We start from the raw sequence: 55,299 nt of genomic DNA on the forward strand, positions 1-55,299 counted from the left end.
CTTTAGGACAAGTAAAAGACAAGTATAGATATGACCCATATGGAGAAGTAAAGCATGGAGGCTTCTGGGGAAGTAATGCAACTCATTATGAAAACTTCTATGGATATAATGGAGAGGATTATAATAGACTTAGCGGCTTAGACTACCTAAGAGCAAGATACTATGAACCTGAAAGCGGAAGATTCTTAACAAGGGACAGTTACTTAGGAAATGTAATGCAGCCACTGACCCTAAATCGATATGCATATGCGTTAAATAACCCTATGATGTATACCGACCCAAGTGGACATTGGCCAGGCTGGCTTGATAAGGCTGCATCAGCAGTGAGTAGTTTTGCTAGTAGTGTAGTTGATACTGTGGTAGATACTGTATCAAAAGTTAGAGATTATGTGAGGGATCGTATAGCTGATGCTAATTACTTTAATCCACCAGATGAAGGTAACAAAAATGGTTATACTAATAAACCTGTGACTGTACCTAGGTTTCCAGAAAATCCATTAGAGGTAAGTAAGAAAAACACAACTAACTCTAATAGAGTGAATTCATGTTTCTCACAACCTCAGATTACTACAAGGAACTACTCAAATGAGGTAGTAAGAAAGGCAATGGATACTATAAAGAAGAGCTGTGAGGGAACTCAATTTCTTGGAAGTCAGAACTATGATTATAAGGAAAAGGTAAGTCAAGGTACAGATGATGGTTCCAGTGAATTATTACCATATCAGCGAGATGTACAAAATTTAAGGAATTCAGATAATATAATAGATGCGGCAAAGAACTTTGGTAAATATCTTTGGGATAGATGGCCAGGCCTTTGGGGTCAAATTAATGAACAGAATGCACTTAATATGGGCATGGACCCAGAATGGGCAAAACTAACAGGAGAGTTTTCTTCAACACTATTCCTTGAAGGATTCACAACAATAACAGTTAATGGAGTAAGAGCATATAAAAATATTAAAACTGGTGAAGTTATATATGATAGTAGTGTTGTTGCTGGTAGTGGAATAGGAAATATAGAAAAGGGAGCAGCTGAAGCTGTGAAGTGGAAAGGCTTCAGCAAAGGTGAACTAGCAGAACACTTCGCAAAGCATGGTAATGAATTTGGAGATATTACGCAAAATCAGTATTTAAAGTTAGCAAAAGACTTTGCAACTGAGTCGAATTCTGCATTCAGGGAAACAAAAGTGGGTAATTTTATAATAAAATATGATGAAGCTACTCGGCGAATTCTTGTAGGACAAGAAAAATCTCGTGAAATTAGAACTTTTTATAAGGCAGACTTTAGAGATGCGGACCCATTTGAGGCAGCAGTTAATTTGGCAAAACAACTAAGTGGAATAAAGTAGAAGGGAGAAAAAAGCGATTTGGAGAGAATTAAAGCTGTTACAATAATTTGCGAGCAGGAACTAACAATGCTTACTAAAGAAAAACGTGAAGAATTGCTAATTGATTGGTGGGGAATTGATAGTGAAGATTCAGAATTTGCGGCATTACCAGCAATACTACAGACAGAGCTTCTTGAGTATGATGAGCCGTGTTTTGATGTTATGGACACAAGATATAATCCTTTATTGATAGAAGCATTAAAACAGAAGTTTGTAGGCGTGAAAAATGAGTATTTGTCCATGCGACTTTCAGCAATATTAAAAGAAAATGTTGTCGTTGAGGGTCAACCAGAGAATTTATCAGTATGTCCGTGTTGCCAATACAAAACGTTGAAAGAACGAGGACAGTATACAATTTGCCCAGTCTGTTTTTGGGAAGACGATGGGAATGATGAAGCTTCTAGATATAGTTCTTCTAATCATATGACTCTAGAACAAGGGAGAACTAATTTTCATAACTATGGCGCTGCTATGGAAGTGGGATTAGCTGGTATTAAAACAGATGCAAAAAAACGTTATTATAAGAAATCTATCTAATAAAAACTTTATATGTACCTAAATGCTTGTGCACCGTATTAAACACTTGCTGTAGAATAATGAGTAAAAGATATTAAAAATCAAATATAGATCAGGCTAGTAATTAAGGCTAATGCTGGTAAAAGGCGTTAGCCTTTTTTCTATTCCTAAAATAATGAAAGCACTTAGGTTGGTACAAGAGAGCAGACCATCCAAAGAATCCAGGAAACCAAGATCCTCTAGACACACCAGAAAATTATGAGATAATAAATTATATAAACGATGTATCTCTAGAAAATCCAGAAGTATTGATGACTTCAGATGTAGATGGTAACTATACTAATGCATATACTTATGGATTAGACAGAATATCAATAGATAAACTATCACCAGATAGTGATGCTAAGACTGATCCATTATTCTACTTGTACGATGGAAGAGGCAGTGTATCAGATACAACCAATTCTTTAGGACAAGTAAAAGACAAGTATAGATATGACCCATATGGAGAAGTAAAGCATGGAGGCTTCTGGGGAAGTAATGCAACTCATTATGAAAACTTCTATGGATATAATGGACAGGATTATAATAGACTTAGCGGCTTAGACTACCTAAGAGCAAGATACTATGAACCTGAAAGCGGAAGATTCTTAACAAGGGACAGTTACTTAGGAAATGTAATGCAGCCACTGACCCTAAATCGATATGCATATGCGTTAAATAACCCTATGATGTATACCGACCCAAGTGGACATTGGCCAGGATGGCTTGATAAGGCTGCATCAGCTGTGAGTAGTTTTGCTAGTGATGTAGTTGATACTGTATCAAGTTATGCATCAAAAGCAGTATCTTATGTGGAAGATGCGGTGTCTACTGGTTGGACAAATGTTAAGAATGCCTATAACTATGTGGCTGATACTGTTAGTGGCTGGTATAACTCAGGAAAACAAACAGTGAAGTCTTATGCGTCAAAGGTAGAGGAAAAGATTTCATCAGCTAAAAGAGATATAAGTAATACAGCAAATAAGGTAGTACAATTAGCAAAACCAGTAATTTCTACTATAAATTATCCAAATGAAGTAGTAAGAACAGTAATAGCCACTGTGAAGAAGGGCTGTGAAGGAGCTAAGTATGTAGCAAGCCAAGCTTATGAATATAAGGAAAAGATATTGGATGGAGTCCAATTAGGCTTAGATTTAGCAGGTTTTGTACCAGGAGTAGGAGATCTATTAGACGGAGCTAATGGAGTGATATCATTAGCAAGAGGAAATAAGTCTGATGCAGCTCTAAGCTTTGCAGCAATGATACCATTTGCCGGTGATGCAGCCACAGCAGCAAAACTAGCAAGAAAAGGTGAAAAAGCAATTGAACTTGTTAAGACTGCAGACAATGCGGTTGATGTAGTGAAAGATGGAGAAAAGGCATTAGATTTAGCTAAAGTAATAGAGAAGAATGCTGATGAGATATCTGAGGTGGTTACACAAGCTAAATCACAGAGGTGGTTAGATGCCGAGGAAAAATTAGCAAAAGCGGCACAAGGTTCAGGTGGTTCAGGAGGAGTAGACTTTATAGCAACCTCTAATGGGACTGCTGTGCATGCTAGTCAAACAGATATGATTAATAGTATAACCAATGCAGGTGCTACAAGAATTGGACCTACTAGTCAAACAAGTGAGATTGGTGAAATATTTCAAATGAATACGAAATATGGTCCGATGGAAATTCGTGTAATGCCAGGACAACCAGGTACTGCAAGTGCATTTAAAGGACCAAGAACAATCAATACTATACCTGGTACAGGAACGTATGTGTATCCTAATGGCGAAAGGATTATAGGAGCAGTATCTAAAAGTGATAGAAAATTAATAGGTCATATTCATGGACAAATACCTTAAGAATGAGAAGGTGAAAAATTATGAGCGATAAAATAAAAAAAGACTTTTCAAAAGAAAAAGAAGTTATACGGGAAATATTGAAAAATGCAAATTTTACAGAATTCACTTTTCATACTGGTTTTGAGTTAAAGTTCAGTAGAGAAAATGATGCTGAATTATATGGTAAACCACTTCCGATAGAAGTTAAAATTACAATACTTAGCGATTGGTGGTTTGGTGCAAGAGATGAATGGAATAGTAAGGTTGAACAATTAACAAATGGATTAGATTTAGTTGAGCCAGAAGAACCAGTTTTATCTTATGAGTTAACTTGTTTAAGATGGTCTGATGAAGCAAGTGTTGATGAAGTTGACTTTGAGGATGATAATATGAAAATCATATTTAAATGTGGTAAGTCGATTTCCATTTCATATTACAATGAAATGGATTATTCATGGGTGATTTCTGAGTTCACTACAAATGATTTAAACAAGGGATGGAATATTATTTGTGAAGACGGTGAGTTTTTTGTAAGTATTCCTGAATAATAAAAAGTAAATGCAAAATATTTAATAATGTAACTGCATAAAACTGGCTTTAATGTAATTAATATAATTTAACAAGATATAAGAGTAAAAACTAGTAGCATAATTATTATAATGTAGTGAGCTGTAACTAAAAGAAAAATTAAATATATATTATAGCAATGATAAGTGTCAATGTTTCTAATGAAGAAGCATTGACTCTTTTTCCATGTAAAGAAATTGAAAGGAGTAAAGAAATGTTTCAAATACTTGAAGATTTTAAAATAATTCTAATTGAGGATGGGAAGAGTGCTAAAACCATAAAAGCTACGTTGGTGACATTAAAGCTTTTAATGAGTTTTTAAAAGCTAAAGAGTTGATTTCAATGGCACAATACAACGATTCTACGTAGTAAGTTACAAGAACTTTTTAATGGAAAGCAACTATGAGGTAGCAACAATAAATAATAGTATCCATTTATTAAATAGTTGATTGGTAACTACAAGTAATATGAAGGAAATAGTTATAAAAGTTCTAAGGACAGATTAAAAATAGGCTATGATTTAGAGAAAATAGTTGAGATTTGTTTAGATAATAAACGGAAAAAATAGCGGTAACAATGAAAAAGGCAAAAACAATAACAATAACAAATGAAATAATGGTAAGCACTTAGGTTGGTACAAGAGAGCAGACCATCCAAAGAATCCAGGAAGCCAAGATCCACTAGACACACCAGAAAATTATGAGATAATAAATTATATAAACGATGTGTCTCTAGAAAATCCAGAAGTGTTGATGACTTCAGATGCAGATGGGAACTACACTAATGCATATACTTATGGATTAGACAGAATATCAATAGATAAACTATCACCAGATAGTGATGCTAAGACTGATCCATTATTCTACTTGTATGATGGAAGAGGCAGTGTATCAGATGTGACCAATTCTTTAGGACAAGTAAAAGACAAGTATAGATATGACCCATATGGAGAAGTTAAACATGGCGGCTTCTGGGGAAGTAATGCAACTCACTACGAAAACTTCTACGGATATAATGGAGAGGATTATAATAGACTTAGCGGTTTAGAATACTTAAGAGCAAGATACTATGAACCTGAAAGTGAAAAACTATTCATTTGAATAAGCTTGAGTTTTATGGAATAATTAATGTCTATGAAAGATATATTAGATAGAAATTATAAAAGGGTGGAGAATATTATGTTTGGAAATAATAAAAATGAAAAAGAAAAGAGATTTAATATTATCTCTGATGAAATGGTCAATTTCATGAGTGTTACTGTAGTGCAGGATTCAAAGACAGGGGTTAATTATATGATTACTCAAGGTACATCTGGATTATCAGTTACACCTGTGCTTGATAAGGATGGAAAGATATTAATAACTGAAGTTTAGTAGATATTGATAAGTATATATAAGTTTTGAAGATTTGTTTATAAATAAAACCATGCATACAAGGAGTTATAATCCCATATGCATGGTTTTTGGTTGTATATAAAAAGTGTAAATTAGATAATCTTAGTTAACTGTTAACTTGTATGGTGTTGTAGTGCTATATGCTCCGTTATAACCTACAACCTGTATATAGTAAGTCCCAGCTGATAAGGTATCAGTTAAAGTCTCAGAAGTTGTACCAGAATTCTCTGAGTAATCTATATAATTGCCGTTTGCATCATATAATGTAAGATCATAATCCTTTGGTAGATTTGTTAGTGAAATAGTAAAGGATTTTGAAGTGGTTACAGTAAGTTTATAGTAATCTACATCTGAAGAACTATAAATATATGAGCTTAAGGTATAGCCAGAAGCTATAGGATAAGCACTAGTAGTACTGTTGTTAGGCTCGTAAGTATCTCCAGAAGTAGGAGCGGTAACTGTAACGGTACAAGTAGCTATTTTGCTTCCATCTTGAGTTGTAACTGTTATTGTTGCAGTACCTGCAGCTACAGCAGTTACAGTGCCATTTTGTACTGTTGCCACAGAAGTATTGCTACTGGTCCATGTAACATTTTTGTTAGTAGCATTTGAAGGAGCAACAGTAGCTATTAGTGTTGAAGAAGTGCCAGTAGTTAAACTTAAAGTGGTTTTATCAAGACTTACTGAAGTAACTGGAACAACGGTAGAAGTTCCTATTGCAGTAGTTTGACTGTTTGATACAGTATAAGTTCCAGTTAAATCTGCTTTCTTTGCTCCTGTTGATGAATAAAGAGAAAGCGTGATTCCAGAGCCTGATTTTGCTGCTATTTTAGCTTGGTTGTTTGAGTCTACTTGAGCGGTTCCTAGTATAACTCCGCTTTGAACAGCAGCTACTATATCCGTAGGTTGTGAATTTGGAATTGTTCCTTGAAGATATCCGTATCCAGAGGATAAGCCTGTTACAGCTTGCTTATCAGATGTAGAGGAATCAGAAGTTCTAAGTTTTAAGGTAGTAGAAGAAGCTAAGGTATTTACTCTAATAGTTGCGGCTAAAGGGCCAGTTCCTGAGATTGTATTGTAGCCAGCTGAAGTCCAACTTCCATTTACCAGTAGCTGACCTATTTGAGTCCCAGTACTAGTATTATAAGCACCAATTTGAGGGTTTGAAGCTGTACCACCATCTACGATAGCGAAAGGTTCATTTACGTAAACATATGAAGGATATAAAGAAAGCTTTACTAAACCAGTAGTTGTACCTCCACCAGAAGAACCTGAAGAGCTATAAGGTGCTCCGTAGGAACCGTTAGCAAAGTTGTCTGTATTCCAAGGGTCGTAGCTTGGAGTAGTCCAAGGTTCAGCTTGAGTTTGAGTCTTTTCAACATCAGCCATTGGAGTTGGAGTGGCAGTACCTTTGGCGTGATTAACTCCATCAAAACCTACATAGCTTTCACTGTTGGACAACCAATTAACTATGTTAGTGCAAAGAGTAGCGGCATTTCCAGTATCAGTCCAACCTGGGTAAGTTGATTTTGCTTTGCCTGTATCTTCTCTTAGATATTTTGGAGTAGCATCTTCTATAGGAGAAGAATCGCCAATAAATGCAGCTTTACCAGCACTTGGTTTTGAGATAGCAACATAAGGTCCTTCATTTTCTCCTCCAAAATAAAGACCGGTATCAGCAGCACTGCTCCACTTTACAGGGCTATCTGTAGATGAAAAGTAAACTATTCCTTTAGCTTTGTTAGGATCTGTTATTGCGAGAGTTGAGCCTGCAGCCATAAGAATAGGGGATACACCAGTAGTTATTCCTTCTGAATATGAGGAAGCTTTTACTCCAGAAACACCGTTTTTGCAATCAATAGCATTAAATCTATATCTGATTCCAAAATTTTGTGCAAGCCATCCTGAGGTTGCACTTTGAGGATTTCTCATATCCCCGTAAACGCCACCAATATTGTATTTAGTATCGGTAGATCTATTGTAACCATTATAGACTTCTGTTGAGTCCCAGGTATTAGTGTTTCTATCAGAGTTGTAATGATCGGCAATAAAAAACAGTCCTTTACCTGAATCAACAAATTGCTTAAGAGCTGAGTACTCAGCTTGAGTGAGAGGTCTGTTGGCTTCTGCCATTACAAAAACATCAGCGTTTTTTATAGAATCATAGGTTATTACTGCTTCATTCTTGTCTACATTAGTTGATTGTCTGTCATCATAATAACGGATTGCTCCATCACCATCTTTATCAATTCCTCTGTATTCTCTTACAGTATATCCTTTTGAAACAAGAGCATCTGCAAAATCAGAGAAACCTCCATCTAAAACCCAGTCGGCTGCACCAGCAGTCTCATCATGGGAGTTATCGAAAAGCACCAGTTTTCCATTACTTGCACCTGCGGCTGGAGTTTTTTCAGGTATAGTGTTGTTCCAGCTATATGTTAAAGTATCAGCCTTCACTGTAACAACCTTATGAGGGCTAGGGAAAGGTGAGAAATTAAAGAGTTGAGATAATGCAAAAGCAGAAATTAGAGATAGGGCTAGTTTTTTTCTTAGATTTTTGTTTAACATAATATCCTCCTTTTATGTATTTAGTAATAATACTCAATTATTTATATAATAATACACTAAAATTATACATATAAAGTTAATAGTAGGTAAAATAATCGTTAATAAATTATCTTGTGTAATTAAATATTGTTATTATATTAAAATATGATACATAAAAGTATTATATTAACAAATTAAACAGTATGTTGTATAATAGGGCTATTAATTCTTTGTAAATCTTATTAAAGTAGCAGTAGTTGACATTTTAATTTCAATATAATATTTAAGCTTAAGATATTGGTGTACGTAAAATGGTAGTTAAAAATGTAAAGGGGTATTGGGTGTATGACAAGTTTATACGTGCTTTTTATATTGTTAAGTTATGTTTTTACTATAATAAAACTGATAAAAAGCTATAATGATAGAGTTTTAAATGTTGGTCTTATAAGAGAAAAGTGGTTTGAATACAAGAGTAGAAGTAAATGGGCTTTAATTTTGGATTTAGTTTTAGCTCCGTTGGCAATCTTGGTTTTGGTAGAAGTTGCTTCAAGTAATAGGGACATGCATCAAGATACTAGCACGGTGTGGGGATGGTTTCAAAGCTTTGAAAATCCTACATCAATATACTCAATACAGTTTGTTATAGTGGTAATGATGATAGTAGTTGTGTTATTTTTTGAAATTAAAGAAAGTAATGCAAGCACTATAATAAGTAGAGAAGGTATACTTGCAGTTGATGGAGAGATTATACCCTGGAATAGAGTTGAAGAGGTTGAAGAAGGATATACTTCTGATCGTTCATTAAATAAGGTAGTAAAAATAACTGTTAAGGCAAAAAGACAGAAGACGAGGATATTAAAGCTCATTGTGCCAAAGGATGAATTTAAAGACTTCCTTATAGCAACAAGAAATGCTATAAATCTAAATAGAGATGAATGAGCGTAGTAGATTTGTATGATGCACTGCACAAGTTGGACAAGAAGTTTGCTTTTAGAAATATAAGTTTTATTAACAAATGGTACATCTTCATCAATAAGACATATACTAGATTATATGCTAAGGATAGATGTATCACTTCATTATATAATTTATATTTTCAAATTCTCCTCCCAGAACATGGAGGAGTTTTGAAAATAGTCTTAGGATTGAAGTGATACATCTTTAGATATACCATTTTATAAATAACCTCCATCCTCGATTACAAATATCCTATTGAAAACAATTAATAAAATGGTATATCTATTAAATTCATATATTTCTGACTATTTTATTGACTTGTTAGAATATTTTGATATATAATTACAATAATTTTATAGATTCGGATGAAGGTAGCGGGATTAAACCGTTATTGGACGAACCTCTGGAGAGACTCAAAGGAGCACCGAAGGGGAAAGCCATAAAGATGTGGTGAAACTCTCAGGTAAAAGGACAGGGGATTTTGATATTGTATTCAGTTTAACTTTTCTAGCTTATTAAGCTTTTTTTGAGTTATTTGAATATCAAAAGCCGTATTTCCAGAGACTAAGTTTAATACTAGTCTCTTTTTGTTTATATTTATTAAGTTTTTTTGTCTATATAAAGAGATTTGTTAAAGAATAAGAAAATTTTTAATTACCTAAAGGGGGCTAAAATAGTGTTTTATAAAAGTACAAGGGGAAAAGAAAACTTGGTCAAAGCTTCAGAAGCTATAGTTAGGGGCATAGCTGAAGATGGAGGTTTATTTGTTCCAGAGAGCTTTCCAAGGATAGAAAAATCCTTTGATGAACTAAAAGAAATGAATTATAAGGAGTTAGCATTTTATATCTTAAAGAAATATCTTGATGATTTTTCTGATGAAGAACTTAAAGCATGCATAGACGGGGCTTATGATGAAAAGTTTGAAAATCCTTTAATAGCACCATTAAAATACGCAGGGGGAGCATATTTTTTAGAGCTTTTCCATGGGAAAACCTTAGCATTTAAAGATATGGCTTTAAGTATACTTCCATACCTTGTTAAGACAGCAGCAAATAAAACAGGAATAGATAAGGATATAGTTATTCTTACTGCTACCTCTGGGGATACTGGTAAGGCTGCACTTGAAGGCTTTGCAAAGGTTGATGGAACTAAGATAATAGTTTTTTACCCAAAAGACGGAGTAAGTGAGATTCAAAGAAGACAGATGGTAACTCAAGAAGGGGATAACACCTTTGTTGTGGGTATAGAAGGAAACTTTGACGATGCTCAAAATGGAGTGAAAGATATATTCGGGGATGATGATTTCAATAAAGAGCTAGAGGATAAAGGATATATGCTATCTTCTGCAAACTCCATAAATATAGGAAGACTAATACCTCAAGTAGTTTACTATGTATACTCGTATGTAAGTTTATTAAAAGAAGGAAAGCTTAAGGATGGACAAAAAATAAATGTGGTAGTACCTACAGGTAATTTTGGTAATATACTAGCTGCTTTTTATGCTAAAAACATGGGATTACCTATAGAAAGATTTATATGCGCTTCAAATGAGAATAAGGTACTCACTGATTTTATAAATACAGGTGTTTATGATAGAAATAGAGAGTTCGTAGTTACTAATTCTCCTTCAATGGATATATTAATATCTAGTAATCTAGAAAGATTCTTATATGAGATAAGTGGTAAGGATTCAGAGTTTATAAGTAATCTTATGAGCAAATTAAAGACTGAAGGAAGATATGAAGTAAGTGAAGCTATGAAAGATAGGCTTAAAGAGTTCTACGGAGACTTTGCTACAGAAGAAGAAACTGTTGATGCAATAAGAAAAGTGTATGACTCATCAAGATATGTAATAGATACACATACTGCTGTGGCTTACAAAGTTTTTGAAAAATATAAAAATGAAATAAAGGATGATGCGGTAACAGTGATAGCATCCACAGCCAGTCCTTTTAAGTTCCCTAGAAGTGTTAATGAAGCGCTTAATTTTGAACAGAAAGAAGCTTCAGATTTTCAGATGGTAGAAACTCTTTCTAAGAATTTTGATATTAAAATACCTAAAGGTATATTGAACTTAGAAAGTAAACCGGTAATCCATAAGGCAACATGTAATAAAGAAAATATGAGAACTATAATTAAAGAATTTTTGGGTTTATAGGTGATGATATGGTAGAGGTTAGAGTTCCTGCAACAAGTGCAAATATAGGACCGGGGTTTGATTGCCTTGGAATAGCAGTAAAGAAATATAATAGATTTGTTGTAGAAGAAATAGAAGAAGGGCTTGTTTTTGAAGGCTGTGATGAAGAGTTTAAGAACGAAGATAATTTAATTTATGTAGCCATGAAAAAATGCTTTGATAAGATTAAATATCAACCAAAAGGATTAAGTATAAAGATTGAAAGTGATATACCAGTCTCGAGAGGACTTGGAAGTAGTGCAGCCTGTGTAGTTGGTGGGATATTAGCTGCGAATGAACTTGCAGGAAGTCCTTTGAGTAAAGAAGAAGTTTTAGAACTATCTGCAGAGATGGAGGGACATCCTGATAATATAACTCCTGCTTTATATGGTGGGATGACTGTTTCAGTTACAGAAGAGGATAAGACTATATATAACAAAATAAATATAAAGGAAGATATTAAACTTTGTGTATTGGTACCGGATTTTAAGTTATCTACAGAAAAGGCGAGAGCAGTACTTCCGAAGAGTATTGATTATAAGCAAGGTGTTTATAATATAGGCAGAGTAGCTCTTATGATATCTGCTTTATCAAATGGTGATTTAGATCTTCTTAAGGTAGCTTGCAAAGATAAGCTTCATGAGGATTATAGAGCAGGACTTATAGAAAATTTTTATGATATAAAGAGTGAATGCAATAAGCAAAATGCCTTAGCTGTGTTTCTAAGTGGAGCTGGACCAACTATTATGGTTATGCTAAGAAAAGATGATAAAGATTTTTCTACAAATATAAAAAGTTATTTAGATACACTTAAAAATAACTGGCAGGTGTTAGAAGTGGATATCGATAATGATGGGGCTATAGTTTCGAGTCTATAATATTTAGGTTTAAAGATAATTTTATATTTTATTATGATATTAATTTTATTGTATTTATAAGCTAAGTTTGTTTAAGCAATATAGCAAATTTATAAATAATTAGGGGGAAAAGTATGAGTGATGTAGTTGTAGCTAAATTTGGAGGTAGTTCACTAGCAGACAGTGAACAGTTTAATAAAGTTAAAAACATTGTTATTGAAGACCCACGAAGAAGATTTGTTGTGCCTTCAGCACCAGGAAAAAGATTTAAAAAGGACTATAAGATAACTGATTTATTATATCTTTGCTATGAGCATGCTAAGAATGAAATATCCTTTGAAGATGTATTTAGGCATATAGAAGATAGATATAAGACTTTGGCTTTAGATCTTAAGGTTGACATTGATATAGAAAAGTACCTGCAGGAAATAAAACAAAAGATAGAAGAAGGTGCTTCGGCAGATTATACTGCTAGCAGAGGAGAATATTTAAATGGATTATTACTTGCAGCATTTCTAAACTACGAATTTGTTGATGCTGCAGAGATAATAAAGTTTAAACATTTTGGGACTTTAGATATGGCTGCTACTGAAGTTGCTGTAAGAGAAAGACTAAAAGATGTAGAAAAGGCTGTTATACCTGGATTTTATGGAGCTATGCCTGATGGAAAAATAAAGACTTTTTCTAGAGGGGGATCAGATATCACAGGAGCCATAATAGCAAGGTGTACTAGTGCTAAGCTTTATGAGAACTGGACTGATGTTTCTGGTTTCTTAATGGCAGACCCTAATATAGTTGAGAATCCAAAGTCCATAGAATATGTAACTTATAAGGAACTTAGAGAGTTATCTTATATGGGAGCAAAAGTGCTTCATGAAGAAAGTATTTTCCCTGTTAGAGATGTAGGCATACCTATAAATATAAGAAATACTAATAAACCTTCAGATAAAGGAACTTTCATAGTTGACGAGCAGAGAGTTCAAACCTATGGAGATACAATTACAGGTATAGCAGGTAAGAAGGACTTTGTTGTAATTGCAATTCAAAAAATGCTTATGAACCTTGAACAAGGTTTTTGCAGAAAGCTTTTAACAATACTTGAAAGCAACGGAGTTTCTTTTGAAAATATGCCAGCAGGAATAGACTCTGTATCTTTAGTTATAGAGGAGAGCCAGGTAGCAGATAAGCTTGAAATTATACTTGAAGAGATAAAAAGACAGTGTAATCCAGATACTGTAGAAGTTCATCCTAGTATGGCTTTAATAGCCACTGTTGGTAAGGGGATGAATAGAACTAAAGGGGTTGCTACTAATATATTTAAAAGTCTTTCAGAAGCGGACGTTAATGTAAGAATGATAAACCAAGGTTCAAGTGAAATAAACGTAATAATTGGTGTAGAAAATGGAGATTTTGAAAAGGCTTATAGAGCTATTTATGGGGCTTTCGTTAAGTAATATTATTTTTTTAGTAGATAATTGGGGTATTAGGACTGATTATATAGATGTATCGCTTCATATTAGAAATAGGTTTAGGATTGAAGGGATGGATCTTTATAACCCAACAGGTCAATATATTAAGAATACATTGAAGAGGGAGAATTATAATGGAAAAAGTAAGAATTGCATTATTAGGGCTAGGTAATGTAGGTAAAGGTGTTTGGAATATATTAAACACTAATAGAGAAGCTATTATAAAAAGAGCTGGGTATGATATAGAGATTGCAAAGATATTAGTTAGAGATAAAAACAAAGCAAGAGATGTGGAAGTGCCGCAAGAGCTTGTTACAACTGATGCTGAAGAAATCTTTAACGATGACAGTATTAAGATAATAGTTGAGGTAATGGGTGGTTTACAGCCTGCAAAGGACTATATATTAAGAGCTATAAAAGAGAGAAAGCATGTAGTTACTGCAAATAAGCTACTCATAGCAACTAATGGAAAAGAGATATTTGAAGCAGCTGAAAAGAACGAAGTTATAGTGAATTTTGAAGCTAGTGTAGCTGGTGGAATACCTGTCATCCATGGAATCAATGAGAGCTTAACTGCAAACAAGATTGAAGAAGTTATAGGAATAATAAATGGTACTACAAATTATATCTTAACTAAGATGACGCTAGAAGGAATGGACTTTGAGGATGCGTTGAAAGAAGCGCAGGAAAAGGGATATGCAGAAGCAGATCCAACATCTGATATAGAAAGCTATGATGCCGCATACAAGCTTGCAATATTGACAACTCTTGCATTTGAAACAAATGTTGATGTAGATAGTATCTATAGAGAAGGAATAACTAGGATTACTTCAAAGGATATAGAGTACGCTAAAGAACTTGGATATGTTATTAAGTTGCTGGCTATAGTAAAAGAGGTGGATGGAAAGTTAGAACTTAGGGTTCACCCAACAATGATTCCGTCAATACACCCTTTAGCAAATGTTAATGATTCTTTTAATGCTATCTTTATAAAAGGAAATGCAGTAGGAGATCTTATGCTTTATGGAAGAGGAGCAGGAGAGCTTCCAACAGGTAGTGCTGTAGTTGGAGATATAATATCTGTATTAAGAAATGATGGCGATAGAGCAAGTATAGTAACAAGTAGATATGAGGACAAAGAAATAGCTCCTATGGATAATATAGATGCTAAGTATTATCTAAGAATAACAGTAAAAGATATGCCAGGTGTTTTAGGCGAAATAGCTACTATATTCGGACAAGAACAAGTAAGTATAGCTTCATTCATACAGAAGGCTAGAAGAGAAGATAAGGGGCTTGTTTCTATAGTTATTGTAACTCATGATACTTTAGAAGGAAGAATAAATAAATCTCTAGAAAAGATTAATGATTTGGATATAATAAAAAAGGTTGAAAATGTAATAAGAATAGAGAAACTAGGGTTGAAATAAAATAGTCTCTGAAATAAATCTCCAGTATTTAAAATATATTCTGGGGATTTATTTTTTTGTAAAAACAACTAATGATCGATAAAAAAATTATATATATTGACAATAATTGTTTAATATGAAATATTAGTATTAACTATATTTGTAAAAAAATTCTGTAAATTATTATATATAAAATAAACCTTAGGAGAGATTTATATGAACCTTTATAAGAGGCTCAGAGATAACAAAAAAATAGTAAGTATATTGATATTAATAGTTATCTTTGCTGTTGGATACCCAGTGGTAAAGAAGAGCGAAAAAGAAACGCTAAAATATAAAACAGAACAGTTTTTCAATAATATAATTGAAGAAAAATATGAAGATGCTTTTATGTTTTTAGATTATGGTGGGATAGATAAGGAAAGTAATATTACTTTAAACGAAAATAATAAAAGAGGTAATTGGATTAAAAAGCTTAAGCAGCAAAGAGCGAATGGCGTGAGGATAGAAAGATGCAAAGAAGTTAGGGTGGATAATGTAGATTATCCAAGTGGAACTGTAAAGTTAGTCGTTAATAAAAATGGTATGTTAGAAGAATATATAGTTGATGTTAAGTATATAAGAAGTAAAAATAGCTATAAGATAAGAAATATAAGCAAAATAGATGATGAGATTCAAGAAACTATTTGTGGGAGAATAAATGAATCTTAATTATAGCACTATCTAGATCAGGAGAAGATAATATGAATATTCAAATATACGGAGTGAAGAAGTGCTTTGATACCAAGAAAGCAGAGAGATATTTTAAGGAAAGAAAAATAAAGTACCAGTTTATTGATTTAAGCATGGTAGGTTTAGGAAAGAGAGAGCTAGAAACAGTAAGGAATGCTGTGGGTCTAAGTAATCTAATAAACAAAGAATGTAAGGATTATGAAAGATTAAATTTACACCGCATTATTAACAATAGTGTAAAGGAAGAGATACTTTTAAACAACCCTAAGCTGTATAAGACACCTATTGTTAGAAATGGAAAACTTGCAACTGTGGGTTATGAGCCTAAGGTATGGGAAAACTGGGAGTAGAAAAGTTAAGTCATTATTAGACTTTTTATCGAAGATTATAAGCTGTAGTTATACATTTTTGATAAGGTTTAATAATGACTTTTTATTTTTTAGGAAATTATATTTCAGATATACGTATAGGCATATATTGGTGAAAAGATTAAAACAAAAATAGCTTAGTCATATTTATATGAATTAAACTTGTATAAACTGGGTTTTAGTGATAAAAATACGAAATAAATTGTAATATTATACCAAATATTCTATAATATTATAGATACGTATTAATGCGATAGTATTTGTAACTAATAGCATATTAAATCCATTTTGGAAGATAATATAAACAATAAAACATTTAGAAATTACACTAGTTTATAAAGTTAAAATACCTTAATAGAAGCGGGTGAGTAACTTGGATAAAGTAAGAAAAAGGGTAGGTATAGGAACTTGTTCTCCAATCATGTTAGTATTAGCTCTTATTCTATCTTTTAGTTTTGGCAATAATATAGTACTTGGAGATGTTATATTAGATTCCTTTGGTCTCAAGGCTTGGTCTAATGGTCATGTTGGAGTTCATTATACTTTATTCTACGCTTTAGCTATGGTGGTGATAGCGTACTTTATTGGAGATAAATATGAAGATCATAGGTGGGCAAAAGCCGGAAAGAATTCTGCCATATTTGTACTTGCTCTTTTGACTCTTATAATAATATTTAATTTGGTGTTTTAATTTGAGTTTAAGAAGTAAGGGTTATTTTCATTTAAAGATAGGTGATATCTTTAAGAATGCTACATAAAATTATTTATAAATATTATAAATTGGTGTAACTATATTCTTTTTCTTTCGTATTATAATTGAAGTGTTATTTGTGTGGTGATTATAATTGAAAAAAATAAATGTTAAGATTATTTGTGGGATTATATTATTAATTATGTGTTTTGGTTTAGTAAGTTGCGGTGCTAAGGAAAAAGAATATGATTTTTATAAGGTAAAAAGTATTACTGAAGATAAGATAGATAGGGTTGAAGTTTCCTATGCTGATATATCAGCTAGAGTTTTGTCTAAAGATGAGGTACAAACCTTAATAGGATTAATAAGTAATTCCGGAGACGATGTCCAACAGTACAATGGGCCTGATCCTAAAGGTGTTACGAATTCATTAGATGTATATTTAAAATCAAAGAGTTGTTTTAGTATGTATCCCTACAGGAATGGATATTTGCTTTTTTGTGGAGAAAAGAGCTATATAATATCGCAACCTCAATATAATGATTTTATAAAGGATATATTTAATAGCAAGGGGAAGATTTAATAAACTTTTAAATTATAAATCTACTTTTAAGGAATATTTTTCTCTTAAGTTCTGTAATAATATTACATACAGGTAATATTGTTTCAAAAGAAGTCTATGTTTCGTAAAGAAGAGTCTTAAAAGGTTCCTGGATCGAGCATAATGATTTAAGTAGAAACTTTGTAGCCGAACTAACGGAGGAAAATTATATGCTAAGCAGAGCTAAAAGAAATAATAATATGAAATCCTTAATAATTGCTGCTACTGCTGGTGTAATTGTTGTGGGAGTTTCAGCTATTACATATTGGCATTCCATTGAGAATTACGTAAAGCAATGGGATAATAAAATATATAGTAGAGTAAGGATAGAAGGAATAGATTTGTCAGGTAAGTCAAAGGCTGAAGCGGTACAATTATTAAATGATGAACTTAGAAAGCTTGCGGATGATAAAAAAATAATTGTAAAGGTTCAGGAAAAGAAATTTCAATTAGACTATAAAACAATAAAACCACAGTATGATATAGAAACTGCTGTGAACGAAGCACTTAAGTATGGAAAAGACAAAGGGCTTCTAGATAGGAAGAGGTTAATAAAAAGTGGTCCAATAACTAATATAAATCTCAATTTTAAATATGATAGTGAAGAATTAAATAAGTTTGAAAAAAGTATTGCCTCTAAGATAGACAAAAAACCTAAAGATGCTTCAATAAATATAATCAATCAGTCAATTACAATAAATGAAGAGCAAAGTGGAGCTGTTTTAAATAAGGAATTACTTGATAAAAGTTTGAAGGAAGCATTAACTGGATCCTGGAATAAGGATATATCGGTTAATGGTGAGATAAAAGTGGCTAATGCAAAGATAACTAAAGAACAGCTCTCAAGGATTGATGGAGTTTTGGCTTCATTCTCAACGGATTATTCTACCTCAACCGAAGCTAGAGCTAATAATATAGCAATAGCTGCAAAGGCTTGCAACGGAAAAGTAGTTATGCCGGGAGAGGTTTTTAGTTATAATAAAACGTTAGGTGAAAGGACTTACGAAAAGGGTTACATGGAGGCTCCGATCTATAAAAATAATGAAGTGGTTGATGATGTAGGTGGCGGCATATGTCAAGTTTCTACAACCTTGTATAGAGCTGCTATGAGGGCCAATCTTAAAGCAGTGGAGAGGCATAACCATTCTTTTAAGGCGACTTATTCACCGCTTGGGCTTGATGCTACAGTGACTTGGGGATATCTAGATTATAAGTTTAAAAACACATATGATTTTCCTATTTACATAGAAGCCATGACCAGTGGAAGATCTGTAAGTTTTAATATATATGGTAGTAAAGCTGGATTGGGTAGCAAGAGATACGACTTGGTATCAGATGCCCCTGTTGTAATCCAAGCTATGGTTAATGAAGTGAATGATCCGACTCTGCCAGAGGGACAAATAGTAATGGATGAAAAACCAATTGACGGCTATAAGGTTAAGTCTTATTTAGTCACTTATGAAAATGGCAAAGAAATAGCAAGGGAAGCTGTAGCTTATGATACCTATATTAAGAAAGATGGGGTAAGACGGATAGGAACTAAAAGAGACTAATATGAAACAATTGTAAAAAGAAAAAATATATCGCCTGCCAGATTCTTTTTATATGCATCCGGAAAGGCAGATGCGCAAAAAAATTCGCTGAATAAGGTGGCTTCAGCGGATTTTTTTATTTCTTAGGAAGTTATAACAAAACAAAATCTTTAATGATTAAAATTTATTAAATTATTAAGTTTTATCTGTGAACTCCAATGGATAATAATGTTATAGTTGGGCACTTTATATAAAGGGAATTATAAAAAAGGAGTGCTTTACAAATGGTAGCTTGGATAAGAGCAAATATAAAAAGTTTAATTGTATCTTTTTTGTTTTTCAGTATATCATATATAAATTTCTTTAGTTTTACTGATACAAGAATGATTTTATCCATTATAGCAGCTGAGGTATTTCTAACATTTATGGCAGGTACTATAGGATTAAATTTAGATAAAAAGTTCGTAATATTGTTGTTATTGTTAAGCATATTGGTAAATGCATTAGTAGGATATAATAAGCTGTATTTTTCTAATTTATTTTTAATATCATACGCTATATGGTACTTTATAACTAAGTTTGCGGGTAAAGGTAAGGAGCTTTTTTTAATAGCTTTTAGCACTAGTATTGTAATCATATATCTAGCTTCATTAATATATATAAAGATCCCATTATTCACAATAATATTTTATCCTATCTATTTACTAGGCAATATTTCACAAGATAATTTTTCTAGTAAAAGTATACTACAAGATATCTTAATTACATTATGTATACCTTTTGATGTGTTTTTCCTTAATTGCATTTTTAGAATTGAGGGTTCATATAGTGTTATTCAGAATATGTCTATATTTAGAATGTATAACAGTGACATAAAGACTCTATTACTAACTCTTTTTATTTGGCTTGTATATAGTAGTTTATGCGTTTCGGCATCTTATCTAGTCTATAGAATTTTTAGTAGTATACAAAAGTGGAGATTATACTGCACAAATTTATCAAATGAATATAAGAAAAACTTAATTTTATCGATAAATTTAAAATTGATTTCTGCAACTTTTATAGTTTATTTCAGTGATTGTATATTAAGAAAGCAGTTAATTACTGACTTGAATAAGTTTCTTAATATACATCAATTAGTAAATCTTATGATTGTGCTGATGGTATATATAGTTATAATCTCTTTATTAGGAGAAAACTTAGGTAGAATTATATTTTATTTATCAATCAGCATTATCCTTATTGCAAATATAGTTAAGTTGAGTTTTTTTGATGAACCGTTTTATCCATGGGAAATATATTTAATGAAAGATGCTTTTATGATTGGAATTAGATATATTAACTATCAAATAGTTATAGCAATAATAGGAATGTCTATTTTGCTTATTATGCTGGCAATTAAGTTTAGAAAATACATTGTGCAAAGTTTAAGGCCAAAGCTAAGGTTCAATATGCTGATTTTAGCTTTAATAATATTTGCAATGAATGTATATATATTAGATAACTCGGGATATTTATCTGATTTAGGTATTGGTAAGTCATGGTATACAGGTAAAGAGGAAGCAGTAGACAATGGCTTATTTGTTGAAAATTTTTTTCTCATAAAAGATTACGATGAATATATATCTGATAAACCAGAAGGATATTCTAAGGAAAGTATTAATAGTGTGTTAGATAAGCTTAGCAGATGTAATGATGTTAAGGTTTCTTCGGAGGTTAATATAAAACCTAATGTTATAGTAATTATGAGTGAAAGTTTTTGGGATGCTACACAACTTAAGGGAGTTACGTTTGACAGAGACATAATTGGAAATGTAAGAAAGGATATTAAGGGATCTATAGTATCGCCAGTATTTGGTGGAGGAACAGCAAATGTAGAGTTTGAGGCATTAACAGGCTTAAGTAACTATTTCACTAACCCTGGAATAATACCTTATAATGTATATTTGAGAAGACCTACCCCTAGTATTGCTAACGTGTTTAACAAAAATGATTATGATACTATAGCGATACATCCTAATGATAAAACTTTTTATAATAGAGATAAGGTCTATAAATATATGGGATTTAACAGGTTTATAGATAGAGAGGGGTTTGATAAAGAAAAAGATATTAAAGGTACTAACATAGCTGATGAAAAAGTAATGGATATGATACTAAGTCAAATATCTTCTGGTGACAATCCTAAGTTTGTATTTGCAGTGACTATGCAGAATCATGATCCTTACCTAAATGAATATAGTAAGCTAGAGGTTAACACATCATCAAAAAAGTTGAATGAAGCAGAGATGTCTATTTTAAGTAACTATGCATCTGGTATCTATGATGCAGATAGAGCTTATGAAAAGCTTATTAACAGTTTGAAAAATTCTGATAAACCTACATTAGTTTATTATTTTGGAGATCATCTACCAAGACTAGGTAAACCAATAGGTGTATATGATGTGTATAATGCACTCAATTACTTCAATGATAAGGAGAAAATAGATACTGATATTAATAGTTACATTACTCCTGTCGCTATATGGTCTAACTATAAAGGTATTTCTCCTATAGCTTCAAAAGTATCTCCAGCTCAATTGTCGTTACATATATTAAAAGAATCTGGTGTGTCTTACCCGATGTATTTTAATATACTTGAACGATTAAATAGGGAACATCCTTATTTGCAAAATCATTTAAGTGGAAAAGAGATTCAAGATGAAGAGTTGGTAAAGGATTATAAGCTTATACAATATGATTTATTATTTGGAAATCAATATCTAAATGAAAATTAAATTTTTAATATTTTTTATTGACAAATTTAAAGTGTCAGCATATTATAATAATATAACCTAGAAAGTTGATAAGATTAATAGGAAATTGCTGTGATAAGAAATAGTAGCATGAGATTAGCTATCAGAGATAAGTCTCCCTGGCTGAAAGAGATTTTTAGTAAACCTTATGTGAATGCATCTTTGAGCTCTGCCTCGAATTATAGTAGACGGCAGCGGGTACGCTCGTTAAAGCGTTAGGGTATGAAAGTACCTAAATTCGGAGATAACCTTAGAATTTAACTTAGGGTTAATTAGAGTGGAACCGCGGAATATAACTTCTGCCTCTATATATGTTAGAGGTAGGAGTTTTTTTAGTGTATAGAAAATCGATTTAGTATTTTTTAATTACCCATGTATAAGAAAAATCATAGTTGTTGAGATTATAATTTTATTTTGAAAGGAGAAGACAATATGAATTCTAATCAGTATTTTGATAGTATAGCAAATAAGTGGAATACTATGAGAAGTGAATATTTTAAGGATGAGGTAAGGGATAGAATAGTAGCAAAATTTAATATTAAAGATAAAGTGGTGGCTGATTTAGGATGTGGAACAGGATTTGTTTCATTGGGACTTGCTCGAGAATCAGCAATGGTATTCTCTTTAGACAGATCATACAATATGCTGAAAGAACTAAAAGCTTCAGCTAACAATGTAGGACTTAAAAATATTTATCCAATAAAATCTTCTTTGGATGACTTAGCGCTATTTGATGAATCAATAGACGGAGTTTTTATAAATATGGCGTTGCATCATATAGTAGATGCAGAAAAAGCTATAAAAGAAATGTATAGAGTATTAAAGCAAAACGGAACTGTTTTGATATCTGATGTATACCAGCATAATGGTGAATGGGCTAGAGAAGAAATGTATGATGAATGGCTAGGCTTCTCTGAAAAGCAGATCAGGCAATGGTTAGAAGTGGCTGGGTTCACAGATGTAAAGGTAGAAGATACTGGACTTAGATGTGAAGGTTATTCAAGCAAGGGTGAATTCACAAACCCAGGCATATTTATGGCTACGGCTATTAAGAAATGAATGTAAAGTAAATTATGTACCACTTCAATATATCTGCCATATTAAATTTAATGAAGTTAAGTAGAAATCGTAAGATGCTGCTTTATGATGAAGTGGTACATCCTTATATTGAGTATTTACAAGAAATGTACTAATAGATAAGTTTAATTATAAGGTTTAAATAATTATTGGCATTTCTCTGCTGGCTTTGCATCATATACATTTGGAAAAGCAGATGTGTTAAAAAACTCATATAAGAAGTTGGCTTCGGCAACTTTTTTACAATATAAAAATATAATAAATCTATAAAACACTTACTCTTTGTGCTTAAAGATTGATGTACAAGGATACTTAAAAATTAGGAGGAAATAATTATGAATTTTGAATCATTGTTAATACATGGAGGAATAGATGGAGACGAAAGAACAGGAGCAGTTAATGTACCTATATTTCAAACTTCAACATATAAACAAACTGGATTTGGTGTGAATAAAGGATATGAGTACTCAAGAACTGGAAATCCGACTAGAGAAGCTGTAGAAAAGTTAATAGCTGAGTTGGAAAGAGGATATGCAGGTTATGCCTTTGCTTCTGGAATGGCAGCAATAACAGCAGTTGTTTCATTATTTAAATCAGGAGATAAGCTTCTTATATCAAACAATCTTTATGGTGGAACTTTTAGAGTTCTTGATAAAGTGTTTAAGAATTTTGATATAAGTTATGGAATAGTTAATACAACTGACCTTGAAGAAATTAGAGCAAGTATAGATGATAAGGTAAAAGCTATATTTATAGAAACTCCAACAAACCCTTTGATGGATATAACAGACATTGAAGCAGTTTCAAAAATAGCTAAGGAAAATTCAATACTAACAGTAGTGGATAATACTTTTATGACTCCATACCTTCAAAGACCAATAGAATTAGGTGCTGATATAGTGGTTCATAGTGCTACTAAGTATCTAGGTGGACATAGTGATTTGGTAGCTGGGTTAGTTGTTGTTAATAATGAAGAGTTAAGTGAAAGACTTCATTTTATACAAAATTCCACTGGTGGTGTCTTAGCTCCGTTTGATTCTTTCTTGCTAATCAGAGGGATAAAGACTTTGGCTGTTAGAATGGATAGACATAACAAGAATGCAGATGTTATAGCTAAATATCTAAGTAATAGAGAAGAAATAGAGAAAGTTTTTTACCCAGGACTTGAAGGCCACATAGGACATGATACTCATAAAAAGCAAGCAAGTGGATTTGGTGGAGTTATATCTTTCGTTCTTAGAGAGGGTTATGATTATAAGAAATTTGTTGAATCTCTAGATGTAATAACCTTTGGAGAAAGTTTAGGTGGAGTGGAATCACTAGTTTGCCATCCAGCATCTATGACTCATGGATCAATTCCTTATGAAATAAGACAAAAGGTTGGAATAGTTGATAATTTAATAAGACTTTCCATAGGGATAGAAAGTGAAGATGATTTAATTAAAGATATACAGAGTGCTTTAAATAAATCTAAGATATAAGAATAGAGATACTTATTGATAAACAATTTAAAGAGGGGATTAATGTGGAATATATAAATGATATAAGAGAACTTATAGGTAATACACCTATTATTAAATTAAATCATTTTAATTTAAAAGAAGGAGTAAATATATTTGCAAAACTAGAGTATTGCAATCCAGGTGGTAGTGTAAAAGATAGAATTGGCGAATATATGATAAAAGCTGCCGAAGATAAAGGGTTACTAAAAAAAGGTTACACAATTATTGAGGCAACTGCTGGCAATACTGGACTCGGGGTAGCTTTGGCTGCAATTAATAAGGGGTACAATATTATATTTGTGGTACCTACAAAGTTTTCTGAAGAAAAACAAATGCTTATGAGGGCGCTTGGTGCTAAAGTCATAAACACTCCTAGAGAGTTTGGTATGTTAGGGGCGGTTGAAAAAGCAGAAGAGCTTTTAAAATTTACAAAGAATTCCATTAGCTTTAAGCAGTTTGAAAATATATATAACCCTCTTGCTCATTACGAAACTACAGGTCCTGAAATATTCAAAGCCTTAGATGGAAATATAGATTATTTGGTAGCAGGTGCTGGTAGTGGAGGGACTTACAGTGGTGTAGTAAGATATCTTAAAGAGCAAGATGAAAATATAAAAGGAATACTAGCAGATCCAGAGGGTTCAACTATGGGTGGTGGAATAGCTGGCTGTTATAATATAGAAGGCATAGGTAATGATTTTATACCAAAAACTATGGATATGAATTTAGTAGACCAGATAATAAAGATTAATGATGAAGAATCCTTTAAATTAGTAAAGGAACTTGCATATAAGGAAGGCATAATAGTAGGAAGTTCATCTGGGGCAGCGCTTTCAGCGGCATTGAAACTTGCACAGACTATAGACAAGGGAAATATTGTTACAATATTTCCTGATAGAGGGGATAGATACCTGAGTAAAGGTATCTATAACTAAAATTTTATAACGATTAAAAGTTGCAGGAGTTTTATAACTTCTGTAATTTTTTTGTTCCAGATTTTCCAATTTTAATCATTACGTAAACATATCAATAATCTAATAATGTATAATTTATTATATAATGGTTTTAATATTTTAATATAAGGTGTTTGTTAAAGCTAACTGTAGACTTGAAAGAGTGATTAAATTAAGTAAATAATTAAGGATTATTTTGATGATATTAGATTAAAAATTGATTCATAAATAAAATACTAAAATATACTGGAGTGATATTTTGAATACTAGTAAAAATAATATAATGACAACAAAAAACATACTAAGAATTGTTACAGTAGTATATTCTTTATGGGTAATTTTTTGTCCTTATAAAGGACCTAGATTTATGATATGGAATTTGTTTTTGGCATGGATCCCTTTAGAAGTTATAGATAGTATAATAAAGATAGATAAAGAAAACAAAACTAACAAAGTGATTTTTATGAACTATATATTATGGATAGTTTGGTTGCTTTTTTATCCTAATTCACCATATATGATTACAGACTTCATACACATAGTCAGTAATAAATACTATTTAGCTAAACCTATCCATCTAAACTACGCAATAACCAATAAGATATTATTTAATGATAATTTTAAGATATGGGTTGATTTTGTCAACATTGCAATTGGGGCATGGTTGGGATATGTAGTGGGATTCCTTTCCTTGAGTAAGGCTCAGCAATTATTTAGCAGAAGATATGGAAAGATAATTTCATGGGTTATTGTATTTTTGATAAATATGGCAAGCGGTTTTGCTATATATCTAGGGCGTTTCATAAGGTGGAATAGTTGGGATGTCATTACTAATCCCAAGAATATAATAGTTATTTTAGTAAATAACATTAACAGAAAGAGTTTCAATTTTACAATATTATTTGGCATATTTACTTTTATTATATACATAATAAATCATGCTGTACGAAAAGATAATATTTTTATAGAAGGAGAAGAAAATTTTGAAATTTGATGATTTATATTATATTGCTGATGAGCTTAACAAGAAAAAAGTAAGATGGATGATAGGGTCATCGGTATTATTATACTTCCATGGAATGGTTAATAGTCCTAATGATATTGATGTAGTTATTGATGAAAAAGATATAATGAAAGTAAAAGCTATATTTGATAAGATTGGAATAGAGCAAGCGAAAGAGAAAAAGTATCCATATCTAACTGAATATTTTTATACTTATATAGTAAGAGATACATCGGTAGATATAATGTGTAACTTTGGTGTAGCTCATCAGTATGGAGATTATAGACTGAAAATTGACGAGTCAGCTATAGTTGAATATAGAAAAATAAATGATGTTATATTGCCATTAAGCTCTTTAGAAGATTGGTATGTACTATATCAACTAATGCCAGGAAGAGAAAATAAGGTTAATATGATTGAAGAATTTCTTATTAGTAATGGTGTTGATCACTATGAACTTTTTGAGAGGGCTCTAACACAACCTTTGCCGGAAGCAGTTGCCTATAATGTTAATAGATTCATAGGTGATAAAAGCTAAAGAGTATAAATTAAAGTTAGGCTATGTTTAAGAATGTTTTTGAAATTAAGTGTTTAATCACTTATTTTAATATGATGATTAAAAAGTGCCGAAAATTAAAATGATAGAACCTCGAAAAAATTTTCGAGGTTCTATCATTTTATTCAAAGGACGCTCCGATTAATTACAACAGATATATTTGTTTTTTTAGCTTAACTAATTAAGTTAGAGATTGATTATATTTTAAAGTGTAAATTTGCTAGTTAATATGCTTAATTTTTGAGCTAGCTCAGCCTGTGACATAGCAGTTCTGCTAACTTCTTCTATTGCAGCTGCAGCTTCAGATATACTCTCTATTATTTCTTGAGAAGAAGAGTTTGTTTGCTGAGACATAGCGCTTACATTTTCGATTTCTCTATTTATCTTTTCTACTATTCCTTTTATGGAGTATGATGATTGGTGGAACTTTCTTGATATATCGGCAACCAATTTTGCATCGTCTCCATATTGATATCCAATGTTTATCATTTCTTCATTAGTAGGAGTAACTATGTTTTCTATATATTTAAGTATGTTAGTAGCATTATCTGATAAGCTCCTAAAGGCTAATTCTATTTGATCTGTAACTTTATTTATGTTTTTAACTGCAGACATGGAACTGTCTGCTAATTTTATTATTTCACCTGCAACAACAGCAAAACCTCTTCCTGCTTCACCTGCTCTTGCTGATTCTATCATAGCATTGAGTGCCAATAAGTTGGTTTGATCTGCAATTTGAGTTATAGTAGTTGCCATTAGTTTAATTTGTGAAACCACTTTACCTTGCTCAATAGAGCTTAATACAGCCTCTTGGTTAGACTGATAAAGTTCTTTTGAGTTTTTTACAAGTTCAGTTGAGTTATTTTTTAAGCTAGTTGCTCTAGTCTCAATATCTTTGGCGGAGTTATAGCTGTGGTCAGCATCTGATCCTAAATCAGTAACTTGAGAAGATATTTTATCTGTAGAGTAGTTTACTTCTTCAATACTTGAAGTTAATTCTTGAACTCCACTGCCTATATGCTGTATGCTTTCGTTTATAGTATCTACTTTTGAAGTTACTTCTTCCATTGTTGCAGACAGCTCCTCGCTTGATGAGCTTAGATTAACTGCACTAATGCTTATCTCTGAAATTACATCTCTTAAAGAGATTACGGTTGCATTTAGAGAATTCTCAATTTTACCGAATTCGTCCAGAGTTTTCACTTTAAGTGTATCTGATAAATCACCATTCTTAAGCTTTTCGGTAAATGAGATTATTGATTTTAATTTTTTAGATATATATGATCTAAGATATAGCGAACATATTACTGTAATGATTAAGGAAACTCCTAAAACTATATATGTAAGAGTTATTGAAAGATTATAGGTGCTTCTTGAATCATCATACGCTTGTCTTGATTCATTCTGATTGAATTGTACTATGTTTTTAATTACATTATCAACTGAATCTCTTTTTAAGGTAACAGTTGTTATAATATCTTTAGCCCTTTGATAATCACCTATTTTTATTAAATCTATAGTTTCATCTCTTGACTTAATGTAGTCATCTAACATCATAGTTAAGTCTTTAAGTAGTGATTTTTCCTTACTGTTTGTAACTGATTTTGTATATTGCTGAAGTATGGTACTGTTTTCTAAATTAATGGCAGTAATCTCGTCACTATATCTAGATAGATTTGATTTGTTTCTTTCATCCATAGCTAGAAGAGTGTTAACTTGAGATTCTTGAACATTTTCTCTAAGAGTTCTTACGTCTTGAATTGCTTTCATATTAACGGAATAAATATGTTGCAAATTGTTATTTACAGACCTTAGATTGTAGATTTCACTTAATCCCATTATTAGCAGAAGTGCTAGAAGTATCACAAAGATAAAAGTGATTTTAGTGGTAAGTTTGATTGATCTTAATCTCCTTTTCAAAATAATTGCCCCCTCTTAAGTTGTTTGTATATTTTTGCCGAATGTTATTATAAACATCTTATCATAATTATCGAGTTTTTTAAATTCAAATAAATAGAAGAAAAGTTAGAAATACGTTTACATGTAAAAATTTTTTTATGCAACTATATCTATCGTAAATTGCATGAGTTCTTATAATAATTACCAGAAGGTAATAACATTATAAAAAATATACAGATGTACTTGGTAGGGATACAAATAATAAAAAGTGTGTTTTTGTGATAGAATGATAAAAATAAAAGCTAAAATATATTAAATTGCTAGTAATTTAAATGATGATATGATAATATATTAAATGTAAATAAAGTGTATAATGTGTGAACAAAAAGAGCTTGATGAATAAAGATGCAACACATTTTTCGTTTTACAGAAAGTAATTTGCTGATATAAAATTGTCTATATGAAGACGACAGATTAATCAGTAATAAGTGATAATTCGTATTTATTAAAAGGGGGAGTAAATTAATGAAAAGAAAACTAGCAATTATAATTAGTGCGGTATTAGCTGTGGGTACAGTACTTTCAAGCTGCCAGGTTGAGAAGGTATCAGATTCTAAGACAAGCGGTAGTAGTGATACGATAAAAATTGGGGTTTTTGAACCGCTTACAGGTGCTAATGCTGGTGGTGGAGAATTAGAGGTAGAAGGAATAAAACTTGCAAACAAGCTTTATCCAGAAGTAAATGGAAAGAAGATTGAGCTTGTTATAGTTGATAATAAATCAGATAAGGTAGAAGCATCTAATGCAGCATCAAGACTTGTCGAAAAAGACAAGGTTACAGCTATTATAGGAAGTTGGGGAAGTTCCTTATCGATGGCTGCTGGAGATATTATAAAGAAAGCCAAGATACCAACAGTTGCAACATCAGCAACAAACCCATTGGTTACTAAGGGAAATGACTATTATTTCAGAGTTTGTTTTATAGATCCATTCCAAGGAACAGTAATGGCTAACTACGCTTACTCAAAACTAAATGCTAAGAAGGTTGCAATTGTACAAGAAGTTTCTAATGATTATGCAGTTGGACTAGCTAAGTATTTTACAGATTCGTTTACAAAATTAACTGGAGACAGCAAAGCTATAGTTTCAGTATCTAACTATAACACTGGAGACCAAGATTTTAGTGCACAGTTAACTAACATAAAATCACAAAATCCAGATGTAATATTTGCTCCTGGTAACTTCACAGAGTCAGCGCTTCTAATAAAACAAGCAAGAGATTTAGGAATAAAAGCTCCAATAATAGGTGGAGATACATGGGAGACACCAGATTTCTTAAAGATAGGTGGTAGTGCAGTTGATGGAGCAGTATTTTCTACTTTCTTTGCAACAGAAAAACCTATAACAAAGGAATCGGAAAAATTCTTAGCAGAATATAAGAAGGAATACAACAAAGAACCTGCCGCAGTTTCAGCTCTTGCATATGATGCGTATTTGTTACTTGTAGATGGCCTAAAGAGAACTGGCTCAGAAGATTCAGTTAAATTGAGAGATGAACTTGTAAAAACTAAGGACTTCCAAGGAGCTGCAGGTGTTGTTAATTTTGACGAAGATAGAAATGCAGTAAAATCAGCAGTTATTAAGCAAGTAAAGGACGGAAAGTTTACTTATCTTGATATAATCGAACCAACAAAATAGAGCAATTTAAGAACTCAAGAGTTCCTATGCCGAAATTAATTTATACTTGTTCGAAAATCATGTACCTATGAATTTTAGCACTTATAATTTAAAGATTGGATTAGGAACTCTATATAGGGATCCTTTATGAAAACTTAAGTTATGTGTGTATAAAGCCTTGGATTATGAAATGGAAAGCGTGCATGACCTAATAGTTGAAGTAGGATCCCTTTATGCTTTTAATAGGATAATTTAGATATAATTACCTACGAATTACGAGAATGTATCAAATAGTATATGCGAATAATCACGTTTACATTGATATTGTGAGTATATGAAATGTATGAATCAAAAAAATGCAAGAAACACTTAGATTTGGTTTGAAAACTGGTAATTATTTATAAAAAAATGGTTTGTCCTCCACAGGAATACAAATAATAAAAACTGTGTTTTGGTGATAGAATAATAAAAATAAAGCTACAAACTTGACATAGTATCAAAAAATATAATAATATTATGTTATGTTAATAAATTAATACACAAATGAATAATATGTGAATAATTTTACGAAGTTGAATAATGATGCAGGAATACTTTTCAATTGACAGAAAATATTTTGGTGATATAAAATTAACAACAACATACGAAAACATTATTCAGCAATAGGTATATTCGTAAATATTCTAAGGGGGATTAAAATAATGAAGAGAAAATTAGCTTTTATAATAAGTGCAGTATTGGCTGTAGGAACAGTACTTTCAAGTTGCCAGGTTGAGAAGGTATCGGATTCTAATACTAATGGTAACAGTGGTACTATAAAAATTGGGGTTTTTGAACCACTAACTGGTGCAAATGCTGGTGGTGGAGAATTAGAAGTGGAAGGAATAAAACTTGCGAACAAGCTTTATCCTGAAGTTAATGGAAAGAAAATAGAACTAGTAGTAGTTGATAATAAATCTGATAAAGTAGAGGCATCTAATGCTGCTTCTAGACTTGTAGAGAAAGAAAAGGTTACAGCCATAATAGGAAGTTACGGAAGCTCACTTTCAATGGCGGCTGGGGATATAGTAAAGAAAGCTAAGATACCAACAGTTGCAACTTCAGCAACAAACCCATTAGTTACTAAAGGAAATGATTATTATTTTAGAGTTTGTTTTATAGATCCATTCCAAGGAACAGTAATGGCTAACTATGCTTATTCAAAGCTTAATGCTAAAAAGGTTGCAATTGTACAAGAAGTTTCAAATGATTATGCAGTTGGACTGGCTAAGTATTTTACAGATTCGTTCACAAAATTAACTGGAGACAGCAAAGCTATAATTTCAACATCTAACTATAATACTGGAGATCAAGATTTTAGTGCACAATTAACTAATATAAAATCACAAAACCCAGATGTAATATTTGCTCCAGGTAACTTCACTGAATCAGCTCTTTTGATTAAACAAGCAAGAGATTTAGGAATAAAGGCTCCAATAATAGGTGGAGATACTTGGGAGACACCAGACTTCTTGAAGATAGGTGGTCAAGCTGCTGAAGGAGCAGTATTCTCAACTGCATTTGCTACAGAAAAACCAGTTACAAAGGAATCGGAGAAATTCTTAGAAGCATACAAAAAAGAATACAGTGGAAAAGATGCTTCCGCAATGTCTGCACTTGGATATGATTCGTACTTAATACTAGTAGATGCTCTTAAGAGATCTGGATCAAATGATTCGGTTAAGTTAAGAGATGAACTTGCTAAGACTAAAGACTTCCAAGGAGCTACAGGAGTAATTAATTTTGATGAAGACAGAAACGCTATAAAAGCAGCAATAATTAAAACTGTTAAGGATGGTAAGTTCACTTATACTGACACAGTAGAGCCAACAAAATAAAGGAATTAGAGAACTAGCTTATAGGCCAGTTCTCTGTATTTTAAAAGGAGAGGAATTTTAATATGGGTACACTTTTGCAGCATTTAGCTAATGGAATATCATTAGGTAGTTTATATGCGCTAATAGCAATAGGATACACAATGGTTTATGGAATATTAAGACTTATAAATTTTGCTCATGGAGATATATTCATGATGGCTGCTTATTTTACTTTTTATGGTATAGCAGTTTTTGCAATGCCTTGGTATGTAGCGGTATTATTTTCTATAGCTCTTACAGTATTACTTGGAATATTTATAGAAAAGGCAGCTTACAAACCTATAAGAACTGCACCAAAGATATCAATACTAATATCAGCTATAGGAGTATCATTCTTCCTTGAAAACTTAGGAACAGTTGTTTTTGGAGGTGTACCTAAAGCATTTCCACAAGAACCACTTTTTACTGATGTAATTAAGATTGGATCTGTATCGATGCAAAGACTTACAATCATAATTCCAGTAGTAACCGTAATTATACTTTTTCTATTATTATATGTTGTAAACAAAACAAAAGTTGGAATGGCTATGAGAGCTGTTTCTAAGGATTATGAAATATCTTCATTGATGACTATAAATATAAACAGAATAATAACTTTGACCTTTGCCATAGGATCTGCCTTAGCGGCAATTGGAAGTATAATGTGGGGATTCAAGTTCCCTAATATCAATCCTCTTATGGGAGTTATGCCTGGACTTAAATGCTTTATAGCTGCAGTTATAGGTGGAATAGGAAATATTACTGGTGCTGTAGTGGGTGGATTTATCCTTGGAATAGGTGAAATCATGCTTGTTGCATTATTACCAAGTCTTACAGGTTATAGAGATGCTTTTGCTTTTATACTTTTAATAGTTATATTACTATTTAAGCCAACAGGTATAATGGGCGAAAAAATTTCGGAGAAGGTGTAGATGATGAAAAAGAGAAATTTAATTTTAACAGGAATTTCATTTGTCGTACTCATATTGTTTTTAATATATGCAGATAAAAACTTTGATCCATATAAAACAAGAATACTTAATTTATGTGCAATTTATGCAGTTTTGGCTTTAAGCATGAACTTGATTAATGGCTTCACTGGTTTGTTTTCATTGGGGCATGCTGGATTTATAGCTATAGGTGCCTATACAACAGCTCTTTTGACTATGTCACCTGAAACTAAAGCTCAAAACTTTTTTATGCAGCCTATAGCTGCTCCTTTGGCAAATATACAATTGCCTTTTCCAATAGCTCTTATAGTTGCAGGTATAATCTCTGCATTTTTAGCTTACTTAATAGGAGCTCCTGCACTGAGACTTAAAGGTGATTATTTAGCTATTGCAACTCTTGGCTTTGCAGAAATAATAAGAGTAGTAATAAATAATACACAATCCATTACTAATGGTGCGTTAGGATTAAAAGGTATACCAGTAACTACTAATATATGGTGGAGTTTTGGGGTATTCATAGTGACAGTTATACTTATGGTGTCATTTGTGAATAGTAGTTTTGGTAGAGCGCTGAAAGCAATAAGAGAAGACGAAATAGCAGCTGAAAGTATGGGGATAAATCTTTTTAGAAATAAAACTCTAGCTTTTTCAATAGGGGCTTTCTTTGCTGGAGTAGGCGGTGGCTTACTGGCAAATTCACTAGGTACAATAGATCCTACAATGTTTAAGTTTATGCTTACTTTTAACATATTACTTATCATAGTGCTAGGAGGAATGGGAAGTATAACAGGAACTATAATTTCATCATTTATAATAACAATAGCTGGAGAAGCATTGAGATTCTTAGATGAAACTATAACTATAGGTGGATACAGGATACAAGGAGTTGCTGGTACTAGAATGGTTGTATTTTCAGCACTTTTAATGATAGCTGTATTGTTCTTTAGTAAAGGCCTTATGGGAAATAGAGAATTTTCATGGAATGGTCTTTTTGGATTCTTCAAAAACATAGGACGTAGCAAAGGAGGAAGCCAAGATGAAATTGCTTAATGCGGATAAGATAACAATGAAATTTGGAGGCCTTACAGCAGTTAAGGACTTCAGTTTGGAACTTAACAAAGGTGAAATTGTTGCTCTTATAGGACCTAATGGTGCAGGTAAGACTACAGCTTTTAATATGATAACAGGTGTTTATAGTCCTTCAGAAGGACAAATATTTTTTAATAATGAAAGAATATCTGGGTTAAAGCCAGATGCTATAACTAAAAAAGGGATAGCTAGAACCTTTCAGAATATAAGATTATTTGGAGATTTAACAGTTTTGGACAATGTTCTTATAGCAAATCACCTTCATTTAAAATCAATGTTTTTAGAAGGAATGTTTAAGCTTCCTAGGTATAGAAAAGAAGAAAAGCAAATGGTTCAAAAATCACTAGAGTTGTTGGAAAGAGTTGGTCTTTTAGATCTTAAGGATGAAAAGGCAAGTTCACTTCCTTATGGAAAGCAAAGAAGGTTAGAAATTGCTAGAGGTCTTGCAACTAATCCAGAGGTTATGCTTTTAGATGAACCAGCAGCTGGAATGAACCCAAAGGAATCTGATGAACTTACAAGCTTTATAAATGAAATAAGAGATGAATTTGGTCTTACTATATTTATGATAGAACATCATATGCCTTTAGTAATGGGGATATCTGATAGAATATATGTGCTTGATCACGGGGTTACTATTGCACATGGGACACCTTATGAAATTCAAAACAATTCAAAGGTTATTGAAGCCTACTTGGGGGTGAAGGAAGATGCTTAAAATAGAAGATTTAGTAGTATCTTACGGAGCTATTGAAGCTCTTAATGGGATATCTATAAATGTAGAGCAAGGAAAGATTGTTACTCTTGTTGGTGCTAACGGGGCTGGAAAGAGTACCACACTAAGAGCAACGGTAGGTCTTACTAAAATTAAGTCAGGTAAAATAATATATGATGGAGTAGATATAACTAACAAAAAGACAGAACAGATACCAAAGATGGGTCTGACTTTAGTTCCTGAGGGAAGAAGAGTTTTTCCTAACCTTACTGTTCTTGAGAATATCAAGTTAGGTGCGTATTTTAGAAAAGATAAGAAGGAAATAGAAAAGGATATAAAGTGGATATATGAATTATTTCCAAGATTAGAGGAAAGAAAATGGCAACTTGCAGGAACTCTTTCTGGAGGAGAGCAACAAATGTTAGCAGTTGGAAGAGCTCTTATGGCAAAGCCAAAACTTTTAATGATGGATGAGCCGTCACTTGGGCTTGCACCTATAATAGTTAAAGATATCTTTAATATAATTCAAGAGATAAGAAGACAAGGTGTTACTATACTATTAATAGAGCAAAATGCAAACCTTGCTTTAAAGGCAGCGGATTATGGATATGTACTTGAAACTGGAAAGATAATAATGGAAGGCACTGGAGAAGAACTTCTTAAAAATGAAGATATAAAAAATGCTTACTTAGGTGAAGCAGTTAATAAGAAAGAAGCCGCATTATAGAAGAAATTCTGGTAGGCGATAAACTCATATTTTTTATTCTTTAAATTATGTTTTAAGTCATTACTCATATTTATCTATAGATATAGTTGGGTTATAAATTTCTAAAAAATAAAAAATCGCTAATGCAGCAGGCATTAGCGATTTTTTTCTTAGGGAAAAGATTAATGTTAAAACTCTTTGTCTATTTTCTGTATTGTGGATGTCTAATAATTTAATTATTAAGGGATTAATTAAATAATAAGAGATTTTTGTGGCAGTTGTATGACAAAATTATGTGATATTATGGCATTTTTAATTTCATAATGTTTCCATATTATGATTTATAAACGGTTTCATTTGAGTGTATTATAATTTTAATTTTATAAAGTCTCATTTCCAGAATATGTGAAGGTGTTATAGCTTTTTTGTAGAATATATGTAAAATATGGAATTTTAAATTTAGGGTAATGGGGGCGTAATTTATGAAGAACTTAGAAAATGATTTAGATATAGAAGCTGCTGAAGAGGCAGCGGAAACAAAAGAATTAGCCCAAAAGAAGAGTACGACAAAGAAAAGAACTACTAGAACTAAAAAGTTAAAAACAGAAGAAGGCAACGATGATGTAGATAAGGCTACAGTTAAAAAAGATAGTGAAGATAAAGTGGCAACTAAAGCTTCAAGAACTAAAAAGACAACAAAAAAGGTGAATGAAGATATAGAGGGAGCAGTGCAACAATCAAAGGTTGAAGGTGAACAGATAGCTAAAAAAACTACTAGGAAAACAACAAAGAAGAAGGATAGTGTTGATGAAAAAAAAGCTGAAGTTAAGCCTAAGAAAACTAGAACAAGAGCAAAAAAAGTAGTAGATGAATCTATATTGCTGGAAATAGAAGAGTTAAATGTTGAAAAGGTTAATGGAGATAAACAAGAACTTCAAGTTGGTAAAGATGAAAAAGGTGGTATCGTTTCTGACTTTAACATCTATCTATTTCATGAGGGCAATAACTACGAAAGCTATAAATTTATGGGATGCCATCTAGTAGAAGAAAACGGAATAGCAGGCGCAAGATTTACTACTTGGGCACCAAACGCTAGCGCTGTAAATGTAGTTGGAGATTTTAGTTTGTGGGAAAGTAATGATCATAATAAATTAAAGAAAATTAGCGAGTCTGGTTTGTGGAGTGGATTTATTCCAGAGCTTAAAGCTGGAGCTGTATATAAATATGCTATAACAAGTAAGGATGGAAAGAAAATTGTATTGAAGTCTGACCCATATGCTTTTGCATCAGAGCTTAGACCTAATACTGCTTCTTTAGTTACCGGGATATCTGATTATTCTTGGAAAGATGAAAAATGGATAGAAAAAAGAAATAATACCAATGTGTATGAAAGTCCAATTAATATATATGAACTTCATTTAGGTTCATGGAGTAGAAAAGAAGATGGAAGCTTCTATAATTACTTGGAGTTAGCGGAGATACTTCCAACCTATGTTGAAGAAATGGGCTACACCCACGTAGAATTGATGCCCATAATGGAACATCCGTTAGATGATTCTTGGGGATATCAAGTGACAGGTTATTACTCAGTAACAAGAAGATACGGTAGTAGTGATGACTTTAAGGTGCTAGTTGATTCATTACATGAAAAAAATATAGGTGTAATTTTAGATTGGGTTCCTGGTCATTTCTGTAAGGATGAACATGGATTGTATATGTTTGACGGTACTCCAACTTATGAATATAGTGAAGCTTCGAAACAAGAAAACAAAGGTTGGGGAGCAGCCAATTTTGATTTAGGAAAGCCAGAAGTTAAAAGCTTTTTGATTTCTAATGCTCTTTACTGGTTAAAGAACTTTCATATAGATGGATTAAGAGTAGATGCTGTGGCAAATATGATATATCTTGATTATGATAGAAAGCATGGAGAATGGAAACCTAACAAGTACGGGGGACGAGAAAATTTGGAGGCTGTAGAATTCTTAAAAGCTCTAAATAAAACTATATTTAAGCAAGTAAACAATATTCTCGTTGTGGCAGAAGAATCAACATCTTGGCCTATGGTGACTAAGCCTGTTGATATAGGAGGATTAGGATTCAATTTTAAGTGGAATATGGGCTGGATGAATGATATGTTAAGGTATATTCAGATTGACCCTATATATAGGAAGAATCACCACAACCTAGTAACCTTCTCAATGATGTACAATTACTCGGAAAATTTTATACTTCCAATATCACATGATGAAGTTGTACATGGGAAAAAATCATTAGTAGATAAAATGTGGGGAGATTATTGGAACAAATTTGCTGGGCTTAGACTATTTATATCTTATATGCTTGCACATCCCGGTAAGAAATTATTATTTATGGGTAGTGAATTTGGACAGTTTATAGAATGGAGAAACCATGAAGGATTAGAATTTAAGCTTATAGAGCAATTTGAAATGCATAGAGATACACATAAATTCTTTAAGGATATAAATAAATTTTATGTAGAGAATGAAGCTTTATGGCAGTGTGACTATAACGCAAATGGGTTTGAATGGATTGATGCTGATAATTCTACTCAAAGTATTATTGTTTTTGCTAGAAAAACTGATGATCCAAAGAAAAGTTTAATATATGTATGCAACTTTACCTCAGTAGTTTATTATGATTTTAATATAGGGGTCCCTTACCTAGGTGAATATCAAGAAGTATTTAATACAGATAGTAAGGAATATGGCGGATCAGGTCAAGTAATTGGAGAAAATTTATTCTCTGAGAAATCACCTTGGCATAACCAAAAGTATAAATTAACTATTAAAGTACCTCCTATGGCAACATTAATATTAAAACCTATAAATATAATAGATGATGTAGAAGAAAAAGAGCAGAATATCTTAAAAGGCTTAGACTTTGAGAAAGCTATAAGTATAGCTGAAAAGCAGATTAAAGATAAAGAATAAAACAAGTAGTCATCATAATCATTAAGGAGGTAGATGAGATAATGAAAGTACTTTTTATTGCATCAGAGGCAGATCCGTTTATTAAGACTGGAGGATTAGGGGATGTTATGGGAGCATTACCTAAAGCTCTAGTAAAGCAAGGTGTTGATGCAAGAGTTATAATACCAAAATATAAAAATATTAAGGATAAATATAAAGATAAGCTTTATTTTATAAAATGGTTTACGGTTCCAGTAGGTTGGAGAAACTCTTACTGTGGAATATTTGAATATGAATATGAAGGTGTGAAATTTTATTTTATAGACAATGAGCAGTATTTTAATAGAGAAAGTTTGTATGGTCATTATGATGATGGAGAAAGATTTGCTTTCTTTGATAGAGCGGTACTTCAAGCTATAAAAGAGTTGGATTTTAGACCTGACGTGATACATTGTAATGATTGGCAGACTGGAATGGTGCCAGTACTATTAAAGCTTGAGTATAGCAAAGATCCATTTTATTCAGATATAAAATCAGTATATTCTATACACAACTTACTTTTTCAAGGCAATTATAGTCCGGAAGTTTTGCAAGAACTTTTTGGATATGATATGGAACCTTTCAATAATGGAAGCTTAGAACTTCATGGTGGTGTGAGCTTTATGAAGGGTGGAATAAACTATTCTGATCGTGTTTCAACAGTAAGCTATACTTATGCTTCAGAGATACAAAGTGAGAATTATGGTGAAAAACTTGATGGTCTTTTACAAGCTAGAAATAATGTATTGGCAGGTATATTAAATGGAATAGATTATGATATCTATAATCCGAGTAATGACAACTACATTTTTAAAAACTATGCTTTAAATAATATTGAAGATAAAAAGTTAAATAAACTAGGGTTACAAAAACAATTAGGCTTACCAGAGCGGGAAGATGTACCGATTATTGGTGTTGTATCAAGACTTACTAACCAAAAAGGAATGGATTTGGTAATAAATATAGCTGATAGATTACTTCAACATAATATCCAGTTAGTTGTCCTTGGTACAGGAGATAGGTCCTATGAAGATCATTTTAGAAATTTACAATATAGGTATCCAGATAAGGTGTCTATTAATATAATGTTTAGTGATGAATTAGCCCATAAAATTTATGCTGGATCTGATATGTTCCTAATGCCATCATTGTTTGAACCTTGTGGACTTGGTCAATTGATAGCACTTAGATATGGAACTATACCTATAGTTAGAGAAACTGGAGGACTAAAGGATACTGTTACCCCTTATAATAAATATACTGGTGAAGGAAACGGGTTTAGTTTTTATAACTATATAAGCTCGGAACTTTTGGCAACAATAGAATACGCAATAAAATCCTACCATAATAAGCAGGTGTGGAATGGACTTATAAAGCAAGCAATGACTTCCGACAATAGTTGGGAAAAGGCGGCAGGAGATTATAGAAGGTTGTATGAATCGTTGCTTTATTAAGATTATGCTTTAGTATAAAGGAGGAATAAATATGTTCAATATAGACAAAGACGCCTTTAAAAAGGACTATCTTAAGAAATTTTTAGAACTTCACGGTAAAGAATTGGAAAAAGGAACTCAGCAAAATAAGTACGAAACTTTGGGAAGTTTAGTTAGAGATTATGTTGCTAAAGCTTGGATAGATACCAATAAAAGATATAATCAAACGGGCGAAAAACAAGTTTATTATTTCTCCATGGAATTTTTATTAGGTAGGCTTCTTGGGGATGCACTCTTGAATCTAGGAATAAGAGATGTATGTAAAGAGGCTTTGGATGAATTAAATATTGATCTTAGAGAATTGGAAGAGTTTGAGCATGATCAAGGATTAGGAAATGGAGGGCTTGGAAGACTTGCAGCTTGCTTCTTAGATTCTATGGCATCTCTAAATATACCTGGTCATGGCTGCGGAATTAGATATAAGTATGGTTTTTTTGAACAAAAGATAATGAATGGTGCTCAAGTTGAAGCACCGGACTATTGGCTTAAAGAAGGAAACGTATGGGAGATGAAAAAGCCTGATAAGTCCGAGATTGTTAAGTTTGGAGGAGATGTGAGGGTTGAAGCGGTAAATGGTAGGTTAAGTTTTACACATATCAACTATGAGCCAGTTTTAGCAATTCCTTATGATACTCCTGTAGTAGGATATAAAAATGATGTAGTAAATACTCTAAGACTTTGGAGTGCAGAACCAGTATCTAATGAATTTGATTTCTCATCTTTTAGCAGAGGAGACTTTTTAAAAGCAATTGAGTATAAAAACTCAGTAGAGGCTATATCACATGTGCTTTATCCAGATGATACTTTCTACGAAGGGAAAATATTAAGATTAAAACAGCAATATTTCTTTGTGTCAGCTGGTATTCAAAGTATATTGAGATATTTCAAAGACAATGGACATAACTTAATGAATCTTGATGATATGCTTGCTATTCATATAAATGATACTCATCCAACTCTAGCTATTCCTGAGCTTATGAGACTTCTAATGGATGAGGAAGGTATGTCTTGGGAAGATGCATGGAGGATAACTACTAATACAGTATCTTATACAAATCATACTATACTTGCTGAAGCTTTAGAAAAATGGCCTGTAGATATGTTTAAAAAACTGCTTCCAAGAATTTATATGATAGTTGAAGAGATAAACAAAAGATTCTGTCAGGATTTATGGAATAAGTATATAGGACAGTGGGATAAGATATCTAAAATGTCCATAATTGGTGATGGATATGTAAGGATGGCCAATTTAGCCATAGTTGGAAGTCATAGTGTAAATGGAGTGGCTAAACTTCATACCGAGATACTTAAAAAGCAAGAGATGAAAGAATTTTATTATTTATATCCTAGGAAGTTCAACAATAAAACAAATGGAATAACACATAGAAGATGGCTTATCAAATCAAATCCAGAATTAACGTCTTTGCTAAAAGATACTATTGGAGAAGGTTGGATAAAGCATCCTACTGATTTAGAAAACTTTGCGAGGTTTTCTAAAGATAAGTTAGTTTTAGGAAAACTTGCAGAGATAAAGAACAATAATAAGAAGTCTTTAGCAAAAATTATTTATGATTCAAATGGAATAAAGGTAGATCCAAATTCAATTTTTGATGTACAAGTAAAGAGGATACATGCTTATAAGAGGCAGACTCTTAATTGTTTAAGAATAATGGATCTCTATAATAGACTAATTGATAATCCTGATTTAGATATAGTGCCAAGGACTTTCATTTTTGCAGGAAAGGCAGCACCAGGATATTACCTTGCAAAGAAAACAATAGAGCTTATAAATGCTGTAGGTGAAAAGATAAACAATGACAAGAGAATAAAAGATAAAATAAAAGTTGTTTATATGGAGAATTACAGAGTATCTCAAGCTGAAGATATAATACCTGCTACAGATGTTAGTGAGCAAATATCTACAACAACCAAAGAAGCTTCTGGTACATCTAATATGAAGTTTATGATGAATGGAGCAATAACAGTAGCTACTCTAGATGGTGCTAATGTTGAGATAAGAGATGAAGTTGGCGATGATAATATAATAATATTTGGTCTTACTGAGAGAGAAGTACTTAATTACTATTCAAAAGGTGGTTATTCAGCTTGGGAGACTTGCAACAGCGATTCAAGATTAAGAAGAGTTACTCAAGATATAATAAATGGGTATTATTCTCCTGATAAAGATAGATTCAAAACTGTTTTTGAACATTTGCTTACCTACAATGATGAGTTCTTTGTGCTAAAGGATTTTGATTCTTATGTTAGAGCGCAGGACAGAGTAGATAATATCTATAGAGATATAGATAAGTGGCAAAGTATGGCTGCTATAAATATAGCACATTCAGGTGTTTTTTCTTCAGATAGAACAATACAAGAATACGCCACAGGTATATGGGGATCAGGATATCTATATAAAAATTTATAATATGACTAAACAAATCCTCGATTTTAAATTAAAGATACCGAATGTTAATAAAGATGCATCGCTCAGATTTTAAACCATAAACTCTGATAAAAAATATATATCTATCTAATTAATTGAAATAATACCTCAGGATATGCCTGAGGTATTATTAAAATAAGTCATAGGAAGGAAAAAGTTATGAATAATTTTTATATATTGCATGATTCTCAAAATACTTACTATAGAAATCCATTTGGGGCAGTAAAGTTGGGAACTGAAATAAGTATTGTTATTGAATCACAGGGATGTCAACAAGCTTTTATAGAACTTATTCATTTTGATGGACATAGACAAAGTATTCTAATGGAAATGTTTTATAAAGAAGGACAGAATGATATATGCTTCTTTAAGACCAGCTTTATTGCTACAACTAAAGGAGTACTAAATTATTATTTTGTTTTGAAAAGACAAGAACAGACCATTTATTATGGTAATAATAATGAAGGTCTGGGAGGAATAGGACAAATATATGCTGATAATCCTAAGTATTATCAAATAACTGTATATCAAGATAATTTAGTTCCAAAGTGGTATAAAGAAGGTATTATCTATCAAATTTTTGTAGATAGATTTTTTAATGGTAATGATAATGGTTTAGTAGATAATCCTAAAAAGAATTCCTTTATATATGGTAACTGGTATGATCAGCCTATGTATATAAAAGATGCTGATGGCAAGGTATTAAGATGGGATTTCTTTGGAGGTAACCTGAAGGGTATAATGAAAAAGTTAGATTATATAAAATCACTAGGGGTTACAACCATATATTTAAATCCTATATTTGAATCATCTAGTTGTCATAAGTATGATACTGCAAATTATAAAAATATAGATCCCATGTTTGGAAATGATAAAATATTTAAGTGTTTATGCAGTGAAGCAAATAAGTATGGGATAAGAATAATCTTAGATGGAGTGTTTAGCCATACTGGATCTGATAGCGTATATTTCAATAAGAATGGAAATTATGATTCACTAGGAGCATATCAATCTAAAGACTCTAAGTATTATGAGTGGTATAGATTTAGAGATTATCCTCATGATTATGAAAGCTGGTGGGGGTTTGAAAATCTTCCTAATGTAGATGAGTTAAATCCTTCGTATATGGATTATATAATTAATAAAGATGATTCAGTACTTTCGAAATGGATGAATCTTGGTGTATCAGGTTGGAGACTTGATGTGGCTGATGAACTTCCTGATGAATTTATAAAAGCTATTAAGAGTAAAATTAAAAAGATAAAAAATGATTCGGTGCTAGTAGGAGAGGTATGGGAAGATGCTTCAAATAAAGTAAGCTATGGGCAAAAAAGAGAATATCTTTACGGAGATGAATTAGACTCGGTGATGGGGTATACATTTAGAGATATAATAATAGCTTTTCTAAATAGAGGTATAGATTCTCATATGTTAGTTAAAAAGTTCATGAGTCTTTATGAAAACTATCCAAAGGAAAATTTCTATGCATCAATGAATATCATAGGAACGCATGATACTGAAAGAATTATCACTATGTTCATGAATAACTATAACGATATAAATATAGCTAAAAGTATGGTTAAGTTAGCTGTAGCTTTTCAAATGACTTTTCCGGGGGTACCAGTAATTTATTATGGTGATGAAGTAGGTCTTGAAGGGCAAAAAGATCCAGATAATAGAAGGACATATCCTTGGAATAAAGAAGATAAGGATATTTTAAGTTGGTACAAGAGGCTTTCTGGTATTAGAAGTAATAGTTTGGTGTTAAAACGTGGAGAACTGAGGTTCTTTGATACAAATGCTGATGTAATATGTTTTGAACGAAGTTATAAGAATAGCAAGCTATTAGTTATTATAAACAGAAATTCAAATAGTTCTATAAAAGTAGAATTTGGAGAAGTTAAAGGACATTATAGAGATATGCTTAGAGATTGTAAAAATGATGTTTATTATTCGGCAGAGGGAATAATCTCAGTTGAACTTAAACCAGCAGAAGTTAAATTGCTTGTAAAAGTCTTTTAAAAAATTTAGATACTGCTAATGAAATTAAATGGTTATGCATCCAATGCTTTAATGAGCTTACGCAAAGAATTAATATGATTTCATCATATTCCATGGCTAAAACTGTAAACTCACTACGTTCGAACAGTACAGTTTCTTAACGCCATTCCATCTGAAAAAATCATTTAATTCTAATTGCTCGCTCATATAGCATCTCCTGCATAACCATTTAATTTCAATAATATTCTTAAGCATACACATAGAATTAAATTATTTAGAGAAGTGAAAGAACTATAGGATTGTTTTCTATGGTTCTTTTTTTATGTAAAAATATATAAGCTTTCTATCACTATTAAATCTAGGTATTTCAATATAGTTAAAATACTTTTATTGATATACAGTAAAAAATAAAACATGTTCATCTACTAAAATTTCATCATATGTATTTGAAAAGGAAGATGCACAAAAAACTAGTGGTTATTTATTAGATGATATAAAAAATTACTTGAAAATAATTATCAATTGTTTTATAATTAAAGTAACAAAAATAAAATATAGAAATATAATAATACAATACATAGGTATTTAAGAGGTGATATATTATGAAGCAATTAAAATTATTTTCTATTGGATATGCGGTTCTTTGGCTCTTAAGTGGGCTTTTAAATATATTAGGATTAAGTGATTTTAATAATGGAGATTTTCTAAAATTGATAAATGGACATCTACTAATACTAGGTACAGGATTTATGACTTTGATTTATGTTGCTGATAATGTTCTAGATATTAGTAAAAAGAAAAGCTTTAATCTATGGCTTATATTATATAATGCTTCTTTAATGGTATCTGTACTGTTGATGTTAGCACAAAAAGTTATGGAAAACAGAGGCTTTACAATGGAAGCGATGAATTTATCAATAGATATAGTTCATTTAGGTTTAGGTGTATGCTTGTTATGGGTTGTATATCTAGTTAGAGATGTTTCTAGACAGCATTCACTAATTAAAACTGAAAAGGTAAAAAATAAGTAATTATCGGACTTTTGTCCTAAATATAGTAAAACATTCCCTATCCCCCCAATAAAAAGGTGGTAGTTATTCGTAACTATCACTTTTTTACTGTATAGCAAAGTATAGAATGTTGTAGTTAGTTAAATCTAGATATTTTAATGGCTTTAGAAGCTTTATATAGCTATACAGTAAAAAAACAAAACTTATTCGCCTGCTAAATTTAATAATTTATAATATACTAGACATGATTGTGTAGTCGTCTTCTCCAACTCCTCCGCATAGAGGCTTAATTCCGGAATTTACAAAAGTGCCCCTAACTACAGCATAGTCTCCGAATTTTTCTCTTATCTCATCTATAGTTCTATCTAAGTTCTTAGTTTTTTCTATATGTTTTTCGTCAAAAAGTGAAATTTGATAAGTAGTGTTTGAACTTAAATCTGACACGTGAACACCTATATGCCTAATTGGATCACCAATCCAAAGTTTATCTAAAAGCTTACAACAAGTAGTAAATATATTCATAGTAGAGTCAGTGGGGTTAAATAACTTTATCTGCTTTGAATAATTCATGAAGCTGCTATTCTTAATATGTATAGATACTACTCTACAATAGCATTCAGAATTTCTAAGTCTTATAGATACAGTCTCCACTAAGGAAAGTATTATTTTATAAGCATCTTCCTTGGTTGTTATATCATATGCTATAGTGGTCGAATTACCTATGCTTTTCATGGTGCTGTGACTTTCTGAAAGTACTGATGAGTTTTCTATTCCATTTGCATAATTCCATAGTGTTAAACCAAAGCTTTTAAATTCATACTTAAGTATATCAAGATCATAATTAGCTAAGTCTCCTATTGTATTTATGTTCAATGCCTTAAGTTTAGGTGAAGTAGAACGGCCTACCATGAATAAGTCCTCGATTGGAAGAGGCCACATCTTTTCTTTTATTTCCTCTTCGTACAGCGTGTGAACTTTATCTGGTTTTTCAAAATCAGAAGCCATTTTAGCTAAGAGTTTATTGGTTGAAATACCTATATTTACAGTGAAGCCTAATGTATCTTTTATCTGATTTTTAATTTTTGTTGCTATTGATATAGGATTCATATTTAAATTTGTATATGTTAAATCGATGAAACACTCATCAACTGAGAATCTTTGAATTTGTGGGCTATATTCTTTTAATATAGACATCATTGAATTACTACATTTCATATATAAGTCATACTTAGGTGGGACTACTAGAAGGTTAGGGCACTTTTTAAGAGCAGTATAGAGAGATTCTCCAGTAGTAATATTATATTTTTTAGCAGGAATTGATTTTGCTAGTATTATTCCATGGCGATTTTTAGGGTTTCCGCCTATTGCAGAAGGAACTTCACGGAGATCTACGGTTTCTCCATGTTGAAGTCTGTAACAAGCTTCCCAAGATAGATATGCAGAGTTTACATCAATGTGAAATATCAATCTTTTACTAAACATATATAACCATCCTTCATAAAATGTAATTTGAATACATATTTATAGTATATCCATAAATTAATTATATAGAACACATGTTCTGTAGTAAATAAAAATATTCATTCCAATGATTTATATACGAATTTTTTTAAATATATAAGCATATTTATCTTTATAGGAGGTGAATATTATGATTAGAACTGTGGTGTGTGAAAAAGAAGGTTGTAATGGAAATAGTTTTTATATAAACACAGAAGATAATAACTTAAATATAATATGCAAAGAATGCGGAGCAACTTATAGCTTTGATATAAGCTATTATGATTTTACTATGCTTTCTAATTGCTCTTACTGTGATAATGATACCTTTAAGATATTTAAGGATACAGAAAAAGAAGGAATCTATGCAAAGTGTAATAAATGTGGAAATCCTCCAGAAAAAATATATATAGATACCGATGGAAACCAAGTTTCTTATAATAGTAAGTTGTTAAATGATATAAAAGATATGATATATAGGTTGGATCAAAGAACATCAAACTTAGAAGATAAGATACAAGGTCTACAAGGTGGACAGGAGTTACTTGAAGAATCTCTAGCATATATAAGCAAATTTATGTCGGAGTAAAAATTAAGATGTAAATAAGATGCCTGTATATAATTACAGGCGTTTTGTATTTCTTAACAAAAGTGAAGGTGAATTTTTGAATAATGTAACAAATTATAAAAATAAGTGAAATAGTAAAAAAAAATTTATTAAGGGCACGTTTACATTTAAAAATAAGGACTAAAGGACATTGAAGGGATTTACAGTAGTTGGTATAATAATAATGTAATTACAATTTTTGTAATTACATCGTTAGGTGTTGAGGGATGAAAAACGAGGGGAGAGGCTAAAATGGTAAAAAAACAAATTATAGCTCTAATACTTGCTGGTGGACAAGGGTCAAGGTTAGGGGTATTGACTAAGAAACTAGCAAAACCAGCAGTTCCATTTGGGGGAAAATATAGAATAATTGATTTTGCTTTAAGCAATTGTGCTAATTCAGGTATATATACAGTTGGCGTGTTGACTCAATATCAACCTCTTGAGCTAAATTCACACATTGGTATAGGAAGCCCTTGGGATCTTGATAGAAGAGATGGCGGAGTAGCGATTCTTCCACCTTATCAAGAAGAAAGAGGTGGTAATTGGTATAAGGGTACTGCCAATGCCATATATCAAAACATACCTTTCGTAGATGGGTATGAACCAGAGTATGTTTTAATATTATCAGGTGACCATATATATAAGATGGATTATGAAAAAATGCTTGATTTTCATAAACAGAAGGAAGCAGATGCTACAATAGCAGTTATTGATGTAACGTTGAGTGAAGCGTCAAGATTTGGAATAATGAACACTAATGATGATTTGTCAATATATGAATTTGAAGAGAAGCCAGCCAATCCTAAGAGTACTAAAGCTTCTATGGGGATATATATTTTTAATTGGAAAACACTTAAGAAATTCTTGAAAGAAGACGAAGCTGATAAAAATTCAATTAATGATTTTGGAAAGAATATAATACCAAAGATGATTGAGGATGGAAGAAGATTGGTTGCGTATCCTTTTAAAGGATATTGGAAGGATGTAGGTACTATAGAAAGTCTTTGGGAATCTAATATGGACCTATTAAAAGATAATAATGAACTTAATCTTTATGATGATGAGTGGAGGATTTATTCTGTAAGTCCTGGTAGACCAGCTCAATATATTGGACAAAATGCTTCAGTAAAATCATCTCTTATTGTTGAGGGGTGTATCATTCATGGTGAGGTTGAAAATTCAGTGCTTTTTCCAGGTGTAGTAGTAGGTAAAAACGCAGTTGTAAAAGATTCAGTTGTAATGCCTAATACTAAAATTGGAGAGAATGCTATTGTAAATAAAGCTATCGTAGGTGGCGGAGTGGCTATAAGAAAAGATTGTAAGATAGGCAATGGAAAGACAATTACAGTAATACCGGCAAAAGAAGATTTAAAAAGTGGAACTATTATAGAAGGATAAGTTATGGGGGTGCACATATTGAAAAATTATTTAGGAATAATCAATTTAGATGAGAATGACGACAAAATAACTGAACTTACTAGAACAAGGCCATTAGCATCAGTCCCTTTTGCTGGGAGATACAGAGTAATAGATTTTATATTATCAAACATGACTAATGCTGGTATTGAAAATATAGGCATATTTACTAAGAATAAATCAAGATCCTTGATGGATCATATAAGTAACGGGAGACCGTGGGATTTACACAGGAAAAGATATGGACTTAGAGTGTTTAATTTTGCGGATGAAGATCCTGTATATGATGATGTTCATAATTTTGCCGATAATCTTGAATTCTTTCAATATTCTAAGCAAGAATATGTTATATTAGCACCTTCGTATATGATATGCAATATTGACTTTAGAGAAGCTATGAAATTTCATGAGAAGAGTAATAATGATATAACTGTACTTTACAAAAAAGTAAATAATGCAGATAAGAGCTTTATTGACTGTGATGTACTAAACATTAATGAATATGGCAGAGTGGTGAGCGTTGGAGAAAATATAGGCTATGATAAAGAAGCAAATATATGTATGGAAATGTTTCTTCTAAGAAAAGACTTGTTTATTGAGCTTATATACGACAGCATAAAAACAGGAAGAAATAGAAAAATTAAAAAGAGTATCTACAGACAGTTAGATACACTTAGAGTATATTCCTACGAATTTAACGGCTACCTATGTTGTGTAAATTCGTTGCACTCATATTATAAAGGAAACATGGATTTATTAAATGTAAGAATAAATGCGGAATTATTTCATGATAATGCTCCTATATATACAAAATCAAAAGATGAAAGCCCTACTAAGTACACTAAGGATAGTGAAGTAACAAATTCTATAATAGCAAATGGATGCTATATAGAGGGACACGTAGAAAACTGTGTAATTTCAAGAAGAGTTAATATAAACAAGGGTGCTTATGTTAAGGATTGTATTATACTTCAAAATTGTATTATAGGACCTAATGCTAAACTTATGAATATAGTAGCAGATAAGGGTTCATATATACCTAAATCTCAGGATTTAAGGGGACCAGAAAAGTTTCCTTTAGTATTAGAAAAACAGAGCCTATTATAAACTAAGAATATTTATAATATAAAAGCTTGAATCAAAAAATGATTCAAGCTTTTTTTATATAGGAAGGTTTATAATTTTTATGATTTAAAAAAATAGCAATTTTAATTACGTTTTAAGTAATACTGCAAAAACAAAGCTTATCCGCCTGCCAAATTTCAAGCAGTTACATTCGGAAAGGCAGATGGGTAAAAATAATACATCGTAAGATATAGTATAGTCATATATCAATACTCTATAATTAAGGGTATATAAATATAAGTAAAAATAAGTATAGGAATTATAAGATATGTGAGGAAGAAAAGTATGGGAGTTTTATTTGTAACAGCTGAAGCTTATCCTTTCATGAAGGTTGGTGGATTAGGAGATGTTGCATACTCATTGCCAAAAAGTTTAAAACAAATAGATGTTGATATACGTGTAATAATGCCAAAGTATAAGTTTCCTAAAAGAATAAAAAGAAGAATGAAGAAGGTAGCTCATTATACAACCTATATAGGATGGAAAACTGTAGATTGTAATCTTTTTACTTTAAAGTTAGATGGAGTACAGTATTATTTTATAGATAATCCATCTTACTTTTATAGGCCAGAGGCATATGGATACCACGATGATCATGAAAGGTTCATTTTCTTTTCAAAGGCAGTACTTGAAGGTATAAAGTATATGGATGATTTTAATATTGATATATTGCATTGTAATGATTGGCATTCATCTTTAGTTATACCGTTAAAGGAAACTTATTACCGAGGAAATACAATTTACGATAATATTAGAACAGTATTTACAATACACAACATATTATATCAAGGAATATACGGCAAGGATTTGCTTTGGATGTTAGGTTTAGACGAAAAAGAGTATTTTACTGAGGATAAGCTAAAATACGGAGAAGGAATATCTTTTATGAAGTGGGCTATATTAAGTGCTGATAGAGTGACTACAGTGAGTAAAACATATTCAGAAGAAATCAGGCAGCAGCATTTAGGTTATGGGCTGCACAATATATTAGAGGGTAGGAACCATTTACTAACTGGTATACAAAATGGTATAGACTATGATGAGTTTAACCCTAAAGAAGATAAGAATATATATTTTAATTACTATTCTGATGATTTAAATGATAAACATAGAAATAAATTAAAACTACAAGAGGAATTGGGGTTAGCAGTAGATGTGAATATTCCTGTTATAGGTATGGTGACGAGGCTTACAGATCAAAAAGGCATTGGTCTTTTAGAAGGTATTATAAATAAATTAATGAGCAAAAATATTCAATTGATAATAACGGGTACAGGTGAAAATCACTACGAAGAGGATTTTAGATATTTTGAAAATAAGTATGATAATCTTAGGGCAGTTCTAAGATTTGATGAAGGTTTTTCAAGGAAAGTTTATGCAGGAGCAGATATATTCTTAATGCCTTCAAAATTTGAGCCTTGTGGATTAGGACAGCTTATTGCAATGAGATATGGTACAGCTCCTGTAGTTAGAGCTACAGGAGGTCTTAAGGATACAGTTAAGGATTATAATAAGTATACTGATGATGGTGATGGTTTCACTTTTAAAAAATATGATACGGTAGATTTTTTAAATGCAATAGAGCGTTCTTTAGATGTTTTTAATAATCATAAAGATTCGTGGAATAAGTTATGCACAAGAATAATGAAGAAAGACAGCAGTTGGAAGTTATCAGCAGAAGAATATAAAAAGCTATATATGAAGATTTCTGAATACTAAATGTGAAGTAGTTCATCTATAAATGAACCACTTCGTAATAAAATTTATATTTTTAAATTCTCTCACTAGAACCCGTTAGAGTTTTAAAAATAGATTTCGGATCAAAGTAGTTCATCTTTATATAAGAAAATATGTAAATTTGGCTATAAGCTTTAATATATTTCTTATTAGGGAGGATTCTATAAATCCAACTAATTAATAAGGAGTTAAAACTTATGCTTTTATAATACCTATAATACAAAAGACTTATTGAGGTTGCCATTAATGTTTGATAACTATATAATTTATTTAAACAAATTTATATATTATTAAATTTGATGGAGGATAAATGGATAAGAGAAATCTAAAGTTAAAAATAAGTTGGATTGTTTTGTTGTTTTGGATGATTATAATATTTGTCTATTCGTCTAAGAATGGAACTGAATCGGACAAACAAAGTGCATTAGTCATATATGTGTTTAATGCATTAGGAATAGACTTAAATGGGATGTTAGGAGATCTTGCTACTTTTATTGTGAGAAAAACTGCACATTTTACAGAATACCTAATACTATTCCTTCTTGCGTATAATGTTTTTAGGAATTACCTAAATAAGAAGGCTGCTATAATATGCGGGATAATCTTAACTTTTGGATATGCTTCTACAGATGAAATTCATCAGCTTTTTGTGCCAGGAAGAACTGGGAAGTTTAGAGATGTATTAATAGACACAAGCGGATCGATATTCGGAGGTATAGTAATTACATTAATTAATAAAATAAGATATAAATCTAAAATAGTGGTTTAAACCACTATTTTTATATTTATAGAAGTGATGAAAATATTCTTGCTACACCCTCAATCACTTTAGTCAACTTATCGGCATTTTCATATTCTTCTAAGGAAAATTCTCTACAGTTTTTTAAATCTTCTAAGAATAACTGATCTAGTTGCTGTGATATGTCTTCATTATATATTACAGTGTTTATTTCATAGTTTAAGTCAAAACTTCTTATATCCATGTTAGCTGTACCAATTGAAGAGAATTTTCCATCTATTGTAATAGTTTTCGCATGAACAAAGGAATTTTTATCGTATAAATATACTTTCACACCACAACGCATAAGTTCTCCGAGATAAGTTCTAGAGGCCTTATTTACCATTATATGGTCAGCTCTTTCAGGAAATATGATTTTTATGTTTACTCCGCCTAATGCAGATATTCTAAGAGCATCCATTATGCTTTCGGTTGGAACGAAATATGGTGTGGTTATATAAATCCTATCTGTAGCCATGGTTATCATTTTTAGCATTCCTTGCATTATTGCCGGGAATTCTGAATCTGGTCCGCTTTTTACAAGTTGCATAGCCAAAGGTGATTCTACATTAGTTGTAGGGAAATATTGGTCAAATTCTTGATCGTAGAAGCTATAATAATTGTTAGCTTGTTGAATGGTCATAAAGTCATCCAAAAAAACTGCTTGAAGTCCCAAAACGAAATCGCCTTTTACCATTATGTGAGTGTCTCTCCAATATCCTAGTTTACTGTTACCAAGATATTCGTCTCCTATATTAATACCGCCCAAAAAGCCAACTTTACCATCAATGATAGCTATTTTTCTATGATTTCTATAATTTATTTGTGTGTTTATAAGCTTTAATAAAGGAGATAAAAAATACGAATATAAAACTACATCGATTCCAGCAGACCTGAGTTCTCTAATATAGCTTCTTTTCATCTTCGCTGCTCCAACTCTATCGATTATAAATCTTACACGTACCCCTTCTAAGGATTTCTTTATTAAAATTTCTTTTATTTCGTTGCCTATAGTGTCGCTTTTAACTATATAATATTCCAAATGGATATGATGCTTTGCTTTTAATAGTTCTTCTTTAAGTCTTTGAAATTTTTGAATTCCATCTTTAAAAACAGTAATATCATTATTTAGAAATACAGGAGAATCACTGTTGTTAGCCAAAAGTTCTATTAAAGAGATATAGGTCTTATCTTTTATTTCTTTTAATACGGGGGATATTAGATCTTGAACTTGACTTGAAAATCTTTCGTCATTCAATTTGTGTATCTTCCAATTCCTACCTAAGAAGATATATAGGAATAGTCCTACAGGTGGAACGAGAGCAAGAACTAAGAGCCAAGCTAATGTTTTCTCAGGTTGCTTTCTTTCCAAAACTACTATAGTAATTGAAAGAATAAAATTGATAATAAAAATTAAATACATCATATAACTTGGTAATCTCATCATAAGCATTATCACCTCCATATTAATAAGAATAAAGTCTTTAAGTAAATAGTAATGATGTTATATAAGTTGAGACAAATAATTATATTAAATTTAATAAATACATTATATTATATACAAATAATGACCATAAGAAACAAGTTTATGTAATGATAATTAAAATGTCATAAAAATTTGATTGAATTCTAGTTATCTAAGAATAATTAAATCATCATAAGTATAAACTATTTTTGTTTTAGTGCAATTATATTTTAGAATTTTTTCGCTAGAACTGGAACGCGTATTAGGAATAGGTTTTTCTATGAATATATAAATCGCTTCAATTAATACGTGCATGATAAAGATTCGTATGAATCTGCAAATCTTTATCTGATATATTTAAATATGAAGTAGTACATATATAGTATATTTTTAGGAGCTGTAGAAACTTTATAAGTAGATTTTTAAATTCAGCTAGTACATATTTAAAGAATATGACTAAATGTACCAATAAACATATCCAAGTGTATCAATTATAGAGATTTAGAGAAATATATAGAAAAAACAATTATATATGCGAATAAATAAAGATAAATAGTGCATTATATAATCATAAGTGCTCATATACATGTTATTATAAAACACGTCGCTGATATAAACAACGACAAGTCAACAAACAAATTTAAAAAACTTGTCTGAAAATAAAGTTTTTAAAAAGATGTTGACAAAAAAATGTACACATGATAACATAAAGAAGTCGCAAATGAGCGGCAACAAAAACTCGGTCTTTGAAAATTAAACAGAGAAGATAAACAAAGTCTAAAATTAGACTTAAACTAAACCAGCAATTCTTTTGAAAAAAGACTTACTAAGTAAGTAAGCTATGATTAAACTTT

42 protein-coding genes, 1 riboswitch and 1 other annotated feature are annotated in these 55,299 nt (G+C 31.5%); of the genes, 38 read left to right on the top strand and 4 right to left on the bottom strand.

The window, feature by feature from the left end; genetic code table 11:
- From OCU55_RS22505 to OCU55_RS22530, 6 genes are all read left to right on the top strand, one after another.
- The coding region (locus OCU55_RS22505) for an RHS repeat-associated core domain-containing protein (RefSeq protein WP_261854536.1) at window positions 1-1,349 on the top strand (1,349 nt) is incomplete at its 5' end.
- Window positions 1,350-1,367: 18 nt separating this feature from the next.
- Window positions 1,368-1,925: a CPCC family cysteine-rich protein gene (locus tag OCU55_RS22510; RefSeq protein WP_261854537.1), complete on the top strand. Its 558-nt coding sequence runs from the start codon at window positions 1,368-1,370 to the stop codon at window positions 1,923-1,925.
- 290 nt (window positions 1,926-2,215) lie between these two features.
- The gene (locus OCU55_RS22515) at window positions 2,216-3,799 is read left to right on the top strand and encodes an RHS repeat-associated core domain-containing protein (protein ID WP_261854538.1); all 1,584 of its coding nucleotides are present in this window, start codon (window positions 2,216-2,218) and stop codon (window positions 3,797-3,799) included.
- A gap of 20 nt (window positions 3,800-3,819) precedes the next feature.
- Window positions 3,820-4,326, top strand: coding sequence for a hypothetical protein (locus OCU55_RS22520; protein ID WP_261854539.1), 507 nt, complete (start codon window positions 3,820-3,822; stop codon window positions 4,324-4,326).
- A 771-nt stretch (window positions 4,327-5,097) separates the two neighbouring features.
- On the top strand, window positions 5,098-5,445 hold the full coding sequence (locus OCU55_RS22525; protein WP_261854540.1) for an RHS repeat-associated core domain-containing protein: 348 nt from the start codon (window positions 5,098-5,100) through the stop codon (window positions 5,443-5,445).
- 78 nt (window positions 5,446-5,523) lie between these two features.
- Complete coding sequence (locus OCU55_RS22530) at window positions 5,524-5,718, top strand: DUF6440 family protein (protein ID WP_261854541.1); 195 nt, start codon at window positions 5,524-5,526, stop codon at window positions 5,716-5,718.
- Between the two features lie 123 nt (window positions 5,719-5,841).
- Here the strand turns inward: OCU55_RS22530 and OCU55_RS22535 are convergent, their stop codons facing one another.
- Window positions 5,842-8,307: an Ig-like domain-containing protein gene (locus OCU55_RS22535; RefSeq protein WP_261854542.1), complete on the bottom strand. Its 2,466-nt coding sequence runs from the start codon at window positions 8,305-8,307 to the stop codon at window positions 5,842-5,844.
- A 324-nt stretch (window positions 8,308-8,631) separates the two neighbouring features.
- On the opposite strand from OCU55_RS22535, the gene OCU55_RS22540 reads away from it, so the two are divergent.
- From OCU55_RS22540 to OCU55_RS22615, 16 genes are all read left to right on the top strand, one after another.
- Entirely contained in the window at window positions 8,632-9,225 is a 594-nt protein-coding gene (locus OCU55_RS22540) for a hypothetical protein (protein ID WP_261854543.1), read from the top strand.
- A 411-nt stretch (window positions 9,226-9,636) separates the two neighbouring features.
- A riboswitch (glycine riboswitch) is annotated at window positions 9,637-9,728 on the top strand.
- A 191-nt stretch (window positions 9,729-9,919) separates the two neighbouring features.
- Window positions 9,920-11,401, top strand: coding sequence for a threonine synthase (thrC, locus tag OCU55_RS22545; protein ID WP_261854544.1), 1,482 nt, complete (start codon window positions 9,920-9,922; stop codon window positions 11,399-11,401).
- Window positions 11,402-11,409: 8 nt separating this feature from the next.
- Entirely contained in the window at window positions 11,410-12,297 is an 888-nt protein-coding gene (gene thrB / locus OCU55_RS22550; protein WP_261854545.1) for a homoserine kinase, read from the top strand.
- Window positions 12,298-12,410: 113 nt separating this feature from the next.
- Window positions 12,411-13,730: an aspartate kinase gene (locus tag OCU55_RS22555; protein ID WP_261854546.1), complete on the top strand. Its 1,320-nt coding sequence runs from the start codon at window positions 12,411-12,413 to the stop codon at window positions 13,728-13,730.
- A gap of 149 nt (window positions 13,731-13,879) precedes the next feature.
- Entirely contained in the window at window positions 13,880-15,175 is a 1,296-nt protein-coding gene (locus tag OCU55_RS22560; RefSeq protein WP_261854547.1) for a homoserine dehydrogenase, read from the top strand.
- 195 nt (window positions 15,176-15,370) lie between these two features.
- The gene (locus tag OCU55_RS22565; protein WP_261854548.1) at window positions 15,371-15,865 is read left to right on the top strand and encodes a hypothetical protein; all 495 of its coding nucleotides are present in this window, start codon (window positions 15,371-15,373) and stop codon (window positions 15,863-15,865) included.
- A 32-nt stretch (window positions 15,866-15,897) separates the two neighbouring features.
- Window positions 15,898-16,236 carry an arsenate reductase family protein gene (locus tag OCU55_RS22570; RefSeq protein WP_261854549.1) on the top strand — a complete coding sequence of 113 codons (339 nt, stop codon included), beginning with the start codon at window positions 15,898-15,900 and terminating at the stop codon, window positions 16,234-16,236.
- Between the two features lie 391 nt (window positions 16,237-16,627).
- The gene (locus OCU55_RS22575) at window positions 16,628-16,945 is read left to right on the top strand and encodes a hypothetical protein (RefSeq protein WP_261854550.1); all 318 of its coding nucleotides are present in this window, start codon (window positions 16,628-16,630) and stop codon (window positions 16,943-16,945) included.
- Window positions 16,946-17,099: 154 nt separating this feature from the next.
- Window positions 17,100-17,528: a hypothetical protein gene (locus OCU55_RS22580; protein WP_261854551.1), complete on the top strand. Its 429-nt coding sequence runs from the start codon at window positions 17,100-17,102 to the stop codon at window positions 17,526-17,528.
- Between the two features lie 188 nt (window positions 17,529-17,716).
- Window positions 17,717-19,099, top strand: a complete 1,383-nt coding sequence (locus OCU55_RS22585; RefSeq protein WP_261854552.1) for a VanW family protein — start codon at window positions 17,717-17,719, stop codon at window positions 19,097-19,099.
- 263 nt (window positions 19,100-19,362) lie between these two features.
- Entirely contained in the window at window positions 19,363-21,855 is a 2,493-nt protein-coding gene (locus OCU55_RS22590) for an LTA synthase family protein (protein ID WP_261854553.1), read from the top strand.
- A gap of 81 nt (window positions 21,856-21,936) precedes the next feature.
- Window positions 21,937-22,183, top strand: a binding site (T-box leader).
- Window positions 22,184-22,305: 122 nt separating this feature from the next.
- The gene (locus tag OCU55_RS22595; protein ID WP_261854554.1) at window positions 22,306-22,932 is read left to right on the top strand and encodes a class I SAM-dependent methyltransferase; all 627 of its coding nucleotides are present in this window, start codon (window positions 22,306-22,308) and stop codon (window positions 22,930-22,932) included.
- Between the two features lie 353 nt (window positions 22,933-23,285).
- Window positions 23,286-24,431, top strand: coding sequence for a trans-sulfuration enzyme family protein (locus tag OCU55_RS22600; protein ID WP_261854555.1), 1,146 nt, complete (start codon window positions 23,286-23,288; stop codon window positions 24,429-24,431).
- Window positions 24,432-24,475: 44 nt separating this feature from the next.
- Window positions 24,476-25,387, top strand: a complete 912-nt coding sequence (locus OCU55_RS22605; RefSeq protein ID WP_261854556.1) for a PLP-dependent cysteine synthase family protein — start codon at window positions 24,476-24,478, stop codon at window positions 25,385-25,387.
- 277 nt (window positions 25,388-25,664) lie between these two features.
- Window positions 25,665-26,399 carry a DUF1361 domain-containing protein gene (locus OCU55_RS22610; RefSeq protein ID WP_261854557.1) on the top strand — a complete coding sequence of 245 codons (735 nt, stop codon included), beginning with the start codon at window positions 25,665-25,667 and terminating at the stop codon, window positions 26,397-26,399.
- The gene (locus OCU55_RS22615; protein ID WP_261854558.1) at window positions 26,389-26,946 is read left to right on the top strand and encodes a nucleotidyltransferase family protein; all 558 of its coding nucleotides are present in this window, start codon (window positions 26,389-26,391) and stop codon (window positions 26,944-26,946) included. The genes OCU55_RS22610 and OCU55_RS22615 overlap by 11 nt, the downstream gene beginning before the upstream one ends.
- Window positions 26,947-27,168: 222 nt before the next feature.
- Here the strand turns inward: OCU55_RS22615 and OCU55_RS22620 are convergent, their stop codons facing one another.
- Complete coding sequence (locus OCU55_RS22620; protein WP_261854559.1) at window positions 27,169-28,884, bottom strand: methyl-accepting chemotaxis protein; 1,716 nt, start codon at window positions 28,882-28,884, stop codon at window positions 27,169-27,171.
- Between the two features lie 504 nt (window positions 28,885-29,388).
- On the opposite strand from OCU55_RS22620, the gene OCU55_RS22625 reads away from it, so the two are divergent.
- From OCU55_RS22625 to OCU55_RS22675, 11 genes are all read left to right on the top strand, one after another.
- A complete protein-coding gene (locus tag OCU55_RS22625; protein ID WP_261854560.1) occupies window positions 29,389-30,561 on the top strand; it encodes an ABC transporter substrate-binding protein in 1,173 nt (390 codons plus the stop codon).
- Between the two features lie 680 nt (window positions 30,562-31,241).
- A complete protein-coding gene (locus OCU55_RS22630; protein WP_261854561.1) occupies window positions 31,242-32,417 on the top strand; it encodes an ABC transporter substrate-binding protein in 1,176 nt (391 codons plus the stop codon).
- A gap of 62 nt (window positions 32,418-32,479) precedes the next feature.
- Complete coding sequence (locus OCU55_RS22635; RefSeq protein WP_206872917.1) at window positions 32,480-33,367, top strand: branched-chain amino acid ABC transporter permease; 888 nt, start codon at window positions 32,480-32,482, stop codon at window positions 33,365-33,367.
- A gap of 3 nt (window positions 33,368-33,370) precedes the next feature.
- A complete protein-coding gene (locus tag OCU55_RS22640; protein WP_261854562.1) occupies window positions 33,371-34,435 on the top strand; it encodes a branched-chain amino acid ABC transporter permease in 1,065 nt (354 codons plus the stop codon).
- Entirely contained in the window at window positions 34,422-35,192 is a 771-nt protein-coding gene (locus OCU55_RS22645; protein ID WP_261854563.1) for an ABC transporter ATP-binding protein, read from the top strand. Before OCU55_RS22640 ends, OCU55_RS22645 begins: the two co-directional genes overlap by 14 nt.
- On the top strand, window positions 35,185-35,916 hold the full coding sequence (locus tag OCU55_RS22650; RefSeq protein WP_261854564.1) for an ABC transporter ATP-binding protein: 732 nt from the start codon (window positions 35,185-35,187) through the stop codon (window positions 35,914-35,916). The genes OCU55_RS22645 and OCU55_RS22650 overlap by 8 nt, the downstream gene beginning before the upstream one ends.
- Window positions 35,917-36,377: 461 nt before the next feature.
- Window positions 36,378-38,846 (top strand): 1,4-alpha-glucan branching protein GlgB, encoded by a 2,469-nt coding sequence (glgB, locus tag OCU55_RS22655; protein ID WP_261854565.1) that lies wholly within the window; start codon window positions 36,378-36,380, stop codon window positions 38,844-38,846.
- A 41-nt stretch (window positions 38,847-38,887) separates the two neighbouring features.
- Window positions 38,888-40,318, top strand: a complete 1,431-nt coding sequence (gene glgA / locus OCU55_RS22660; protein ID WP_261854566.1) for a glycogen synthase GlgA — start codon at window positions 38,888-38,890, stop codon at window positions 40,316-40,318.
- Window positions 40,319-40,349: 31 nt separating this feature from the next.
- Entirely contained in the window at window positions 40,350-42,785 is a 2,436-nt protein-coding gene (locus tag OCU55_RS22665; RefSeq protein WP_261854567.1) for a glycogen/starch/alpha-glucan phosphorylase, read from the top strand.
- Between the two features lie 177 nt (window positions 42,786-42,962).
- Window positions 42,963-44,825, top strand: a complete 1,863-nt coding sequence (locus OCU55_RS22670; RefSeq protein WP_261854568.1) for a glycoside hydrolase family 13 protein — start codon at window positions 42,963-42,965, stop codon at window positions 44,823-44,825.
- Between the two features lie 581 nt (window positions 44,826-45,406).
- Complete coding sequence (locus tag OCU55_RS22675) at window positions 45,407-45,835, top strand: DUF2871 family protein (protein WP_261854569.1); 429 nt, start codon at window positions 45,407-45,409, stop codon at window positions 45,833-45,835.
- A 207-nt stretch (window positions 45,836-46,042) separates the two neighbouring features.
- Here OCU55_RS22675 and OCU55_RS22680 read toward each other — a convergent pair whose 3' ends face one another.
- A complete protein-coding gene (locus OCU55_RS22680) occupies window positions 46,043-47,296 on the bottom strand; it encodes a Y-family DNA polymerase (protein WP_261854570.1) in 1,254 nt (417 codons plus the stop codon).
- A 169-nt stretch (window positions 47,297-47,465) separates the two neighbouring features.
- On the opposite strand from OCU55_RS22680, the gene OCU55_RS22685 reads away from it, so the two are divergent.
- From OCU55_RS22685 to OCU55_RS22705, 5 genes are all read left to right on the top strand, one after another.
- Window positions 47,466-47,903 carry a hypothetical protein gene (locus tag OCU55_RS22685; protein WP_183279895.1) on the top strand — a complete coding sequence of 146 codons (438 nt, stop codon included), beginning with the start codon at window positions 47,466-47,468 and terminating at the stop codon, window positions 47,901-47,903.
- A 270-nt stretch (window positions 47,904-48,173) separates the two neighbouring features.
- Window positions 48,174-49,322 carry a glucose-1-phosphate adenylyltransferase gene (locus OCU55_RS22690; RefSeq protein ID WP_261854571.1) on the top strand — a complete coding sequence of 383 codons (1,149 nt, stop codon included), beginning with the start codon at window positions 48,174-48,176 and terminating at the stop codon, window positions 49,320-49,322.
- An 18-nt stretch (window positions 49,323-49,340) separates the two neighbouring features.
- Window positions 49,341-50,447, top strand: coding sequence for a glucose-1-phosphate adenylyltransferase subunit GlgD (gene glgD, locus OCU55_RS22695; protein ID WP_261854572.1), 1,107 nt, complete (start codon window positions 49,341-49,343; stop codon window positions 50,445-50,447).
- Window positions 50,448-50,750: 303 nt separating this feature from the next.
- Complete coding sequence (locus OCU55_RS22700) at window positions 50,751-52,184, top strand: glycogen synthase (RefSeq protein WP_261854573.1); 1,434 nt, start codon at window positions 50,751-50,753, stop codon at window positions 52,182-52,184.
- A 328-nt stretch (window positions 52,185-52,512) separates the two neighbouring features.
- Window positions 52,513-52,971, top strand: coding sequence for a VanZ family protein (locus OCU55_RS22705; protein ID WP_261854574.1), 459 nt, complete (start codon window positions 52,513-52,515; stop codon window positions 52,969-52,971).
- A gap of 16 nt (window positions 52,972-52,987) precedes the next feature.
- Here the strand turns inward: OCU55_RS22705 and cls are convergent, their stop codons facing one another.
- The gene (cls, locus tag OCU55_RS22710) at window positions 52,988-54,427 is read right to left on the bottom strand and encodes a cardiolipin synthase (protein ID WP_261854575.1); all 1,440 of its coding nucleotides are present in this window, start codon (window positions 54,425-54,427) and stop codon (window positions 52,988-52,990) included.
- Window positions 54,428-55,299: the final 872 nt, after the last annotated feature.

Origin of the sequence: Clostridium folliculivorans (assembly GCF_024341905.1) — a bacterium.
GTDB classification, from domain to species: Bacteria; Bacillota; Clostridia; order Clostridiales; family Clostridiaceae; genus Clostridium_AR; species Clostridium_AR folliculivorans.

What these genes read in the sequence shown, in the direction of transcription:
- OCU55_RS22515 (WP_261854538.1), top strand. Translation starts at nt 2,216, where the DNA reads ATGACTTCAGATGTAGATGGTAACTATACTAATGCATATACTTATGGA.
- OCU55_RS22520 (WP_261854539.1), top strand. Translation starts at nt 3,820, where the DNA reads ATGAGCGATAAAATAAAAAAAGACTTTTCAAAAGAAAAAGAAGTTATA.
- OCU55_RS22525 (WP_261854540.1), top strand. Translation starts at nt 5,098, where the DNA reads ATGACTTCAGATGCAGATGGGAACTACACTAATGCATATACTTATGGA.
- OCU55_RS22530 (WP_261854541.1), top strand. Translation starts at nt 5,524, where the DNA reads ATGTTTGGAAATAATAAAAATGAAAAAGAAAAGAGATTTAATATTATC.
- OCU55_RS22535 (WP_261854542.1), bottom strand. Translation starts at nt 8,307, where the DNA reads ATGTTAAACAAAAATCTAAGAAAAAAACTAGCCCTATCTCTAATTTCT.
- OCU55_RS22540 (WP_261854543.1), top strand. Translation starts at nt 8,632, where the DNA reads ATGACAAGTTTATACGTGCTTTTTATATTGTTAAGTTATGTTTTTACT.
- thrB (WP_261854545.1), top strand. Translation starts at nt 11,410, where the DNA reads ATGGTAGAGGTTAGAGTTCCTGCAACAAGTGCAAATATAGGACCGGGG.
- OCU55_RS22555 (WP_261854546.1), top strand. Translation starts at nt 12,411, where the DNA reads ATGAGTGATGTAGTTGTAGCTAAATTTGGAGGTAGTTCACTAGCAGAC.
- OCU55_RS22560 (WP_261854547.1), top strand. Translation starts at nt 13,880, where the DNA reads ATGGAAAAAGTAAGAATTGCATTATTAGGGCTAGGTAATGTAGGTAAA.
- OCU55_RS22565 (WP_261854548.1), top strand. Translation starts at nt 15,371, where the DNA reads ATGAACCTTTATAAGAGGCTCAGAGATAACAAAAAAATAGTAAGTATA.
- OCU55_RS22570 (WP_261854549.1), top strand. Translation starts at nt 15,898, where the DNA reads ATGAATATTCAAATATACGGAGTGAAGAAGTGCTTTGATACCAAGAAA.
- OCU55_RS22585 (WP_261854552.1), top strand. Translation starts at nt 17,717, where the DNA reads ATGCTAAGCAGAGCTAAAAGAAATAATAATATGAAATCCTTAATAATT.
- OCU55_RS22590 (WP_261854553.1), top strand. Translation starts at nt 19,363, where the DNA reads ATGGTAGCTTGGATAAGAGCAAATATAAAAAGTTTAATTGTATCTTTT.
- OCU55_RS22595 (WP_261854554.1), top strand. Translation starts at nt 22,306, where the DNA reads ATGAATTCTAATCAGTATTTTGATAGTATAGCAAATAAGTGGAATACT.
- OCU55_RS22600 (WP_261854555.1), top strand. Translation starts at nt 23,286, where the DNA reads ATGAATTTTGAATCATTGTTAATACATGGAGGAATAGATGGAGACGAA.
- OCU55_RS22625 (WP_261854560.1), top strand. Translation starts at nt 29,389, where the DNA reads ATGAAAAGAAAACTAGCAATTATAATTAGTGCGGTATTAGCTGTGGGT.
- OCU55_RS22630 (WP_261854561.1), top strand. Translation starts at nt 31,242, where the DNA reads ATGAAGAGAAAATTAGCTTTTATAATAAGTGCAGTATTGGCTGTAGGA.
- OCU55_RS22635 (WP_206872917.1), top strand. Translation starts at nt 32,480, where the DNA reads ATGGGTACACTTTTGCAGCATTTAGCTAATGGAATATCATTAGGTAGT.
- OCU55_RS22640 (WP_261854562.1), top strand. Translation starts at nt 33,371, where the DNA reads ATGAAAAAGAGAAATTTAATTTTAACAGGAATTTCATTTGTCGTACTC.
- OCU55_RS22645 (WP_261854563.1), top strand. Translation starts at nt 34,422, where the DNA reads ATGAAATTGCTTAATGCGGATAAGATAACAATGAAATTTGGAGGCCTT.
- OCU55_RS22650 (WP_261854564.1), top strand. Translation starts at nt 35,185, where the DNA reads ATGCTTAAAATAGAAGATTTAGTAGTATCTTACGGAGCTATTGAAGCT.
- glgB (WP_261854565.1), top strand. Translation starts at nt 36,378, where the DNA reads ATGAAGAACTTAGAAAATGATTTAGATATAGAAGCTGCTGAAGAGGCA.
- glgA (WP_261854566.1), top strand. Translation starts at nt 38,888, where the DNA reads ATGAAAGTACTTTTTATTGCATCAGAGGCAGATCCGTTTATTAAGACT.
- OCU55_RS22665 (WP_261854567.1), top strand. Translation starts at nt 40,350, where the DNA reads ATGTTCAATATAGACAAAGACGCCTTTAAAAAGGACTATCTTAAGAAA.
- OCU55_RS22670 (WP_261854568.1), top strand. Translation starts at nt 42,963, where the DNA reads ATGAATAATTTTTATATATTGCATGATTCTCAAAATACTTACTATAGA.
- OCU55_RS22675 (WP_261854569.1), top strand. Translation starts at nt 45,407, where the DNA reads ATGAAGCAATTAAAATTATTTTCTATTGGATATGCGGTTCTTTGGCTC.
- OCU55_RS22680 (WP_261854570.1), bottom strand. Translation starts at nt 47,296, where the DNA reads ATGTTTAGTAAAAGATTGATATTTCACATTGATGTAAACTCTGCATAT.
- OCU55_RS22685 (WP_183279895.1), top strand. Translation starts at nt 47,466, where the DNA reads ATGATTAGAACTGTGGTGTGTGAAAAAGAAGGTTGTAATGGAAATAGT.
- OCU55_RS22690 (WP_261854571.1), top strand. Translation starts at nt 48,174, where the DNA reads ATGGTAAAAAAACAAATTATAGCTCTAATACTTGCTGGTGGACAAGGG.
- OCU55_RS22700 (WP_261854573.1), top strand. Translation starts at nt 50,751, where the DNA reads ATGGGAGTTTTATTTGTAACAGCTGAAGCTTATCCTTTCATGAAGGTT.
- OCU55_RS22705 (WP_261854574.1), top strand. Translation starts at nt 52,513, where the DNA reads ATGGATAAGAGAAATCTAAAGTTAAAAATAAGTTGGATTGTTTTGTTG.
- cls (WP_261854575.1), bottom strand. Translation starts at nt 54,427, where the DNA reads ATGATGAGATTACCAAGTTATATGATGTATTTAATTTTTATTATCAAT.